This window comes from Bacteroides xylanisolvens XB1A, assembly GCF_000210075.1.
Taxonomy (GTDB): domain Bacteria; phylum Bacteroidota; class Bacteroidia; order Bacteroidales; family Bacteroidaceae; genus Bacteroides; species Bacteroides xylanisolvens.
Genome location: NC_021017.1, coordinates 3,382,169 through 3,438,390, shown reverse-complemented (window position 1 = coordinate 3,438,390; position 56,222 = coordinate 3,382,169). Strand labels below are relative to the sequence as shown.

Below are 56,222 nucleotides of genomic sequence, written 5' to 3'. Positions count from 1 at the left end.
CTTATTAAAAACAAGGTGAGAACGAATGGAAAACATGAAAGCATATGGTTATCTGAATGAGAAATGCGCAATAAAAAGATGAGAAATAAATCTCTTCTAGTGCGCGCGACCGAATAACGACAAAGCATACGGAATGACATATAGCGCGGATGGCTTCGAAGGAGTTTGGGCAAACCCATTCCCTATCGCCAATCCTCCTAGGAGGCATAAACTAATCATTGATTTTTCCATCTTGTATTATTTTCAATTCATAGGGTTAACAGATTCAACGTACTACTTTCCATTCTTTAGGAGCTTTGAATCCGTCACGACCTTTACCGTAAGGTACTTCCGGTATACAAGGAGTGATCGTGTCATATTTCAGGGCAACCTCATACAAAGCCTTCACAATTTTCTCGTTTCCTGCGCTGGCATTTTTCTTTTCGTAAGGATCTGTTTTATAATCAACCAGGAAGTCCTGTTTCAAATCCAGACCCGGTTTCATACCTTTTCTTATCAGTTTATAGTCTTTATTGACTACTGCTCCGTGTCCCAGATAAAAGTCGCGGTCGATACAGGTCTTTTTACCGTTTAATACAGGGAGAATGCTAATACCGTCATATTCACGTTTCGGACGGCTGTGATCTCCTACCAAATCTTTCAACATGGGAACAAGGTCAACAAAGCCCGTCACTTGTGAGCTCAAGTTCTTATATTGTTTCTCTGCCTTCTTCCAATAAAGAACAGCCGGTGCATGTACCCCTCCATCCCACTCGTCGAATTTATGTCCACGCAAAGGTCCTGATGAGGATCCCGGAACACCGGCAGTGCCGTTATCACTAAAGAAGATAAAGAAAGTGTTGTCCATAATTCCTTTCTTCTTCAAGGCATCTACAATAGCACCGATTCCCCTGTCCATACAAGAAACCATTGCACTGTAAGTCGCTTTTTTCTGTTCTTTCGGTGTCAGGCTGTCGAAATTGTCTGTATAGAGTTTTATATCTTTTTCCTGTGCCTGCAAAGGTGTATGAGGTGCATTATAGGCCACATACAACATAAACGGACCTTCTTTCTCGTATGCATCGATACAGCGGATGGCTTCTTGGGTTATCAATTCGGTAGAATAGCCCTTGTCATGACAAGTTTCCCAATCATTATGCCAATCCAGTTCACCCTCACGCGTCAGGTCGAAATAATCTATCGCACCGTTCAGATGACCATAGAAGTGCGAAAAGCCCCTATTCATCGGATAATGCACTTTCTTCGTATGTCCCAGATGCCATTTACCGATAATGGCTCTGTTCTTATATCCGTTACGTGCCAGCATATCGGCCATCGTTTCTTCATTCTCATCCAGTCCGTCTTCACGCCAGGGCGGAATAACAGCCGAACGGACACCAAACCGGTTCGGGTAACGTCCCGTCATCAGTCCCGCACGGGTGGGCGTACTGATGGGAGAAGTGTAAAAGCGTTCGAGTTCCACTCCTTCGCCCACCAGAGCATCCAGACTGGGAGTCTTGATTTCACTACCATGAAATCCTACATCTCCCCAACCCAAATCATCGGCCAATACAATCACAATATTGGGACGCTCTGTCTGCGCATGAAGAAATGCCGGAAGCAGAGTACATCCACAAAGCAAACCAAAAAATTCTTCTTTCATGATATACGATTTATAAATTACATTCTGTGTTTTATTCGTTTTGATGTGTGACGGCTTATTTTCTCTTTCCCGGCATGTGTTCGAAGGCACGCATTTCGGTAGGTTGTCCTTCGTCTCCACAATCCTTCATCCAGCGTTTCAGCTCTTTATCCAGACGGCTGATGGTAGAAGCTTGTTTCGCGTCTTCCGCCAGATTCTTCATACAATACGGGTCGTTCTTCACATCATACAATTCGATAGCAGGACGATGCTGGTATTTAATCGTCATCGCTTTTGCATGACTATCCGTTTCCGCCAGACTTTTCCACTTTTTAAACAAAGGAGATTTTGTTTCAACATTCTGGAAAGTAGCTTCCGGGGTGAGATTGACAATATATCTGTATCGACCGTCGTATACCGAACGGATGCCATAATAAGGCGATCCGGCATTGATGCCTCTCGTGGTCTGAAGGGAGAAAGAATATTCCTTGTGTGCTTTCTTCTTGCCTGTCAATACCGGTTTGAAGCTTTCGCCATCTACTTTCGCCAGCGGTTTTCCTCCTGCTATATCGACAAAAGTAGGGACAATATCGACATATTCCACCAACGCGTCACTCACGCTTCCCAGCTTAATCACTCCCGGCCAGCGAACGATACAAGCAGAGTGTACCCCCGCATCATAACAAGTCCATTTGGCAAAAGGCAGGCTGTTGCCTTGTTCACTCAAATATACGACAACAGATTTATCCGTCATTTTTTCCTGATCCAGGATAGAAAGGACATTACCAAATTCCTGATCCATATAATTGATCTCTGCCAGATAATGAGTAAACAACTCGCGAGTCTGGGGAATATCTACATACATAGGAGGCAGTGTCAGTTTGTCCGCATTAAATTGAGAGGCATCGCCTTTATTCCAAGGAGTATGCGGTTGATTGGAGGCTACAAACAGACAGAAAGGTTCGCCTTTCGCCTTGCAATCGGAAATAAATTTCTGAATTGCTTCAAAATTCAAGTCCACACCTTTCAAAGGAGGTACATAAAGGTCGAAAGGAAATACTGATTTCGGGGCAATATGCGATTTCCCGATCAACGCGACTTTATAACCCAACGGTTGCAGATGATGTACAACGCTCAATGTGCCTTCATTGGCACAAGTGTGATTAGGGTAAGCTCCGCTGCGTACAGGCCATACACCTGTATATAGATTATGGCGGGTAGGCGATGACATCGGAACAGCCTGATAGGCTTGTGTGAAGCGTACTCCCTGTGTGGCAAAATGGTCGATATTCGGAGTCTTCGAATCAACATTGCCATAACAGCCCAGATCATAATGAGAACAGTCGTCGGCTATGAACAATAGGAAGTTCGGTTTTTCCGTTTGCTGGGCGAAAGACAGGCTGGTAGCTCCCAAGGCTACAGATGCACTTACTTAATTTATTCATTTTGTGTTCCTCCTTTATTTATTTCTTCGGATGTTTGGGTAATACAAAGTTTGCATTCGCCCATTTCTCCCATTCGGCAACTAACTTGGTAAGCACTTCAGGGTGCTGTTCCGCTAGATTGTTACGTTCGGTACGGTCTTTAACCACATCGTACAATTCCCATTCTTTTCCTTTTTCGTCGCGGATTGCTTTCCAGTTTCCCCAGCGGATCGCTCTATTGTTCTGATGTTCCCAATACATATATTCATGCAAAGAGTCTGTTTTCTTCTGAATAGCTGGGAAAAGACTACTGCCTACTAATGGATATATTCTGTTTCCACCGTGATAAGTTTCCGGATAAGTGGCTCCTGTTGCTTCCAGAATAGTCGGCATAATGTCCGGCAGATAACCGGGAACACGACACCATTCACCTTTTTTATTCTTCAGATTGCTTTTCCACGACACGATGAGAGGAGTGGAAATACCTCCTTCATAAGAACGGCATTTGTATTTCCGGAACGGAGTATTGGAAACCTGCGCCCATGCTCTTCCGTAAGAAGGGAATACGCTACAAGCCGGGTCGTTGATTTCAGACACTTTTCCGCCTCCCAATTCAGCGTATGGCTCGGCACAAGCACCGTTGTCGGATAGAAACATGACAAGCGTGTTATCCAGTTTACGATTCTTTTTCAAGTAATCCAGCAACTTTCTCACATTATAATCTACACAATGCACCTGTGCTGCATAAACAGCCATCCGATAGGCTACTTTATCTTTCTCCTGTTCCGTCAATTCATTCCATTTCCGGTTTTCCCATTCGGCAAACTCTGTATTCGGTTCGATGATTCCCAACTTGGTCATCCGTTTGCGCCTTGCTTCACGAATTTCATCCCATCCTTTCTCACGATAGATCTTCGTGAATTTTTGAATATCTTCTTCTTTTGCCTGCAACGGCCAGTGAGGAGCGTTGAAAGCTAAATAAAGGAAGAAAGGTTTATCGTCTTTCTGTTCGTCAACGAAGCGGATTGCGTAATCGGTAAATGCATCTGTTGTATAATAAGGTGCTTCCGGTACCGGAAGTTTCGTGTTATCAAGAGTCAAGCCACGTCCCCCCGATGGACGGAGATAGCTGCAAGCTCCTGCCAAAATCCCGTAGAAGCGTTCAAATCCCCGTTGCAAAGGCCACTTTTCTTCTCCATGCATCCCCAGATGCCATTTACCAGCCATATAAGTATGGTAGCCACTTTCTTTCAATACCTCGGCTATCGTAACACAGTTCCGGTTCAAGAATCCTTTATATCCCGGCACTCCCCAGTCGTTCGGGCTCTTTTGATTGGGTTGATTAAACGGGTCTTCGGACATCTGCCCGATACCCGTCTGGTGCTGATATAATCCTGTCATTAAACTAGCCCGGGTGGGGCATGAACGTGAAGTATTGTAGAATTGTGTGAAACGTACTCCTTTGGATGCCAATGCATCAATATTAGGGGTCAGTATTTCTCCACCATAGCAGCCAATATCGGAATAGCCCATATCATCTACCATAATCAGTACAACGTTCGGTTTTTCCTGTGCCGAACAAAATGACGCCATCAGTAAGGGTGCAGTCATCAAGAAATTTTTCTTTACCATAGTATTATCAATTATCTGAAAAACAAAAATAGAGAAGTTTATGCAAAAGGAAGGAAAAATGCTAATCAATAAAGAATAAAATCTGGTATATATGCTATCCAACAGATATACAATGCGTCCATGAACTTTTATTTCTACTCTGAATAGTTTTTTTCCTTTATTGAACAATTAATTTTCTATTTTTAGGTCAATATATTCTAACTTTGCATTTTAGTTAAAAACCTATTGAAATGAAAAACAAACGAATTCTTTTTCTTCTTTCTTTTTGTTTATCACTAGCAATAGCATGGGGAGAGACTCCTCCTGCCAAAGTTATATTCCAACAATACATGAACCAGGCACAGACATTTGCCAACAACTTTCCACGGGAGAAAGCGTATTTGCATTTTGACAATACGAGTTATTACGTCGGTGACACTATTTGGTTCAAAGCCTATGTTACTCTTGCCGGACAACAGATTTTCAGTCAGATCAGCCGCCCCCTGTATGTGGAATTGGTGGATCAGACAGGACATATAACAGATAAGCAAATCATCAAACTGACACAGGGGGAAGGGAACGGACAATTCGTTCTTCCCCATTCCATGTTATCCGGCTATTATGAGGTACGTGCCTATACTCGCTGGATGCTTGCCTTCAGCGAACCGCAGTATTTCTCACGTACTTTCCCTATTTATCAACTGACGAATAGTGATAAGCTGGAACGTAGCATCACGACTTACGAACTTAGTCCGTCGATGGAGAACCGTCCGTTGGAAACAAAGGAGAAGTTGAGTGTGCGCTTTTTCCCTGAAGGAGGGCAATTAGTGGAAGGAGTGACTTCGCAAGTGGCTTTCAAGGCGGAGAGTAAAGATGAAGGGAATATAGAATTGTCAGGAACGATTTATACCAAAGAAGGAGCAGAAATCTCTTCTTTCGAGACTTTGCACGATGGAATGGGGCATTTTAAATATACGCCTTCTGCACAACCGGCTGTTGCCAAAGTCGATTTTCAAGGAAAGAAGTATGAATTTACCCTTCCACAGGCGTTACCTAACGGATATGTATTGAGTACTGTCAACAATGCCGGTGCCCTTTTGGTGAAAGTATCCTGCAATGCCGCTACTCCTCAAGATACATTGGCTGTATTTATCAGTCATCAAGGGCGGCCGTATGTTCATCAACTGATTAGTTGCCGGGCGGACACTCCACAAGAGTTCATTCTGCCTACCCGCAAACTACCGGCAGGTGTACTGCAAGTCAGCCTCATCAACCGAGCTGGTAATACGTTATGCGAGCGTTTTGTCTTTTCCAATCCACGTGCCCCTCTACAACTATCCGCAGAGGGACTGAAAGAGGTGTATACTCCCTACGCTCCTATTCGTTGTGAGTTACAGGTAAAGAATGCCAAGGGAGAACCGATATCGGGAGATGTATCGGTCAGTATCCGGGATGCCGTCCGGTCAGATTATCTGGAGTATGACAATAACATTTTCACTGATTTGCTATTAACATCTGATTTAAAAGGATATATCCATCAGCCCGGTTATTATTTTGCATCGCCGTCTCCCCGGAAGCAAACGGAACTGGATATATTATTAATCGTGCATGGATGGCGTAAATATGACATGAGCCAAGCCATTTCTACTGCTCCTTTCACTCCATTGCAGTTACCGGAAGCACAATTAGTGCTGAACGGGCAGGTTAAATCAACGATCCTCAAAAATAAGCTGAAAGATATAGCACTTAGTGTAATAGTGAAGAAAGATGACCAATTTATCACTGGAGGAACCGTGACCGATGAAAACGGTCGTTTCACCATTCCTGTCGAAGACTTTGAAGGAACCACGGAAGCGGTGATCCAAACCCGGAAAGTCGGTAAAGAACGCAACAAGGATGCATCCATCCTGATCGACCGTAATTTCTCACCTGCTCCCCGAGCCTATGGTTACAAGGAACTTCATCCTGAATGGAAGGACTTGACCCACTGGCAACAAAAAGCCGAGAATTTTGATTCTCTATACATGGATTCTATCCGGAAAGTAGAAGGGCTTTATGTATTGGATGAAGTGGAAATAAAAAGTAAACGCCGACAAGGAAATAATATGGCTACTAAAATCAATGAGAAAAGCATTGACGCCTATTACGATGTACGCCGTTCTGTTGATTTATTACGTGACAATGGGAAGATTGTCACAACTATTCCGGAATTAATGGAAAAGTTGAGTCCGCAATTCGATTGGGATCGTAGTAATGACAAGCTTACTTATCGGCAGAAACCAATCTGCTATATCATGGATAATCACATTTTATCCGAGACAGAAACTCAAATGATGCTGACCGAAGTGGATGGATTGGCTTCCATAATCATCAGTAAAGGAAACAGGAGGCATCGATGACGAGATTATCCAAAACACCAAAATGTCCGAAGTTACGGATAGCACGGGAGTGGATATCAGCAAACTGGATAAATACAGTGTTTTCTACCTGATTCCCCTACCCAGACGCGATGTATTGAACAAAAGTCAGACTGCCGTACTTGGTACCCGGCAAACAGTCATTCAGGGATATACTCATGCATTGGAATATTATTCACCTGCCTACCCGACCAAAGAATTGTATATGGATAAAGTGGACAAAAGACGGACGCTCTACTGGAACCCGTCTGTACGGACAGATGAAAATGGAAAAGCGGTGATTGAATGTTACAATAACCAATATTCCACTCCAGTGATTATTCAGGCGGAAACGATGAGTAAGGATGGACAAATAGGAAGCATGAAGTATTCTACCATCGGGCAAGCGGAGCAATAGTTCTTGTTGTAGATAACCTCATAGCAGATATTATTAATGAGGATGAAGTTATTCCTGATCCGGAATCCTTCATCCCCATTATTCATTCAATTTTTTATTCATTCCGTTTTAAATGGAATGACAGTTATTTCTTTTTCTGTCCCGGGTAAGGTTCTACCACGCAATGCTTAGCCCATGCTTCGTATGCTTTTGACAGATGTCATTCCACCCACGTTCTTTTTAACTCCTTTCGGCCAATAAGCAATCATTGCCATGGGTAATAAAGCTCCCAACTAAGACAAACATTTTTAAATGTCCATAATTATTACGATTTAATTAACATTTTTGTCGGTTTCGTGTGACCGACTTACAGAACAAAAGTAGAGAAGTTTTTTAAGAGAAAGGGAAAAATACAAATCAATAAAGGAAAAAATAGATGAACAGAAATGGAAGTAACTAATCATGATCTATTATAAGTAAAGAGGGTGTCCGAAAAGGATACCCTCGTACTTAGAGTTAGTTTATCAAACTCTCTTATTTCATTCGTCCATATTACCATTCAATTTACTGGTCCTCATCTGGGATCTGTGTGTTAATATTCCGTTGAAGTGTCATCGTTCCCTTTACTTTATAAGGAATTTTGACACCTTTAGTACTTGTTACATCATTGAATTCGTATTCAATATTAAATGAGATAAATTTTCTTTTTAAATAAGAAACTGTTTAAAAATTACACAATAATTTTGTTAAGCATGATTTTGCAGAAAGCAAGTTGAACCATAGTCTCTGCAGTATCAGCATGGAACTCGTAGTCTATTGTCAGCCTTCTGAAGTTTTCCAGCCATGCGAATGCTCTTTCAACAATCCATCGTTTCGGAATGACCTTGAACTTTGACGGGCATTCATCAGGTCTGAGAACGACTTCAAGTTCCCATTTGAATTTGTCAAATACCCAATCTGCAAGGCTTCCTCTATAGCCACCATCCGCAAGGATTTTGGCAAGACGAGGAAATTTGTAGGATAGCCTCTCAATGACCTTCGGAGCACCCTTGCTGTCATGAACATTGGCTTCATGCACGGCTACAGACATCAGATAACCTTGGCTGTCAACGATTATATGCTGTTTTCTGCCCTTAATCTTCTTGTTGCCGTCAAGTCCTCGAACAGAATCTACATGATGTGAAGTCTTGACATTTCGTGAGTCTATAATGCCCATGCTGGGGCTTTCGTTGCGACCGGACTGGATGCGTACCATAGAGCGAAGTGTATCAAGGAGCTCCTCAATGATGCCCTCGTTTTTCCACTTGCTAAAATAGTAGTATACGCTCTCCCACGGAGCAAAATTCTTGGGAATCATGCGCCACTGACAGCCTGTTTTGAGAAGATATAGAATCGCATTCATGATGTTTCTGAGAGAATGTTTTCGCCTCCTTTCTTGCGGATTTATAATTTTTTCTATAACTTGCCACTGTTTATCAGTAAGGTTAGTTGAGTATTGTCCCATAACTCTAATTAATTGACACTCATAAAGTTACGAACAAACCTCCGATTAACCTACTGATTTACAATATATTATTCATTGCAATAACGTTTATTTTCAATAAATTTTAAACAGCTTCTTACCATATTCATCTAAATATCCGCACAAAGTGGAAACTACCAGTTGTGGCTCATATTCATACTTAGCCTGCGCTTTGGAAGATTGTTTTCCTATTTTTACTTCGACACTACCTTCAAAGCACAATGAAGGAGTGAGACAATAAAGACTGTTTCCTTTTGAGCTGACAACTATTGCTTCTTTCCCTCCTATTTTCACGGAAATAATAGAAGGATCCGTTCCAAAATTAGCTCCATATATCACCATTCGTGTATTTCCTCCCCCCCCAGATTTAGGAGTAAAATCTGTCACTTCTATTGGTTGGTTTGGGTCATGGGCAACTGCAGACGCATCTTTATCATCTTTACAGCTGCTAATACTAATTGTAGAGTATGAATTCAGTTATTCATGCGAATCAGTTGTTGAATGTAAGTTCTTGTTTTTAAGAAATTCTTTGATGCTAAAATAGCTTAGATACGCTCCGTAGAACAGATAGAAGGTACATTATTGAATATAAGATAAATAATAAGCAGCTTGTCATTGTTTAAATCCAGCTCAATGACAGGCTGCTTAAATTATAATTACTTATAGTATGCTGCAGATATGATTGTAAAGGATCTAATATAAATAGAAAACTTTGAGTTAAAAAAATGGAGATGTTTTGCAAATTCACTTTTAAAGATTAAATTTGCAAACAGTAAAATAAGAGCAGCAATGATAGAAAGAATATTGAAATCCAAGTTAATTGAAATGGCAAATAAATATCCGATTGTCACATTGACAGGACCTAGACAATCTGGAAAATCAACATTATTGAGAAATTCCTTTCAGGACTATGAATATGTGTCTTTGGAAGATCCTGATATGAGACTATTTGCTACAGATGATCCGAGAGGATTTCTTTCCACCTATCCAGATAAAACAATTATCGATGAAGTTCAAAGAGTTCCGTCACTTTTCTCTTATATTCAAACGCATACCGATAAAGAGAATAAAGAAGGTATGTATATGCTGGCTGGTTCTCATAACTTCTTATTAATGGAAAGTGTGAATCAATCATTAGCTGGACGTACGGCAGTACTCAAGCTACTACCGTTTTCGCATTATGAAATGGAAAAAGGAGAAATATTGCCATCCAATGTAAATGAAGAAATTTTTAAGGGAGCTTATCCACGTATTTATGATAAAGCAATAAATCCGGATGATTATTATCCTTTCTATATACAAACATATGTAGAAAGAGATGTAAGATTATTGCGTAACATTGGAGATCTAAGCAAATTTATTAAATTCCTCAAATTATGTGCAGGTCGCATAGGTCAATTATTAAATCTTTCATCATTAGCAAATGAATGTGGAATTTCTGTCACAGCAGCTACTAACTGGTTATCTATATTAGAAGCAAGTTATATCTGTTATTTACTGAAGCCAGATTACAACAATTATGCCAAGCGATTAGTAAAAACTCCTAAGTTATATTTTTATGATACAGGGCTAGCCTGTTCTTTACTTGACATACAAAATACAGAACAAATAACTACTCATTTTTTACGTGGAGGATTGTTCGAAAATCTTATCATCAATGAATTTGTAAAAGAATCCTATAATAGAGGCGTCGAACCGGGATTATCATTTTGGCGTGATAGTACTGGCAATGAGGTTGACTTATTAAGAATGGTTGGCGGAAAACAATATGCCTATGAAATCAAATCAGGAGCAACTTATTCACCGGATTTCTTTAAAGGTATTTCAAAATGGGCTAAACTATCCAATACTCCAACGGAACAATGTTTCGCGATTTATAATGGAGATAGGGATATAAAAACATCTGTCGGTCAAGTGAATGGATGGAATCATTTTAGTCTGTTCTAAATCGCCGCCACTAATATACATATCTTTATTCCATCTTATGTAAGATCCCTGAAACTGCATTTGGGGATATATTATTTCTTTGTCATGTATGAATTGTTGATATTTTGTTCTAAAATTAGAATTCGTTGAAAAAATCTGGAATACCCAAATCCAAGAAATAAATCATTTTTATAGGCCACAAAAACACCTGAAAAACCAACTAATTACAACACAAAAACAAGACATATCAACTATACGCATCTGATAATAAACTAGATAACGTGAGTTCAACGAATTCACGTTAAATATAAAGTCCGGAGTTTGTTCCAACCCAGATATTTTTGTCCACCTCTATCAGGGCTTCCACAAAATTGTTTTCTAATGAGAACTTTTCGTTGAGAACATTCCGATACACTTTATTTCCCCGTCCGTCATAACGGTTCAATCCGTCACTGGTACCCAGCCAGATAAAACCATAACTATCTTGAAGGGCGCACCACACGGTATTATGAGACAATCCATCTTCTACCTAATATTTCTTGAACGAAAAATAAGGAAACGCGGATAATGTTCCGTTCCAGAAGATCAGCAAGCATATTAGTATTTTAGTTAACTTCATTCTACGTGTTTTTTATTCAATTATCGGTTCAGCCAAGGTTCAGGATTCAACTTTTCTTTCTCCCTACGCAGCTGGAAGTGCAATACCGTCCGTCCATTATCCGTACCGTCAGAAAAGATCTGACCGATGGATTGCTTTGTCTTCACCGTATCACCGGCTTTGACGGAGGCAGAAGAAAGATTGCAATAAACAGAAATATAATTGCCATGACGAATGAGGACATTAAATAATCCGTTCAATTGGAACACAGCCGCCACCTTTCCATCAAAAATGGCACGCGCCTGTGCACCCGGTTTTCCCTGAATATCAATACCCTTGTTATCCAGTTTCACGTTACGCAAACCCTCTACAGCATATTGCCCGTAACGGCTGGTGATAATATAAGCGCCGGATATGGGCATTGGCAATTTCCCGCGATTCGCGGCAAAGTTACCTGATAATTCCCGATCCGCCTTACTCATGGTATAAGACTCAAGAGGTTTCGATTTGGCGGCTGTTTCCGTTGTAGCAGATTTTCCCTCCTTGCTTTCCTCTTTCTTACGGGCAGCCGCTTCACGACGAGCTTCTTCCTGTGCACGCTTACGGGCACGCTCTATTTCTTCCGCAATTAATTTATCGATGCGGGCATTCAGCCGATTGGCTTCCCTGCGTTTTTTATTTATCTCATTCTGCAATCCTTTCTGCTTCTTTTGCAGATTAGTCACCAACGTACGTTTCTCTTTTTCCTGCTCTTCCAACTTCACCTTTTCGCTCTCACGTTCTCGCAGCAGGTTCTCTTTGGCGGCTTTCACTTGCTGACGCTCCACTTTCTTCTTGCGTATCTGCTCTTGTTTCTTTAAAATTTCTTCCCCTTGCAGACGTTGATAAGTGGCATATTCACGAACATATCGCATACGCCGATAAGTCTGCCCCAAATTCTTTGCTGAAAAAATAAACATAAGCTTCTCCTCTATCGACTTATTCTTATACAAGTACTGGACAGAAGCTTCATATTTCTTCTTTTTATCTTTCAAATCCTTCTCCAGCCCGTGCAACTGACGCTCCAATGAAGCCAGTTCACGCTGGATAGCCTCCACATCATTGTTGATAGCCATGATATAGCGTTTCCGCTCTTCAATCTGTCCGGTCAATACAGCCAGACTATTCAACTGGCTTCCCACATCTTTCTTTGTATCCTTCAATATAGATTCCGATTCGGCGATCTGTTTTTGCAACGCACCGCGTTTACTTTCCAGCTCACGAATCAACTTGTTCGATTGAGCGGAAAGAGGAACTGCCAACCACAGGCAACTGATTAGAATAACAAAGAAACGTTTCATCATAATAAAGCTACCAGCATTCTTACTAATTCTTCCAAGGGGATTTGACGATATTTGGACGTCAGTTCCGTCGGAGTCATCGAAAACTCTTGTGTGGAAAACTCATAAAGTTGGACTTTAGCCTTTTCTAATGAAGGAATTCCTATATCTTTTCCTGTCAGTTCTGTCTTTCCACTAGGAAGAGAGGCATCCATCAATATCTTTTCCAAACGGGAAAACTCCACATTCTTCGACAATACATTTTTCAATTCAGCTTTAGTGGCACGAACAAAGCGTTTATTCATCCTGTCTACCAATAAAACTTCATCGGGAGTAACTTCTATACGTGCTACTTCCGTACGCAGAATAGGCATCAATAAGGAGATTTGTACCCGCTCATGAGTTTTCATCTTCATGGTTCCCCCTACAGACATACTTCCCTTCTTGCTGGGAATAGTCAACTGAAGCTTGGAAGCCAGGTAACTGGATGTCGGAGCCTTTGTCGAAGTCTTAGTTTCCGAGGTTGCCAAGTGCTTCGAACTCTTACAGCCGGCCAACACCACTACCACCAACAACAGTAGATAAATGATTCTTTTCATTCCGCAATATATTTCTTCTTCTCTATTTTCTGTTTCAACGTTTTCGACTCGCTACCCATTTCCAGTGCCTTCTTCCAATATTTCAACGCACCTTCCACATCGCCGGTCATAAAATAAATATCTCCGCAATGCTCCACAATCACATCACTCTTCTCGCCATCGTTCTTCATTGCATTGTCAATATAAATACGGGCTTCGGCATAGTTTCCCTTTTCAAAAAGAATCCATGCATAAGTATCGAGATAGGTAGAATTATTAGGTTCGGCTTTCACCGTTTTATAACTCATCTCCTCCGCCTTGTCCAAATCATGACGTTCCACAGACAGATAATAAGCATAATTGTTCAATGCGCCAATATTGGAAGGATTGTACACCAAAGACGAATCGTAAGCAGCATAAGCCTCCGCCATCTGTTTCTTGGTATGATAAATGTCTCCCATGATTGAATAGAAATCCGAAATGACTTCTTTTCTAGTATCGGCAGTTACATGTTCCAATGCTCTGCTGCAAACACTCAATACACTATCCGTCTGTTCTGCCTGATGATAAGCAATAGCCAGATAATAATAAAGTTCCAACGCATCGGGAGTGGCTTCAATACCCGGTTCACAGACTTTGATAATTTGCTTGTAGTCTTCCTTCTTCACCGCCGCACTAACCAGCATCAACCGGGCAGCCTTATTGGTAGGGTCCAGATCAACCACCTGCTCCAATACCGGCACAGCCTCTTGTTCCATATTCTTCGACAACAAATATTGAGAATAAAGCATCGGAATCTGCGGATCATCTATATCCTGCTTCATCATCCGGTCGAACAAGGCAATCACTTGAGTGCTATCTTTGGCAGACGACTGTTCGTTTTCCACAATCACCTGTCTCATAACACTGATTTTGGTATCCGAAGTCACCTTCTTATTCAGCAATAAAGTATCCAACTGCTGTTGATACAACTCTTTCTGACCGGTCTGTTCATAATAAGAAGCCATTGAAAAAAGAGCCATCGGATTGTCAGGCTCTACCGCCAGGACCTTCTGATATGCATCGTATGCTTCCTGTTTTTTTCCATTCTGAAGATACACATCTCCCAATATCACCTGATAACGCATATCCATCGGATATTCCTGTACCAGACTTTCTATTTCCTGAAATGCCTTCTTATCATCTTTCATCTGAAGATAAATACGGAATTTCTCCATAGAAAGCTGCTCATTTTTACCTAAGCGTTTCTCTAAACGGTTCAATGTAGAAATGACATCGTTATATTTCTCCTGACGACTGTAAATATCAAGGAGACTGAACAAAGGTTCCTGCTTTGACGGGAAACGGGTTACCATTTTCTCAAGCAACGTTACAGCCTTATCCAACTCGTTCTGTTGCTGATACAGGCTGACCAGCCCCTGACTGTACCAGTAATTATCAGGAGCAAAAGCCACCGCCTGCTCCAAAGCCGCCTGACCTTGCGGCACCTGGCGGAGGAACATATAATACTGCGATATTTCATAAAGTGCCGAAGAAGCGTTCGGATTGATATCCAGACAATGCTGTAACAAACCAAATGCCGCATCATACTCATTCTTTTCTTTCATCCGCATGGCTTCCAAAAAGAAGTAGTCATATTTACGCTGTTGTTCAGCAGGAAGCAATGATTCTTTTACCGAAAAGGATGCATCTGCCTTCACTGCTGTTTTTGCTGTACGCATAGAACGAGTTCCCCCACACGAAGTGAGCACTAACACCGTCACGAACAGCCATCCTATTTTTATCTTCATTCTATTTTTTCGATTAAGCATTCATCATACTCCGGTATGTCCGAAGCCACCGGCTCCGCGTTCCGTTTCATCCAGCACCTCCACTTCCTGCCATACAGGCTGTTCATGCTTTGCTATCACCATCTGCGCGATACGTTCGCCATCTTCAATAACAAAAGCCTCGGACGAGAGATTGACTAAAATGACACAAACTTCTCCACGATAATCCGCATCAATCGTACCCGGAGAATTAAGTACTGTGATACCTTTCTTTATCGCCAGCCCGCTACGTGGACGAACTTGCGCCTCAAATCCCTTCGGCAGAGCGATATACAATCCTGTCGGCACCAGACAACGTTGCAACGGTTCCAGTGTGATAGGTTCAGAAAGATTAGCACGGATATCCATTCCTGCGGACAATTCGGTGGCATAAGCCGGAAGCGGATGCTTCGATTTATTGATAACTTGAATATTCATAAATGCATGTTTACTATTTAACGGGCGAAAATACACATTTTGAACTGAAAAATAGTTAAGTTTGCAGTTAAATAATGTACCTGCAACCAAATTGCGAATGGTAAACAACTAAATCCTAAATAAAAAGATAAGTCAAGCATCTTTAAGTTCAAATGATAAACGGAACTTCCAATCACAATGTTGCCGCCTTTAGCAACAACCGAAAGTTTCTGTTTTGTAGTCCAAAGCGGCAACCATAATTTAGTTATAATCAAAAGAATATTTACATCTTAGAAAAAGAAAGTTTATATACGATCAATCTGCCCTAAAACGTTCAGTCTGCACATCACGAGAGTTTGCTCCTACCATGACATCAAATTCTCCCGGTTCATAAACGTATTGTAATCCTGAATTATAAAATCTCAAATCGTCTTCCGTGATAACAAACTTAACTTCACGACTCTCTCCTTTTTTCAAGAAGATACGTTCAAAGCCTTTCAGCTCTTTCACTGGACGAGATATTTCAGCGTAAATATCATGCAGATACATTTGTACGATCTCATATCCGTCAAAATCTCCGTCATTGGTCACAGTCACAGACACTGTCAACTCCCCATTTTTGGACAGTACATCCGAACTAAGTTGCAAATTCCCATAAGAGAAATTTGTATAACTCAAACCGTACCCAAAAGGATAAAGAGGTTCGTTACTCATATCCAGATAGTTACTGGAGTAACGGTTAAAAGAATGACTGTCAGGATCGGGACGACCTGTATTCAAATGATTATAGTACAGAGGAAGCTGTCCCACTGAACGGGGAAAAGTCGTAGTCAGCTTGCCGCCCGGAGTCACTTTACCGAACAATACATCAGCAATAGCATCGCCTGTTTCACTTCCACCGAACCAGACATTCAAGATAGAATGAACATTGGCATCCTCCCAGTTCAGAACTAACGGACGCCCCGTAAAAAGAAGCAACACTACGGGCTTACCCGTCTTCACCAGCGCCTTCAACAAATCCTGTTGAGCATCAGGAATCCCTAGTTCCGTACGTGAAGCCGATTCACCACTCATTTCAGCACATTCTCCCAAAGCCGCAACAATCACATCTGCACGGGCAGCCGTATGCAAAGCTTCATCCAACAATTGCAGTTCATTGCCGCGTTCTAACGGACGGATACCAGCTCCTCCTTTTTCAAGTTCCGCATCATGATATATATTGCTACCTCTCGCATACAGTATTTCAGCCTTATCACCTGCTGCCGAACGAATTCCCTCCAATAATGTCCCGTGACGGGAAGGAGTACACGTCATACTCCACATCCCACACATATTATTACGGGCATCAGCCATAGGACCAATTAAAGCAATCTTACCTTTCCGTTCGAGCGGAAGCAGATGATCCTCATTCTTCAACAGAACAAATGTTTCAGCTGCGATTTTACGCGCCACCGCGCGATGAGCAGTCGTATAAAGTTCTTTTTCCACACGCAGGGTATCACAGTATTTATACGGGTCAGAAAACAAGCCCAATTTATATTTTGCTTCCAATACACGGCGACAAGCGGCATTAATCTGTTCTTCCGTAACTTTCCCTTCTTTCAGAGATTCTTCCAATGTATTCAGAAAACCGCAAGAAACCATATCCATATCCGTACCCGCCTGTAAAGCACGTACAGAAGCCTCTTTCAAAGGAGCAACCCCATGTGAGGAGATTTCGGCGATAGAATTATAATCCGTCACTAACAACCCACAAAAGCCCCATTCATTCCGGAGCAAATCGGTCAGTAACCATTTATTAGCCGTAGCCGGAATGCCGTCCACCAAATTGAAAGAACTCATCACACTACCCACACCTGCCTCAACAGCTGCCTTGTATGGGGCAAGATATTCATTATACATACGTTGGCGACTCATATCAACCACATTATAGTCCTTCCCTGATTCGGATGCGCCATATAATGCAAAGTGTTTTACACAGGAAAGAATTTCGTTTTTTCCCTGCATATTATTTCCCTGATAACCGCGTACATAGGCTTTTGCTAACAGGGAACCCAAATAAGGGTCTTCACCACTACCTTCTGCAATACGCCCCCAACGACTGTCGCGACAAATGTCAACCATCGGGCTGAATGTCCAGCAAATACCATCCGCACTGGCTTCTACAGCAGAAATGCGTGCCATACGTTCAACAGCTAGTGTGTCCCAGCTACAAGAAAGCGCTAAAGGAATCGGGAAAATGGTTTCATAACCGTGGATAACATCAGCTCCTACCAGCAAAGGAATTCCCAAACGGGTAGAATCAATGGCTATACGCTGCAAATCAACAATCTTTCTTATTCCTTTCACATTAAAAAAGCCTCCAATCTCCTGGTTACGAACCATTTTCGTAAGTTCGGCACTATTTACATTACCAGTAACCAAATCACCCCCGGAAGGAAGATTCAATTGGCCCAACTTCTCGTGCAGTGTCATCTTTCCCATCAGATTGGCAATATATCGATCCATCTCTTTATCTCCTTCTTCAGCCGACAATGAACAGGAAGACAATAACAACCCATATAGAACGCCTAATAACAAGTATTGATATTTCATGTTTATTACTTATTATATAATCACTTCATTATTTAGATACTTACATTAACGAGATAAAATCTTAATATCCGAATCACTTAACCCATAATCAACAAGCGTATATTTTTTGCCTTTATACGGAGTCGGCATAAACCGCCCAGAACCTAATGTATCGTAAATGATCGGATTGAAAGAAGCACTCCTTTTTGCCCTGAACAGCAACACACAGAACTGACCGGAAACAGCATATCCAAATTCAATATCCTCTACTCCCTCTCCCAGCACTTCATAACCTTGCAAGAGAGGTTCAACACCTTTAAACATAAAATTAAGTTTTACAGTCAAATTATCGGCTAAATCTATCTCAAGGGTATTCCGCATTGGAGAAGAAATGACAGCCCCTAATACATTCCAATTCGTATCATAATTAGCTAAAGTTGTCCATATTATCCCGTCAGAACTTACCCCTCTAAGCTTCTGCATCAAAGTCGTTTCGTAAGGATACAAGCGCTGCGAATTAGCAACTACACAATTCAGGAAAGAAAACTTATCCGCAATATCCCATCCCACCAAATCAACAGGACAATCTAGAATCTTAAAATTATCATTTAATACAGTAAAAGTAGAATTGGACAACTTCACTTTCAAATTGGGGTTATTCCCTTCTGCCTGAATAAAGCTGGTTCCAAAATTATTCAAATATGAAAAAGAAATCTGTTGGTCCAGCATCAAATCCGGACTATAACCCTCATTCACGACGATTCCTCTATCAATCGTATCATAATAGATTTGATTGAAAACAAAAAATCCGCCACTAGCTATACGTATTCCGACTGTTGAACGGTAATTCTTACCATCCTCAAGATGGGTCCCTCCGGTAGTATCCCAAGAAAGAATATGTACATTGTTCAATATATGACCGGCAGATTTCGTAACTAAAGCTTCTTTTGTACAATAAATAAAAGTGTCAGATATCTTACAATCACAACAAGATTCATCTATATAGATACCGTATACATTATCATTCGAAGAGATGCCTTGAATTGTTACATTATCTATCTTTGTATCCGAGCTACCCGTTCCACCAGTTCCAATACCTTCAGGAACGTGTATGCGGATATGTGTATTACGTCCTCGCACCAGACTCATCGTACGTATCTGCACCAACTGCTTCCTTCCGTTTACTAGAATTCCATTATCTGCATTATAACAATCCAGAATTCCTCCTTCAATATAAGAGAATCGCCGGTGTGAAACATCGGTAAAATAGGTTTCTGAATAACCTACTTTAATCAATGCTTCCAAATGGACATCACTTTTAACCGTTGCATTCTTATCAAAAATAAGATTTACATTTTTGGTATATTCCAATGGCAGAACGATAGGCTCCGTCAAGTTATAAGTTCCGGCAGGAAAATAAAGCGTTTTCCCATAAGACTGACCGACCAAATTATTAAGTTGAGAACCAATCAGTGTTCCATCATTCTTAATATCATAATCAATGACTGATACAATATCTTCATTATGCCCTTCCTTGACTTCAACAACAGCCTCCGGTAATGAATCATCATCGTTACATCCCCAAATTGGCATAAAAGATAATAAGCCTAAAAATAAAAAGTTAAGTTTCTTCATTTTTCTTGTTTTTTTTAAGTTTAACGTAAAGTTTGAAATGAAGAGGCCGGTAATCCTGCACCGTTAATTAAGTTACATGTAGGATTATCTCCCCATCCATAGCGAACAGCCAAAGGATGTTTTACCATTTCCGATGATACAATGATTTCATTTCCACAGATTTCAGCTTCCGCCCAATGATATTTTCCGTCTATCCCTGCTATGGCAAACCCTGTCAATTTTTTCCCATCAGACGTTTTTAATCCTCCGTCTGCACACTCAAAAGAGAGAATAACCTTGTCTCCTTTCACACGGTAAGTCTGATAAACCGGACCACTACAAACAATCCGCTCACCATAGGTATCGGCACGTGCTAATAAGGCAAGTCTACGCCCTACTTCCTGTTTGTTTTTGGGATGAATATCATTCATATCGCCGATGTCTATGGTAACGGCCATACCCACATTGTCATAATACAAAGCTGTCTGGCGCTGCGCTTCTCGTAATTCAGCCCACTGTGAGTCTCCCGGTTCATCTGCTCTCTCTAAATAATTAGCCAATTGCACAAGGTAGAAAGGAAAATCATTCCCCCATTCCTCACGCCAGCTCTGAATAAGTAATGGAAGCAATATCCTATATTGTGTAGCACGCCCTACATTATTCTCTCCCTGATACCAAATAACCCCACGAAATTTGTAAGGTGCTAATGGATGAATCATCCCATTATAAAGCACTGTTTGCACATTCGGATTCATCTCAAACACCGGATCAATATGAGATTGAGCGGCAACTTTACACTTCCATTCACCAGATATAAGAATCCAGTCTCCGACATCTTTGCTTAACTTCATTTCACCTCCGATGCCACACCCTCCTCCAGTATCCACGATACGAACAGTAATTACAGCTTTGCCCGCTTTTACTAAATTACCCGGTATTTCATAAGTACGGGAATGAGTATATCCTTTCGTGCTCCCTATCTCGATTCCGTTAAAATAAGTAATATCCTCGTCATCCACATACCCCATGTGTAAACTCAACGGTTTTCCCTCCCATTGTTCTGGAATATCCACCGTCTTTCGCCCCCAAACAATACCATCAAAATCAGGAAAAGTCTTTTCGATATTTCCGGGGAAAGAATGAGATATCCATCCTTCGTCATTATAAGAAAGAGTATTCCAAAAAGGCTTTCCATTTCTCATTCCTTTATCTAACGACAAAATCTTTGCCTGCCTTTGTTCTTCCTCCGCCTGTAAATCACAATCCTTGTTTCCCAATCTTCGGATAAGCTTCAATTGCTCAACAAAATCGGGAACTTCGCCCAATGCTTGAGCACTTATCCACGACTCTATATTAGTACCGCCCCAATGGGCACAGATAAGTCCTACCGGTACCTGCTGCGTGCGTGCTATTTCCCTACCGAAAAAATAGGCTGCTGCTGAAAACTCCCGGATAGTACCCGATGAACACACTTGCCATCCTCCTCCGACAGCAGTAAACTCCTGCGACGGACTTAGACTAATAGTATTACTCACAGTCATCAAGCGTATATTCGGGTAATTGGCCTGTGCCACCTCTTGTTGATAGTTTTTTACTTTGCCCCATCCTTCTACTGGCATTTGCATATTCGACTGACCGGAACAAAGCCATACTTCACCAATCATTACATTCTCCAATCTTACTTTTTCTCCATCTATTATTTCTAAATGATAAGGTCCCCCGGCTTTTGGGATTTTGATGTTTACTTTCCAATTACCCGTCCTGTCAGCTATATTCTCATATTTCTCCCCACTCCATGAAGGAATCACTATAACTCGCATTTCTGGAGATGCTTTTCCCCAAACAGGTACTTCAGCCTCTTGCTGAAGTACCATATTATCGGAAAATAAAGGAGATAACTTAACTTTGGCACAAGCGATCAGTGACGCAAATAATCCCGACATTAATATAATCCATTTATACATATCACTCCGACTTACAAATTATCACCATTCGATTGCCTGATCTTCATCCGGAATCTGAATATTAATTTTACGCTCCATATTGACTGTCCCTTCAACCGTATAACTTATAGGAGTGCCCGGGACAGAAGTGACATCATCAAACTCATATTTGAAATTCTCAATAGTAATCGTCTTATGTTTGAGATATGGCAATGATGCGTCCATCTTCTCCGTCACTTTCCATGTCGGATTTTTTATCAGTTTGAAATGAATGTCCGGATCGGGGGCAGAAAGGGTAACTGTCCCGTCGGCATTGAGCGTGAAAATAATCTTGTACTTTCTGCGTTCCAGTTCCTCTTCGTTTATCAAGCCTGCATAGAAGAATATGGAATGCTCGTCTACCACAAATGCAGTACGTTCATTAGTAGTCATTTTATTACCGGCATCCTTAAAGCCTACTTGCATAGTTGTGGTAGAATAGGTACCTGAGTAATCATTGAAAGGAATCACACGCAATAATGCTTTCTTGTAATTCTTCCTTGGATGAGGCTCATAACTGCCGGTCGGACTTTCTGCAATTGTGAGCGGCAATACCCATTTGTCGACCAAATCAATTCCACTCAGTTTAAAATTGATGTCCAAAATTCCCATGCAATCGCCTGCTGGAATCATTACTTTCATATCATTCAACTCATAATAACCGGAGGTAAGCTCTCTGTAATACAAATCCTTTCTATTATGAAAATACTCCCAGTTGATACTTTTCAAGGTGTCTGAATCTATCGCCACCTGTACCTCCGTATCACTTCCGGCCATTGTAGAGCCACTCATAATGAGAGGTAACTGATAGGTTACCATGCCATTCGGCTTGTATTTTACATAAATATCAGTCACTCCTTTTGCATAATTCATCGGCGCCTTAAATGAAACATAGTGTTCATATTGTTCGTCAGTCCATTCTTCATTACAAGCTGCGCAAAACAATACCATCAAAACAGCAAGTAACGGATAATATATTCTTTCTTTCATATTCATTTTATTATAAAGGTTAATCATAGTAAGTCCAACCGGGGTTTTGAGTCAGCCGCTTATTGCGCTGTAACTGTCCGTGACTAAAGGGCCAGAAATAGCTTTTTTCTACAAAGCGGACAGGCAACGACATAATTGCCACCGGCGTATGAAACAAATCGCGGCGAGCTTCATCCATCAGCATATTGCATCCGTAAATCAATGTTTCTTCCTCCTGAGGAGCATCTTTCCAACGTCTTAAATCGTAATAGCGGTGGTTCTCGCCCATAAACTCTATCTGACGTTCGCGCTTGAGTTTCTTCCGGAACATTTCTTTATTCTGATACTCGGAAGAGGTATAATCAGGCACACCTGCACGAATACGAACAGGCTGGATACCTTTTTTCAGTTCATTCACATCACGTCTTAATGTGTACATTGCCGAGCCATCCCAGGATGGGATGTCATAACTTCCATCCAGTTCATTTAATGCTTCGGCATAAATCAATAGGATTTCCGCATAGCGAATAGCAGTCTCTGTTTTTTGCCTGTAATAAAAACTGTTTTGGTATTTAGCATCATAAGGGTTCACATATTTTTTGATACCGATACCTGTAAATATACGATTGCCGCCATTGTATCCTTCGGAAGTCCCACGATAATACCAGACTTGCTGGTTAGGACTGGCAGCTCCATCTTTTCCATTCAATGAAGACATATTCCACACACTGCCATTGAAAGCGACTGATGCATAGAAACGGGGTTCACGATTGGCATATTGTAAAGAAACTCCGGCGCGCAAAGGTTTGTAGCGACCGGCATCTACATCTTCACTGGTCACATAACCGCTTAATCGGGCACTTCCATCTCCCCGCCCTATCTCTTTATCTTTACCCGGACAATCAGTACCGTCGGCCATGTAGTAGGAGTCACATTGTTTCTGTGTCATTCCATGCATACTCCATCCTCCGGCCACCGTCGGCAACTGATGCAATACCATGTTTGCAATGCCATCCGGTGAGTTAGTTCCTTCTCCACTATGATCGACCGTTATGTTATCCACACGTGAAAAAATAAGTTCCGGATTTGCATAAGCAGAGAGTTCGCCATTAAAAACAGAACGATATGACTCAAAAGGATCAATGTCGGCATATCCGTCCGGCCAACTTTTTTTGGAGAAGTTATTATCATCAAACGGCTCGATGGTCTCCGGATAATCGTCCGTACCGCCACCTCTTATACGATTCTTGACATACAATTGATAGCGATGACCATTATTATTTCCCGGTAACTCCATCACATCTCTTGCAGCAGCAGCTGCCCTTGCCCATTTCGATTCATCGTATTCGGCAGAAAGCAAACGATTTCCTTCGTCATCTACCATTTGTTGTGCATAAGAATCGGTATTGCCATTCATCAACGGGCTGGCGGCATATAAAAGGACTTTGGCACGGGTGGCTAAAGCAGCTCCACGGGTAGGACGCGCTATATTGTTGGCTCCTCGCTCCAAAGGAAGATCCTTGGCTGCCAACACCATCTCGGATGTGATATATTCCACGCATTCGTCATACGTATTACGCGGACGGGCTAATGCATCATAATCCTGTGTATAATCTTCTCCGGCATCCGGAATCAAAGGAATGGGACCATACTTACGCAAAAGCAACCAGTAATAGTAAGCTCGCACAAAGCGTGCCTGTGCTGCATAATCAAGCCTTTCTTCCTCTGTCAGCTGCGTATTCATGTGGATATACTTCAAAAAAACACATGCTTTATTGATACCCAAATAGCAATTAGTATAAGTCTCTTGCATCCAATCCTCATTATACTCCACATTTCGGAAATAAGAATAATAACCACCTGCTATATTCTTATTCCCCCAATTATTCCAATCTGCCCAATAAATATCATCGGCAAAATTAGTCGGCACACTCTCTTTTCCACCAATATCCTGATTTTGGTCTCTGAGATATGAATAAGTGTTGGAAAGCCACGAATCCGTATAATCCCTGTTCGTAAACACTTTCTCAATCGTCAGGCGGTCCTTGAAATTATGTTCCACCTCCAAATAATCGCTACACGATGCCAGATAGCAGACCATAAATAGTATAGCACCAGTATTATATAACCATTTCATACTTTTCATTTTTTATAAGTTTACATTTAATCCCACTGTGATAGATTTAGATAACGGATAAGCTGCTCCATTCGAACTGTTCATCTCCGGATCCCACATCTTGAACTTTGACCAAGTAAGCAAATTGGTACCAATTAAATAAATGCGTACATTATTGAAATGCATCTTGTTGACGAGAGGCTTAGGCAAGGTATAGCCTATTTCCAAAGTCTTCAAACGCACATAAGAGCCATCACGCAACCAGAAAGAGGATTCTTGATAGTTGTTGTTACTTCCGCCATAACTTAACCGGGGATATTCTGCCCGCACATTTTCTGTGGATTCAGTGCCCGATTCATCTCTTGAAATCCAACGGCCGGCTACGACGTCTTTTAATATATTGCCTTTGCTACCGTTGACGAAAGGACGGACACCGCTTCCATTGATAAAGAAAGAAGACTTACCTGCTCCTTGAAAATGCAGATTAACATCTAGCCCTTTCCACTGAGCGGAAATACCCATACCATAAATCAAATTGGGGACGGTAGTCGCTCCAATGGCTACCCTATCCATATCAGAAATAATTCCATCACCATTGACATCCTTATACTTGATGTCACCCGGTTGGTAGGCACCGAAAGTTTGCTGCGGACTATTACGAATGTCTGTATAATCCTTGAACAATCCCAACGCTATAAGACCTTTCGCCTGATTCACACGGTATTCCTGTTCCATTAAATAAGGATAAACATTGTTCTGTTCATCTTTATCTTTCACTTCATTTTTCGATAGAGTCATGTTTCCCCGCATGGTGAGTTGGACACTCCCAACCTGCTGCTTATATGCAAAGTTTCCATCCACTCCTTTTGAGAGAACTTTCCCCACATTAGCTTGCGGAAGTGTCATCCCATTTTCTACACCTGCTGTGGCAGGAAGATATCTACGGTACATGAAGATGCCCTTACGGTCTTCATGGAAGTAGTCTATTGTCAAGGTGAATTTATCGTCAAACAAACTCATATCTAATCCGATGTCATGCTTGGTGGCGATTTCCCATGTCACACCGTCATTAGCATAAGACGTATAACGTAATCCCTGAAAAAGAGTGGTTCCATACTTTTCATAACCATAATCCGCCCAGTTATATCCTCCGAAGGCAGAATAATAACCGGCATTGTCTCCCCAAATATTGGGATTGGGAGCACCCCCATAACCGATTGTATATAAATAAGGAAAACGTATCAGTGTAGTACCATTAGCTTCATACATTTTATCGTTACCGACCTTACCCCAAGAATAACGTACTTTAAACATATTTACCCACTTCAGGTTCTTCTTGACAAAGGGTTCTTCTGCTATATTCCATGCCACAGAATAGGCCGGGAAGAAACCAAATTGATGACCCGCAGCAAAATTCTCAGAACCGGTATATCCGAAATTGAAATTCAGAAAATAGCGATAATTCCAATTATAGGCAATTCTTCCAGCCAACCCTTGATGGCGCATAGGGAGCGAATTCTTGATATCATTACCAATCTCCTGGGTTTTCACCTTTGAATCCTGTGTATATTTCAATGTCCCGCTAAGAATATGGGATTTAAAATTCCGGTTATACTGGAGTTCGGCTTCAAAGTACTCTTTTCGTTCACCCGTATTGCCGGAAGTCTGGGTCATTTCTTGTTCTGCCCGCTTTCGCGTAAAATTGATAGTACCATCATCTTTTCTAAAGCGATCCGCACTCCATAAAGCCGGACATTTATAACGCTTGATAAAATTATAGTTATCTGTGTCAAAACCAAAACGCCCTATAAAATTCAATCCTTTCGTAATGAAATCTAATTTTTGATTCAAAGTAATATTAGTCTGAATATTATTCCACCACTGTTCATTATACCCACATTGAGTGGAAGCTACCCATGGGTTAATATCGCCGTCCGAATTGGTAGGAGTATATCCATTGGAGTACATAATGGGCATGCTAGTAGGAGTTTGATTTAAAATGCTATTCCAGATCTCATGTGAAGTCATACCCGATTCATTCATTTTTTTTAGCGAACCACCGATACCCACTTGCAACAAAGTAGTACGTGTTACATCAATATCCGCATTCATACGGTAGTTCCAACGCTTATTGTTACTATTGGTGTTATAGTCCTCATTCAGTGATTTGTCTACTTTATACATACCACCTTCGTCAAGATAACTGCCCGAAACGAAATAACGTGCATTCTGTCCACCGCCACTCAAATTCAATGTTGCCCGATAACTCATAGCTCCATTTTTTAACAAGGTGTCCATCCAGTCCACATTCGGTAATAAATCGGGGTCTAGTCCTTGTGTGAGAATTTTTAGTTCATTTCCACTATAAATAGGTTCGAGATTACGGGTTCTGCGCGCCTCATTAGCCAGATTAGCATAAGTAATACCGTCTACAAAATCAGGAGTAAATGTACGTGTATTGTAAATTGTCTCCACTTTCGCATCAACAGTTATTTTATTGATCTTACCACGACGGGTAGTAATCAAGACTACACCATTAGCACCACGCGATCCATAAATAGCCGTTTCCGAAGCATCTTTCAATACGGTGAAGGATTCGATATCTTCATAATTCAATTCATTCATATCACGTTCAAAACCATCGACCAGCACTAATGCACTTGACCCCGCTCCAAACGTAGAGATACCACGAATCCAAAATTCAGAAACATTTTTTCCCGGCTGCCCGCTAGTCTGACGTGCTATTATACCTGCAACATTCCCTGCCAAAGAGTTGGAAATACTACCTGTAGGAGAGGTTCTTAATTGTTCTACATTGATAGTAGACACGGCTCCGGTCACCGTTAGTTTCTTCTGTGCACCTGTAGCAGTAATCACTACTTCATCCAATGTCGTTTCGGTTTTTTCTTTCATTACTACGTTCACTGTGCGCTCTTCTCTCACAAGGATCTCTTGTGTCTCATAACCAATGTAAGAGAAAATTAAACGATTATATGGTTGCATTTTAATGCTAAATTTACCATTTATGTTCGTGATAGAACCCAACCCCGGTACGTCTTTAACGGACACATTAGCCCCGATGAGCGGTTCTTGATTTTCATCCGTAACCACTCCAGTCACAACAATCTGCCTATGGGTGGACTGCTGAGCCGAAATTCCTGCCGCAAAACAACATAGAGCGGCTATTATAACTAAGAATTGTTGTTTCATGTTTTTCATACTATTTTTTATTCCACAATAATCTGACGGATACGGTGATTATGCTGATCACCAATATAAAATATCTTATTCACTTCATCAAAGGCAATACTGTGCGGTCCGTTGAAACGGGCTTCCTGAAGCAAATCGCCGTCAACGTATCCGAAATGGCTATTATCCATTGCCACGCTTCCACGCCCTGCGTATCGGATGGCCTCGGCATTAGGAGTGACCTTCCATATCAGATCTCCAGGGTGGTTATCATACAATTCTCCATCTGCCACATAAAAGTCATAGATATCGTCTTTATGCTGCTCTATGTATTTCTCATTTTTCACAAAAGTGCCCTGCCACATCACCCCCATACGGACATTCGTTCCTACACCTTCATTGTATCCCTGATTCCAATTTCCAACATAGATACTCGGCAGTTCCAGCCAGTTTGTCGTCTTGTTAAACTGGCATTTGAAGATAGTTCCTTCACGCGGACGCATGAGATAGGCAAAGTCACCGGAAAGATGAAAGTAAACATACATCCATATCCAGTTTCCACCCACAGAAAACATTGTTTCCACTTCTTTTGTTGCCATATTATAGCGTTTGATAGTGGCATCCGATTCCTGAGCAAAATAGATGTCACCCGTCTGTGGATGAATAGTTGCCGAAATAACCCATTTATAACCGGAAAAAAGCGAATGAGCTTTCTTAAATCCTTCGCTACGCAAAAGCATAGTGACAACAATCGGAGAATCACCATTGGAATAATTACTCACAAATAGAGTATCACCAGTCAGACTCCAGCATAAAGAACGCGGATCTTGAATATTCAACTGCCCCACCGTTGCCACTGTAGTCAGTTCTTGTACCTCCATGTCGATCAAACGAATACTACTTTTATCCTCAATCATATAAATATGATTAGGGTTCTTAGGATCAATGCTCAGCCATGTAGGCGAATTCAAACCACAATCACTGAATGGGCCATCCTTCACTTCATATCGCCCAGTCTCATCCACATAGCCACATAACGTAGTAACCTGCGTATTGGCTATATAAGTAAATCTGTCAGGAGCTATAGCAGCTTGATCACCAATAGAAATTTCTATAGTCCCTTTATCGGCATTGCGAGGTACCATACAATATATGCACTCATTGTTACAGTTTACGACTCTAGTCTCCACGCCTCCCAACTTCAAGTTAATCAAGGAAGGATCATTACCGAAGTTTTTTCCATAAATAAGTAACTGTGTTCTTGGAGTGACTTCCCTGGGCTCGAAGCCCACAATTTCAATAGGCAAACTGTTATCAAAAGCTTGCTCCTTTCTCTTTTCATCGTCTTTACAACCGATGAAACAACCAAGCAAAGCAAGTAAACAAAATGCCTTAACAACATTCATTCTTTTTCCTGTCCTGTTCATCATAATAATAAATTTAGTTAATAATAAGATTTAATAGTCAATGGGCCCAAAGGTTTATTAATTACAAATATAGAAAGGAGGGCATTAATTATAGGCTAATTCCTAACTAACAAACAATAAAAACTAATCAAACAGCTCTAGAATTAAATAATTTGTGCTTTCTTTGCAAGTATTTTAGCAAAGAAAGCACTATGAAATTTCAAAATTGCTTATTTTTAATATTGCTTATCGTTTGTCTATCATGCCAAAGCAAAAAGACTGATAAACAAACAGGCATTGACTCTACACTTTTCTACACAAATCCTGTCATAGGTGGAGGATCCGAACCATGGGCCATCTTTCATGAAGGAAAATATTACTATACTCAAAGTTTAGCAGACTGTATCATATTATGGGAAACTGACGATATAACACAACTGGCAGAAGCAGCCAAAAAAAACGTATATTCGCCCCAAAATGCCCCTGGTATATCTCATCTTTGGGGACCAGAGATACACTATATGGACAATAAATGGTATATCTATTGCGCTGCTGATGATGGTAATATAGACAATCGTCAGATATATGTGCTAGAAAATGAATCTCCCGATCCTATGAAAGGAGAGTTTGTCATGAAAGGAAGAATATCGACCGATAAAAATAATAACTTGGCTATTCATGCTAATCCTTTCGAGCATAATGGCAAACGTTATCTAATCTGGTGCGGATGGGAAACCAGAAGAATTTATCAAGAAACCCAATGTATCTATATCGCTGAAATGAAAAATCCATGGACACTAGCCTCAGACCGTATATTAATATCCAAACCTGAATACGAATGGGAATGTCAATGGATCAGTGTAGATGGCAATAAAACCGGTTATCCTATCCATGTGAATGAAGCTCCACAATTTTTCCGTTCCAAAAACAAAGACAAATTATTAATATATTACTCTGCAAGCGGTAACTGGACACCTTATTATTGTGTAGGGTTATTAACAGCTGATGCTAACAGCGATCTTCTCAACCCGAATTCATGGAAGAAATCTCTGGAACCTGTATTCAAACAAGCACCAGAGAATCATGTGTATGGCCCCGGTAGCCTGTGTTTCATACCTTCACCCGACAAGAAAGAATGGTATATACTTTACCACGCTCGAAACGCCCTTCGTGACATGTTCGTTTTGGACGGTCGGACAACACGCATACAAAAGATAGAATGGGATGAAAATGGAATTCCCATTTTAGGAATCCCCCAAAAGGAAAGCACCCTGCTTCAAAAGCCGTCTGGCACCCCCACGAGTGATAGGAACTAGCTGTTATCCTTTATAATCTTTCGGTAATACCCCAAACTTTTCTTTAAAACACTTTGCAAAATACGAAGAAGTAGTAAACCCTAACTGTTCGGCAACTTCAGCTATTCGTATACCACTCATGATTAGTTCAGTCGACTTATTCAACCGAAAGTTCTTTATATAATCATGAGGCGGCATACCAGACAGAGCCTTTATCTTCCGGGAAAAATTAGAACGACTCATATTCATCTGCTCTGCTAACAAATCTATCGAGCAACTCTCATCAGCAAGCAGTTCCGACAAAATCGTATTTACCCTCTCTATAAATTCTACATCTTTTTGTGAAAGAGCAAAATCCGCCAATGAAGAAGCCGGACTTCCAGAAAGATTAATCATCAACTTATGGAAGGCCAGTCGCAGTTTTAATAAGTTTTCGATTTGTTTATGGAGCTGCTTAATAGAGAATGGTTTCTCAATATATGCATCAGCACCATTTTCAAAACCTTCCGCTTTTGAGTCTAACGTTGTCTTCGCTGTCAACAAGATAACGGGAATATGAGAGTAAACTAGATCTGATTTTATATAGTTGCATAGTTCAAGACCATTCATTTCGGGCATCATAATATCACTTACAATGACATCAATACTCTCACGTGAAAGTATTTCCAGTGCTTCTTTTCCATTGCAGGCAGAAAAAACTTTAAACCAATCACTTAGAGATTCTCTGGTCAAATTTAATAACTCGACATTATCTTCCACCAACAAAACAATGAATCTCTTATTTCCAAACTCCGAATCCGGCATTTTTTTTCCTTCCACATCTATCATCTGCATTTCAGCAAATTCATTCGGAATACTTTCCGTTACTACTGTTTCCAACGGCAAAGACAATATAAATGAGGAACCACCTTCCATCCTATTTTCTAATGATAAAGTTCCATGATGAGCTTCTGCCAAAGATTTGGCAAATGCCAAACCAATCCCTGTACCTGTAGACGTTGCCACCGGATCATCCGGCAATTGATAGAAAGCCTGAAATATCTTATTTTGCTGACCTTCAGGGACTCCGGGGCCATCATCACTCACTATTATATTTACCCTATCGCCCAATAATATTAGCCGCATCTCGACTTGAGATTTTGCATATTTAATAGCATTTCCTACCAAGTTTACCAAAATTTTACTAACTTTCTCCGAATCAATCATCACACTAATTTCTTCAGGAGGTAAACTAAGACAGATTGTTAACCCTTGCAAATCTACAGAACCATTGAACTGATTGAATATATCACTCATCAACGCATTAATACTACACTCCTTCATGCTAAGTTGCAATGCTCCACTCTCCATCTTCTGAAAATCAAGTAACTGATTCGTTATTCCCAACAGATAATTTACATTCTTATCCATCACCGAAAGGTATTTTTCTTTTCTTTCTTCTTTTTCCTCTTCCCTCAACTTTTCCAGAGGGAGCCGAATCAGACTAAGAGGAGTACGTATTTCATGTACCAGATTGATAAAAAAATTGATTTTCGATTTATACATCTCTTTTTCCTTGGCAACCTGATAATCCTCCATACGACGTTTATATTTACGCTTGACATAGAGATTCCAACGCCAACCAATATAGCAAGCTGTACACAGAAATAATAGTATATACATAAAATAAGCGACACTAGTCCGCCACCAGGGCGGAGTTATCACAATCCATAAGGAAGCCGCTTTCTCATTCCAGTGATGGTCATTGTTAGAGCCACAAACTAAAAACTCATATTCCCCAGCTGGAAGATTGGTGTATGAGGCCGTATTATTAGATGAATGTATCCACTCCTTATCAATACCTTTCAACATATAAGTATAACGATTTCTGTGTGGATCTTCATAACTAAGTGCAACAAAACGTACTGTAAAACTATTATTTGTATAGGGTAATTGGATCTTATCTGCTTTATAGAAGGGCTTATCTAAACGAAGCAGCCGTTTCACTTCTTGTTCATCTGTCAAATAAGGGAAACTAATATCAGTAACATAAACAGGGGGAAGATAGGTATTATCCGTAAACTGCCCCGGTTCAAATACATTGAAACCATTGATTCCTCCAAAATAGAACTTCCCTGTGGACGATCTCAATGAAGACTGTGCAGTAAACTGATTACCTTGCAAACCATCATTTACGGTAAATAAGTGAAAGTTCTTTTGAGACACGGGATTAATGCGGCATAATCCGGCATTACAGGAAATCCAAAAATCACCGGTCCGATCCTGTTCTATAGAGAAAATTACCTTATTAGGCAACAATGTATTTTCCGGGTCGAAGTCAATGAAAGTCTCCGTATCTTTGGAGAATGAGCATAATCCTCCTCCATTGGTTCCAAACCACATTGTTCCTTTCATATCTTCAAACAATGTAATCACAGAATTACTGGTAATAGTTGTTGTATCTTCACGTATATGTTCAAAATGTTCCCAACGATCGTTCACTGTATTATAACGAAAGACACCACTATTTGAGGTCGCAACCCAAAGACTATTGTACATATCCTCATAAATATCAGTTACAGAAGCCATAGAGCCGACATGAATGATTGTCACAAAATTATCCAATTGCGAATTGTAACGACATAACCCCCAACTTGTTCCAACAAAAACATCTCCTTTTCGGTCTTTAAAGAGACTCAAGACATCATTACTACAAATTGTATAGGGAATATCGCGAGAATGGACATAACTCTTTACTGCTCCAGTTTTCAGGTTTAGCACATGCAACCCTTCCGCATAGGTTCCTATCCAAAGGCGGTCGCCATCTAGCAGCAAGCTACGAATGTCATATCTCGCATCCACATTCTTTAAAGTATACTCCGAAAGTGAATGAATTTGTGTATTGAAAAAACATAACCCGTTCCGGGTTCCCACCCAGATATTTCCATTCTGGTCTTCACAAAGAGGGCCGATCTCCCTGCCAAGCTCTAATGTACCTGATAATGAGATAAGGGAATAGTAATCAAAACGCTTCAATTGCTTAGTCATGTAACTCACTCCGCCGGAGTTAGTCATCACCCAAAGTGTACCTTCGGCATCCCACATCATTGCATTAACAGTTGGATCGCCCAATGCCCGCAAGCCAAAGGGAGAATCGCCTCTACGAAATGTTTTAAGGTCGCGATTGAACAGATACAGTCCATTATCCGTACCAACTAACAATTCTTTTTCGTTATAATCCATCAAACAGAGAATAGCACCGAAATTCTGTGCAGACGCATCATAAATTTTCAAATCCGGGCTTCCTTCCTGATAACAACCTAATAAATTAGTACCCACACCAAACCATATTTCATTCTTAATACTATAGAGACAATTGATTCTCTGACTGCCTATGTTTGAATCTGACAGAACCGGATAATTTTGCAGAAAGGTTCCCTTCTCATCAAAACAAAATAGTCCTTCCTGCATTGAAGAAACATAAATACGGGAATCTGCACTCTGACAGATATCCCAAACAAAAGAAGTATGAATACTATTCTGTGTCAGCACACCTGTCACTGGTTCATAAATAAACACACCTTGCCCCAACGTAGCAATCCAAATCAAACCGCTTTGAGTTTTTATGATTTTCTTCACCTCACTACTGACAAATACGCCATACCGTGTTGTTTCATTAAAATAAGAAAAGCGGTCAGTAGAACGGTCATAGATATAAAGTCCCGAATTTGTTCCTACCCAGATATTTTCCCCTTCTTCCAAAAGGGAACTGACGAAATTATTACCCAAAGAATATTTATTATTCAAAGCATTCCGATACACCCTGTTGCCACAACCATCATAACAATTCAGTCCATCACTTGTGCCAATCCACAAAAAGCCATAGCTATCTTGAATCGAACACCAAGTCGTATTGTGCGAAAGTCCGTCTTCCACCTGATACCTTTTAAAAGAGAAATCAGTAGAAGCGAATATGGCTTCAAAATTGAAAACGATTATACAGATAAAGGCTGTAACCTGTTTTTTCATATAAATAAGAAGTAAAAAGATTAATCCAGATCAAGTCTACCGCCGATCCAGTCAAAACCCCGAACTTATTTTATCTTTAACGACAAATATCTCGGACAGCAGATTTAACAAGCGAAAATACACATTTTGAACTGAAAAATAGTTAAGTTTGCAGTTAAATAATAAATAATGTGCTAATAAGGCAAGGTACTAATGTACCAACTGTCAATTGACACATTCATCAATCATCAAATCGCAAATCGTTAAATCGTAAATAAAATGATGAATTGGAAACAACTAATATCAGCGAAACGTTTCGGGATGGAAGAATTCCATGAAGAACGACAGGAAAACCGATCCGAATTCCAACGGGACTATGACCGTCTTATTTTTTCGGCTCCTTTCCGCAGATTACAGAACAAGACGCAAGTATTCCCTCTTCCGGGCAGCGTTTTTGTTCACAACCGACTTACGCACAGTCTCGAAGTAGCCAGCGTTGGCCGTTCACTCGGGGACGATGTTGCCAAAGCACTTCTGGAACGTCATCCGGAACTTCAAGATTCTTTCCTGCCGGAGATCGGTTCTATCGTCTCGGCCGCTTGCCTGGCACACGATTTGGGGAATCCACCTTTCGGTCATTCAGGTGAAAAGGCTATTTCTACTTTTTTCTCTGAAGGAAAAGGAGTTCGCCTGAAAGAAAAGCAGCCGAACGGCGAGCAACTTTCTCCGATGGAATGGGAAGATTTGACACATTTTGAAGGAAATGCAAATGCGTTCCGAATACTGACACATCAGTTTGAAGGACGTCGCAAAGGCGGATTCGTCCTGACATATACCACTCTGGCTTCTATCGTGAAATATCCCTTTTCATCGAGCCTTGCAGGAACCAAATCGAAATTTGGATTCTTCGTCAGCGAAGAAGAAAGTTTCCAAAAAATAGCAACTGAATTAGGACTGACCTTGCTCAACGAGCATCCTTTGAAGTATGCACGCCACCCACTAGTCTATTTAGTGGAAGCGGCAGACGATATTTGCTATCAGATGATGGATATTGAGGATGCATATAAGCTGAAGATTCTCACCACTGAAGAAACCAAAGAACTATTAATGACCTATTTCAGCGAAGAGCGACAGGAACATCTCCGGAAAACATTCCTGATTGTCAATGATGTCAACGAGCAAATCGCCTACCTGCGTTCTTCCGTCATCGGTTTATTGATCCGGGAGTGTACCCGTGTCTTTTTAGATCATGAACAAGAAATACTGTCCGGCACGTTCGAAGGATCACTAATCAAGCGCATAGCCGAACGTCCGGCAGCAGCCTACAAACACAGCGTCGAAGTATCTATCAATAAAATCTACCGTTCACGGGACGTACTGGATATCGAGCTAGCGGGATTCCGCATCATCAGTACCTTACTCGAATTGATGATAGACGCCGTAACCTCACCCGAAAAGGCTTATTCCAAACTCCTGATCGACCGGGTTTCCAGCCAATACAATATAAATTCGCCTGTACTCTATGAAAGAATACAGGCGGTACTTGACTATATATCGGGAATGACCGACGTCTTTGCTCTTGATCTTTATCGTAAAATTAACGGGAACAGTCTGCCTGCGGTGTAACCACTTTAGGAGTAAAAACCTCTTCCCCTTCACAAGAAGACAATCTCAACGCATCCGGATGGCTTTCAATAAACGTCTGGATGTGTCGAATTCGTTTATCTTCAAGAATTTCGTCTACAGCAATCAGGATACCGGTTTCTTCCACATCACCGAACTCGTAATTGACAGCTGTTCCGAACATACGCATCGTAGGGCTTAAGCTCATATACGCATTTACCAACGGAGGAATATTATAGCCCAATTTACGGATTTCACAATTCAATATCTTATAGTCCTCTTTAAAAGTACTCTTGCAGAACAATGCGTTCAACTCTTCTTCGGAAGTCTCAAGTTGCAGAGGCTCAATCGGAGTAACAAGTTTCTCTTTATCATAAAAATGTTTCTTGAGGAAATGAAGAATCATATCACGGCCACGACGATGGTAGCTAGGATACATGGTCACCTTGCCAAAGAAATACTTCACATTCGGCATAACCACGGTCAACGCTCCCAACCCGTCCCACAGGTTATCCAAAGCGAACAATCCTTTGCTTCCGGCACGGGTAGACTGATATTCAAGCGTAACAAACGAACGCCCCAGCTCAATTGTCTGCGGCAGGTATTCTTTAATAAAAGCATCAGAAAAATGAAACATGTGGGAAGTAGCCAGAATTGGCGCGCCTTTTTCATCAAAACGCACGTCCGTACCAAGCAGATACCGGTAACCACCCAGAATTTCTTCCGCTTCCGGATTCCATACGATCAACTGCTTATAGGGGTGTTCCATCGTGTCGTATTCATCAATATCCATTGACAGGCCTGTACCTCCACCAGCAGCACGGAAAGCTATTTCACGCAAACGACCAATCTCTCTCATTACATTAGGAGCATTCTGATGAGTAATAATATAAATCTGATTATTACTCTTATTCGTCATTCGTAAGCGTTTGTCTTCCGTCAATTCTGCCTTCAGCAGTTCTTTGCTTACCGGTTTAATAATCTCTTCCATATTCCTTGTTATAGTTGTTCTATCAGTTACAGTTTATAAACAATATCCTTTACGTATTCAGCCCACTGCGCAGGGGTTTTCGATTTATCAAAAGTCTGCCAGGGTATAGGTTTGCCAAAAGTGACAGTAAAAGTTTTGTGGCGATTCTTAAACATTTCATCCGCAAGATACAACATAGCGATGTTAAACTTGATACCCAATGCCTTGCAAATATTTGCCAGGTTGTAGAAGAAATCAGAATTCCTACCGCCGAAATGCACGGGTATTACATCACGTTTTGCTTGTATGCTCTTTACTACAAATGTCTTTTTCCATTCCAGGTCACGAATGACTCCATTCTGACGACGCGAACACAGTCCGGCAGGGAACATTATCAGCTGGTCATCCGACTGAAATCCGGCTTCCACCATTTTCGGGAAGTCTTTTGCCTGTTTGCCGGTTTTATTAATAGGTATGCAAAGGGGAGCCAATCCGCGTAGATTCATCAACAAATCATTCACCAGGTATTTCACTTTCCCGTCATAGTGCTTTCCCAACACATAACCAAGCGCAACACCGTCCTGTCCGCCTAACGGATGATTGGACACAAAAGTATACAATCCATCCTTAGGCAAATTCTCAATGCCTTTTACGTCCACTTTCGCATCCAAAAAGCCCATACATGCCTCCAGAAAGTCCACACCCAATCTATCCTTCGACTCATTCAGGAATACATTAATTTCATCCTGATGAACAATTTTCTTCAGATAAGAAACCACGAATTTAGGGATGTACTTATAATGCTTCGGAGCCTTTGTCCGAAGTATCTTATCGACATCAATCAAAAATAAAGAGTCATCAGTCATTCTTTTCAAATAAAAATGATGGCACAAAATTAACGGTTCTTTTTTATTAATCGCAATAATTTGGTAGAAAATGCAGGATTTAAGTTCAGAAGATAAAAAAATACCACCCAAAAACTATCAAAAACAACCTAAAAACTATCCGCGGATAGTTTTCGGGCATAAAAACGTCGGATTTCCCCCTATCGGGTTTCAGAAATTCACGTAAACTTGCAACATCGAAAATAACAAACGAATATTCACCTTTAAAAAGCAACACATATGAAAAGTTTAAGCTTCAGAAAAGATTTAGTAGGAGTACAAGATGAATTACTACGCTTCGCTTATAAACTGACAACTGACCGTGAAGAAGCAAACGATTTGTTGCAGGAGACATCATTAAAAGCATTAGATAATGAAGATAAATATACCCCTGATACAAATTTCAAAGGATGGATGTATACCATCATGCGCAACATCTTTATAAACAACTATCGCAAGGTAGTCCGCGACCAGACATTCGTCGATCAGACGGATAATCTTTATCATCTGAATTTACCACAGGACGGAAGTTCAGAAAGTACAGAAAGAGCATACGACCTGAAAGAGATGCACCGTGTAGTCAACAAACTCCCCAAAGAATACAGAGTTCCGTTCGCCATGCACGTTTCAGGATTCAAATACCGTGAGATTGCGGAAAAACTGAACCTCCCGCTAGGCACAGTAAAGAGCCGTATTTTCTTCACGCGCCAGAAATTACAGGAAGAATTGAAAGACTTCCGCTAGACCTTAACTATATAAATTGGTGATCTCGGATCACATACTTCTTTAATACAGATTTTAGTTTTGATAATGATTAAAAGGCAGAAATACTCCGGTATATTCTGCCTTTTCTTTTATTACTAAGATTAGTTGCACGACACCCGGGTCTCAACACCTACAACACCCGGGTCTCAATGGGTCTGACACCCGGGTGTCAGGTATAATGAGACCCGGGTGTCGTACAAGTTCCTATTGCATCAAAAGAAGTCTCCGCTACCACATTATTTAAATTTTACCTATACAGACATTTTTTTCGTTTCACCGTCACAAGCTCCCCACCAGTAAAGCATTCTCAAAGCCGCATCATTTTCAAGCAAATAGACATTTAACATTCTGTTGAAAACTTCTCTGAAAGTTTTTTATGGAAAGTTGTGGGGAATTGTGGGGAATTTCATACTTTTACGGTCGCTTATTATAATAAGGTAATGATACGTTTTTTAGGAAATATTGAAGCCAGGGCGGACGCCAAAGGAAGGGTGTTCATACCCGCTACCTTCAGGAAGCAACTACAAGCAGCTTCCGAGGAGAGGCTTATTATGCGTAAAGACGTATTTCAGGACTGTTTGACCCTGTACCCCGAGAGCGTGTGGAACGAGGAGTTGAACGAGCTTCGCAGCAGGCTGAACAAATGGAACAGCAAACACCAACTCATTTTCAGACAGTTTGTGAGCGACGTTGAAGTGGTGACACCTGACAGCAACGGACGTATATTAATCCCCAAACGATATTTGCAGATTTGCAGTATTCATGGAGATATACGTTTTATCGGCATCGACAATAAGATAGAGATCTGGGCGAAAGAGCGGGCAGAACAGCCTTTCATGCCGCCTGAAGAGTTCGGTGCAGCATTAGAAGAAATTATGAACGATGATAATAGACAAGATGGAGAAAGATGAATTGACATACCATGTACCTGTATTGCTGAAAGAAAGCGTTGACGGGATGAATATCCAACCGGACGGAACGTATGTAGACGTTACATTCGGAGGAGCAGGACATTCGCGCGAAATACTTTCACGACTCGGAGAAGGCGGACGTTTATTGGGATTCGACCAGGACGAGGACGCTGAACGGAACATTGTCAACGATCCTCACTTCATCTTCGTGCGCAGCAACTTCCGTTACCTGCAAAATTTCCTGCGCTATCACGACATCGAGCAGGTAGATGCAATCCTGGCCGACCTCGGCGTATCGTCCCATCATTTCGATGATAGCGAACGCGGCTTTTCTTTCCGTTTCGACGGAGCGCTGGATATGCGTATGAACAAGCGTGCCGGAATTACGGCAGCAGACATCGTGAATACTTACGAGGAAGAACGTCTTGCAAACCTCTTCTATCTGTACGGAGAGCTGAAGAATAGCCGCAAACTGGCTTCTGTCATCGTTAAAACCAGAAGCGGACAGAATATCCGGACCATCGGTGAGTTTCTGGAAATCATCAAACCGCTTTTCGGTCGTGAACGCGAAAAGAAAGAGCTGGCAAAAGTGTTCCAGGCACTGCGGATCGAAGTAAATCAAGAGATGGAAGCGCTGAAAGAGATGTTGCTGGCAGCTACGGAAGCATTAAAGCCGGGCGGCAGACTGGTGGTAATCACTTATCATTCATTGGAAGACCGCATGGTGAAAAACATCATGAAGACGGGCAACGTAGAAGGAAAAGCAGAATCCGACTTCTTCGGAAATCTGCAAACGCCTTTCCGCCTTGTCAATAATAAGGTAATCGTTCCCGACGAGGCAGAAATAGAACGGAACCCACGGTCGAGAAGTGCCAAATTACGAATTGCAGAAAAGAAATAGAAAGATATGGAAGAAGAAGTAGTAAATAAGAAAACAGAAGAGGGCAAGAAGAAAAACCGCACCTCGCTGAAGAGTATTCTGGGTGGAGACATTCTGGCTACCGATTTTTTCCGCCGTCAAACGAAGTTGCTGGTACTTATCATGGTATTCATCATCTTCTACATTCACAATCGTTATGCCAGTCAACAGCAACAGATCGAGATAGACCGGCTGAAAAAGGAATTGATAGACATTAAATACGACGCACTGACGCGCAGCTCGGAACTGATGGAGAAGAGCCGCCAGTCACGCATTGAAGATTATATATCAAATAAGGAAAGCGATTTGCAAACATCAACCCATCCTCCTTACCTTATTAAATAAGTGGAGAGTTGAGAATTGAGAGTTTTTAAAAGACAAAGACTGTGGCAGTTAATAAAAAGAACATAATGACCCGTTACTTCTTCGTCATCCTGTTGATGGCGTTGATAGGAATAGCTATTGTTGTAAAAGCAGGCATCACCATGTTTGCCGAACGACAATACTGGCAGGATGTGGCTGATCGTTTCGTAAAAGAGAATGTGACGGTGAAACCTAATCGTGGAAACATTATTTCTTCTGACGGTAAACTGATGGCCAGTTCGCTACCCGAGTACAGAATCTATATGGACTTTATGTCCGGTGAGAAGGACGAAAAACGCAGACGGAAAGATCAGGCACGCCGGGACTCCATCCTCAATGCCAATATGGATTCCATCTGTATCGGACTTCACAAGATATTCCCGGACAGGAGTGCAGCCCAATTCAAAGCACACCTCAAGAAAGGACGCCAGGCAAAAAGCCGTAATTATCTGATTTATCCGAAACGTATTTCCTATATACAATATAAAGAGGTAAAGAGACTGCCCGTCTTCTGTTTGAACCGGTATAAAGGCGGATTTAAAGAATTAGCATACAATCAGCGCAAGAAACCTTTCGGTTCACTGGCTGCCCGTACGCTGGGAGATGTGTATGCAGATACAGCCAAAGGAGCCAGAAATGGTATCGAACTTGCTTTCGACACTATCCTGAAAGGACGGGACGGACTGACGCACCGCCAAAAAGTGATGAACAAATACCTGAACATTGTCGATGTGCCGCCGGTTGACGGTTGCGATTTGATTAGTACCATCGACGTAGGCATGCAGGATATCTGCGAGAAAGCATTGGTAGACAAGCTGAAAGAGCTGAATGCCAGCGTAGGCGTGGTGGTATTGATGGAAGTAGCTACCGGAGAAGTGAAAGCAATCGTCAACATGATGCAAGGCAAGGACGGCGAGTATTACGAAATGCGTAACAATGCCATCAGTGATATGCTTGAGCCGGGGTCCACTTTCAAGACGGCTTCTATTATGGTAGCTCTCGAAGACGGCAAGATTACTCCGGACTATGTGGTAGACACCGGCAACGGACAGATGCCGATGTACGGACGTGTCATGAAAGACCACAACTGGCACCGTGGAGGATATGGGAAGCTGACTGTTACAGAAATTCTGGGAGTTTCGTCCAACGTCGGTACCTCTTATATTATAGATCATTTCTATGGTAGCAATCCACAGAAATTCGTAGACGGGTTAAAACGGATGAGTATCGACCAACCGCTCCACCTACAGATTTCAGGAGAAGGGAAGCCGAATATCCGTGGTCCGAAAGAACGTTATTTTGCAAAGACCACTTTGCCGTGGATGAGTATCGGATATGAGACACAGGTTCCACCAATCAATATTCTGACGTTCTACAACGGAATAGCCAATAATGGAGTCAGTGTACGTCCGAAATTTGTCAAAGCTGCCGTGAAAGACGGGGAAGTCGTGAAAGAATATCCGACAGAGGTTATCAATCCTAAGATTTGTTCGGATAAGACTTTGACACAAATTCGTGAAATACTGCGGAAAGTGGTTGGTGAAGGACTTGCCAAGCCTGCAGGGAGTAAGCAGTTCCACGTTTCAGGCAAAACGGGAACGGCGCAGATTTCACAGGGGGCAGCCGGATACAAAACGGGAAGAACGAATTACCTGGTTAGTTTCTGCGGATATTTTCCGTCAGAGGCACCTAAATATAGTATGATTGTCTCTATCCAGAAACCGGGCTTGCCGGCTTCGGGAGGTTTGATGGCAGGTAGTGTATTCAGCAAGATTGCGGAAAGAGTGTATGCCAAAGACCTGCGGTTGCCGCTTACCAATGCGATTGACACCAATTCCGTAGTCATTCCGAATGTAAAAGCCGGAGAGATGCGCGAAGCTCAACGGGTATTGGAGGAGCTGGAGATTAATATACAAGGTAAAGTTGCCGATTCAGGAAAAGAAGTGTGGGGGAATACGCACGTTGCTCCGCAAGCTGTGGTTCTTGAAAGCCGGAGCAATATGCAGAACTTTGTGCCGAGCGTGATAGGTATGGGAGCGAAAGACGCCGTATACTTGTTGGAAAGCAAAGGATTGAAGGTCAATCTGGTCGGGGTAGGCAAAGTGAAAAGCCAGTCGATAGCCAATGGAACCATCGTAAAGAAGGGACAGACGGTGACGCTGACGCTAAAGTAAAAATTAAAGATTAAAAATTAAATAGAGTGATGTTATTAAAGGAGTTACTGAAAGCGATCCAACCGGTAGAGGTAGCCGGAGATTCAGACATAGAAATCACCGGAGTCAATATTGACTCCCGTCTAGTGGAAGCCGGCCAACTGTTCATGGCAATGCGCGGCACACAAGCCGACGGCCACGCCTACATACCTGCTGCCATAGCGAAAGGAGCGACTGCTATCCTCTGCGAGGATATGCCGGAAGAACCTGTTGCGGGGATCACTTATATACAAGTCAAAGACAGTGAAGATGCGGTAGGAAAGATTGCTACTACTTTCTACGGCGACCCCACTTCCAAGATGGAACTGGTTGGTGTTACCGGAACGAACGGAAAAACAACAATCGCCACCTTATTATATAATACATTCCGTTATTTCGGATATAAGGTAGGGTTGATTTCTACCGTTTGCAATTATATCGACGATGAACCGCTCCCGACAGAGCATACCACGCCCGATCCCATCACGTTGAACCGTCTATTGGGACGAATGGCGGATGAAGGATGCAAATATGTTTTCATGGAAGTCAGTTCACACTCCATTGCACAGAAACGTATCAGTGGATTAAAGTATGCAGGAGGGATCTTTACCAATCTGACCCGCGACCATCTCGACTATCATAAAACAGTAGAGAATTATCTGAAAGCAAAGAAGAAGTTCTTTGACGATCTGCCGAAAAGCGCATTCAGCCTGACTAATCTGGACGATAAGAACGGACTGGTGATGACACAGAATACACGTTCTAAGGTCTATACTTATTCATTAAGAAGCCTTTGTGACTTTAAAGGGCGGGTATTGGAGTCTCATTTTGAAGGAATGTTGCTCGACTTCAACAACCACGAGTTGGCAGTTCAGTTTATCGGCAAGTTCAATGCTTCCAATTTGCTGGCAGTATTCGGGGCAGCCGTTCTGTTGGGTAAGAAAGAAGAAGAGGTGCTTGTGGCTCTTAGCACGCTTCATCCGGTAGCCGGACGTTTCGATGCGGTCCGTTCTCCACAGGGAGTTACAGCGATTGTAGATTATGCGCATACTCCGGATGCACTTATTAATGTATTGAATGCCATACATGGAGTACTTGAAGGAAAAGGGAAAGTGATTACAGTGGTGGGTGCCGGTGGCAACCGTGATAAGGGCAAACGTCCCATCATGGCAAAGGAAGCTGCCAAAGCCAGCGACCGCGTCATCATCACTTCAGACAATCCGCGCTTCGAAGAGCCGCAAGACATCATCAACGATATGCTCGCCGGACTGGATGCGGAGGATATGAAGAAAACACTAAGCATTGCCGACCGTAAAGAAGCGATTCGCACGGCTTGCATGCTGGCAGAAAAAGGAGATGTGATTCTCGTTGCCGGAAAAGGACACGAGAATTACCAGGAGATAAAAGGAGTAAAACATCATTTTGACGATAAAGAAGTACTCAAAGAAATTTTTAAATAATGAATAGATTGTGCTAATATGCCGACTGGTTCCGGTATTCATCCGGCAGAAGCGACATAGCAACACATCAATAAATTGGCAAATTATTTATGTTATATTATCTATTTGAATGGCTGCAAAAGCTCAATTTTCCAGGAGCGGGAATGTTCGGATATACTTCATTCCGTGCTTTGATGGCAGTGATCCTCGCGTTACTTATTTCAAGTATCTGGGGAGATAAGTTCATCAACCTACTCAAAAGGAAACAAATCACAGAAACGCAGCGTGATGCTAAAACGGACCCGTTCGGCGTCAACAAAGTAGGCGTGCCGAGCATGGGAGGTGTTATCATCATTGTAGCCATCCTGATTCCTTGTCTGTTGTTAGGCAAACTGCATAATATATATATGATACTGATGCTGATAACCACCGTATGGTTGGGATCGCTCGGCTTCGCAGACGACTATATCAAGATCTTTAAAAAAGACAAAGAAGGTTTGCATGGCAAGTTCAAGATTATCGGTCAGGTCGGTTTAGGTTTAATTGTCGGAATGACTTTGTATCTAAGCCCGGACGTAGTGATCCGTGAGAATATCGAAGTTCATAATCCGGGACAGGAGATGGAAGTGATACACGGAACCAATGATTTGAAATCGACCCAGACAACGATTCCTTTTTTCAAGAGCAATAACCTTGATTATGCCGATCTGGTTGCTTTCATGGGCGAGCATGCGCAAACAGCCGGATGGATTTTGTTCGTCATCGTCACAATCATCGTGGTTACCGCCGTATCAAACGGTGCCAACCTGAATGATGGTATGGACGGAATGGCGGCCGGAAACTCGGCCATTATCGGTGCAACGCTGGGGATATTGGCGTATGTATCGTCGCATATCGAATTCGCAGGCTATCTGAACATCATGTATATTCCGGGTTCGGAAGAACTGGTAATCTATATCTGTGCCTTCATCGGTGCGCTTATCGGTTTCTTATGGTACAATGCTTATCCGGCACAAGTATTTATGGGAGACACAGGCAGCCTCACCATTGGTGGTATTATCGCAGTGTTCGCCATCATCATCCACAAAGAGTTGTTGATACCGATTCTTTGCGGTGTATTCCTGGTAGAAAATCTGTCGGTAATCCTGCAACGGGCTTATTATAAGGCAGGAAAGCGGAAAGGTGTAAAGCAGCGTTTGTTCAAGCGCACACCGATTCACGATCATTTCCGTACTTCAATGAGTCTGATCGAGCCGGGATGTACGGTGAAATTCACCAAGCCCGACCAGCTGTTCCACGAATCAAAGATTACCGTCCGTTTCTGGATTGTAACGATTGTATTGGCGGCAATAACAATTATAACATTAAAAATAAGATAGAATGAAGGCACGGATTACACGGATTAACGCAGTGTTAACTGCATAATCCCTTAAAACCGTGAAATCCGCGTCATCCGTCCTTCATTAAAAATATAGAGAGCATTAACCCGATTATTAACTTTTAAAAGATGTGCGCAGCTAATAGATAAATCAATCGATTAGAAAACAAGGGCACATTATTGTAGATGAAAAGAATTGTAATTTTAGGAGCTGGCGAAAGCGGCGCAGGTGCAGCCGTACTCGCAAAAGTAAAAGGATTTGAGACGTTTGTTTCGGACATGTCCGCCATCAAGGACAAATATAAGGAACTTCTCGACAGCCATCAGATTGCCTGGGAAGAAGGACACCATACCGAAGAGCTCATTCTGAATGCCGACGAGGTTATCAAAAGCCCCGGTATCCCGAATGATGCCCCAATCATCCTGAAACTGAAAGCTCAAGGCACACCGGTGATCTCCGAGATTGAGTTTGCCGGACGCTATACTGATGCCAAAATGATCTGTATTACAGGTTCTAACGGAAAGACTACAACAACTTCCCTGATCTACCACATTTTCAAAAGCGCAGGTCTGAACGTAGGTTTGGCAGGCAACATCGGCAAAAGCCTTGCTTTGCAGGTAGCCGAAGATTACCATGATTATTATATTATCGAACTTAGCTCTTTCCAGCTGGATAATATGTATAACTTCCGTGCGAACATCGCCGTATTGATGAACATCACTCCGGACCATCTTGATCGCTACGACCACTGTATGCAGAATTACATCGACGCTAAATTCCGCATTACCCAAAACCAAACCCCGGACGATGCTTTCATCTTCTGGAATGACGACCCGATCATCAGACAAGAACTGGCGAAACATGGTCTGAAAGCTCACCTGTATCCTTTTGCCGCTGTAAAAGAAGACGGAGCGATCGCATACGTAGAAGACCACGAAGTGAAAATCACCGAACCGATTGCCTTCAACATGGAGCAGGAAGAACTGGCTCTGACAGGGCAACATAACTTATATAATTCTTTAGCCGCCGGTATCTCGGCAAACCTTGCCGGCATCGCCAAAGAAAACATCCGTAAAGCCCTCTCCGACTTTAAGGGAGTAGAGCATCGGTTGGAAAAGGTGGCACGTGTCCGCGGAATTGATTTCATCAACGACTCTAAAGCAACGAATGTCAACTCCTGCTGGTATGCCCTGCAAAGCATGACTACCAAAACGGTATTGATCCTCGGTGGTAAAGATAAAGGCAACGACTATACTGAAATTGAAGACCTGGTACGTGAAAAGTGTTCGGCACTGGTATACCTGGGACTTCACAACGAAAAACTTCACGAATTCTTCGATCGTTTCGGCCTGCCCGTAGCAGACGTACAAACCGGAATGAAGGATGCCGTAGAAGCTGCCTACAAACTGGCAAAGAAAGGTGAAACAGTATTATTAAGCCCTTGCTGCGCCTCTTTCGACCTCTTCAAAAGCTATGAAGACCGTGGCGACCAGTTTAAGGAATGTGTCCGCGCCCTTTAATTTCTAATTATTAATTTTTAATTGCTACAAGATTGGATTTATTAAAGAACATATTCAAAGGTGACAAGGTAATCTGGATTATCTTCCTCTGTCTCTGCCTCATCTCTATTATCGAGGTGTTCTCGGCAGCGTCGACACTGACTTACAAAAGTGGCGACCATTGGGGACCGATTACACAACACTCCATCATCCTGATGGTAGGTGCTGTGGTAGTAGTGTTTCTGCATAATGTTCCCTACAAATGGTTCCAGGTATTTCCGGTCTTTCTGTATCCGATTTCCCTGGTTCTATTGGCATTTGTCACGCTGATGGGTATCATCACAGGGGACCGTGTCAACGGGGCAGCCCGTTGGATGACCTTTATGGGATTACAGTTCCAGCCTTCGGAATTGGCAAAGATGGCGGTTATCATTGCCGTCTCATTCATCCTATCCAAAAGGCAGGACGAATACGGAGCCAACCCGAACGCCTTCAAATATATCATGATCCTCACCGGACTGGTATTCCTGCTTATCGCACCGGAAAACCTTTCGACAGCAATGCTGCTTTTCGGAGTAGTATGCATGATGATGTTTATCGGCCGGGTGTCAGCAAAAAAGCTATTCGGAATGTTAGGGATATTGGCACTTGTGGGCGGTGTTGCCGTAGGTATACTGATGGCTATTCCCGCCAAAACGCTGCATAACACTCCGGGACTTCACCGTTTCGAAACGTGGCAGAATCGTGTTTCCGGCTTCTTTGAGAAGGAGGAAGTGCCGGCTGCCAAATTTGATATTGACAAAGATGCACAGGTGGCGCATGCACGCATCGCCATTGCTACCAGCCACGTAGTCGGCAAAGGTCCGGGAAACTCGATACAACGTGACTTCCTTAGTCAGGCATTCTCCGATTTTATCTTTGCGATTGTGATTGAAGAAATGGGATTGATCGGAGGAATATTTGTGGTGTTCCTCTATCTATGGCTGCTAATGCGAGCCGGACGAATCGCACAGAAATGCGAGCGAACCTTCCCCGCCTTTCTCGTTATGGGCATTGCGTTGCTACTGGTGTCGCAAGCAATACTGAATATGATGGTTGCCGTCGGATTATTCCCCGTCACCGGCCAGCCTCTGCCTTTGGTCAGCAAAGGAGGTACAAGTACGTTAATCAACTGCGCTTATATCGGTATGATATTAAGTGTAAGCCGATATACCGCCTATCTAGAAGAACAAAAAGCGCACGATGCACAGATCCAACTGCAATTAGAGGCAGAGGCAGCTGCAAATTCCGAGGCACAGACTGCCGCCGAACCGACAGCACAGATTCTGAACAGCGATGCCAAGTTTGAAGATGAGCATGATATTGATAAACGGTAAGTGATGAACGATAAATGATGAACGGTGAGTAGTGAACGGTGAGTGGTGAACAGTAAACGTTGAGAAAGGACAGAAGAAAAACATTATGATGGAAAAAGAACTTAGAATTATTATCAGTGGTGGAGGAACAGGAGGGCATATCTTTCCTGCCGTCTCTATCGCAAACGCTATAATAGAGCTACGCCCCGACGCAGAAATTCTCTTTGTAGGTGCTGAAGGACGTATGGAAATGCAACGGGTTCCCGATGCAGGCTACCGTATTATCGGGCTTCCGATTGCCGGATTCGACCGCAAACGTTTATGGAAAAATATATCTGTATTGATTAAACTGATGCGCAGCCAGTGGAAAGCACGCAAAGTTATCAAGGACTTCCGCCCACAAGTGGCGGTAGGTGTAGGCGGATATGCAAGCGGCCCGACACTAAAGACTGCCGGAATGATGGGAGTACCGACATTAATCCAGGAACAAAACTCTTATGCCGGAGTGACCAATAAGCTCCTGGCACAGAAAGCAAAAGTGATTTGTGTAGCTTATGACGGAATGGAAAAGTTTTTCCCTGCCGACAAAATTATTATGACGGGGAATCCTGTCCGCCAAAACCTGACAAAGGATATGCCGTCTAAAGAAGAAGCATTGCGCTCCTTCAACTTACAGCCTGGCAAAAAAACGATTCTGATTGTAGGCGGCAGTCTGGGTGCACGTACCATCAACAATACGCTGACAGCCGGACTGGCAACCATCAAAGAAAATACGGACGTGCAATTCATCTGGCAAACGGGCAAATACTACTACCCGCAAGTGAAAGAAGCCGTGAAAGCTGCAGGTACACTTCCGAACTTATATGTAACGGATTTCATCAAAGACATGGCAGCCGCATACGCAGCAGCCGATCTTGTGATTTCCCGTGCGGGGGCAGGTTCCATTTCAGAGTTCTGCCTGTTACATAAACCTGTTATCTTAGTGCCTTCTCCCAATGTAGCGGAAGACCATCAGACTAAGAATGCCTTAGCATTGGTGAATAAGCAGGCAGCTATCTACGTCAAAGACAGTGAAGCGGAAACAACCTTGATGGATGTAGCATTATCCACCGTCAATGACGAACAGAAACTGAAAGAACTGAAAGAGAATATCGCCAAGCTGGCTTTGCCCGATTCTGCGAGAATCATCGCACAGGAGGTTATCAAACTGGCGGAAGTAAAGAGCTGATAAACAGAAGCAAAAAACAGATAAATAGATTATCGGATTGCACACAGGTTGAAGTAGCGGTATAGCTCCGGGATCAAACGACGTAATCCGTACTAAAATAAAAAACAGAAGAAATGAATATAGAAACGATAAAATCAGTCTATTTCGTAGGTGCCGGCGGCATCGGTATGAGTGCACTTGTACGCTACTTCCTCTTCAAAGGCAAGGTAGTGGCCGGTTACGACCGTACCCCTACTCCATTGACTGAAACCCTGATTGCCGAAGGCGCACAAATACATTATGAAGAAAACGTCGACCTGATTCCCGAAGCCTGCAAAGACAAGGAAAGCACGTTAGTCATATACACGCCCGCCGTTCCGCAGGAACATGAAGAAATCGTTTATTTCCGCAACAACGGATTCGAAATACAGAAACGCGCCCAAGTATTGGGAACGATTACCCATTCGAGCAAAGGTCTGTGCGTGGCAGGTACTCACGGAAAAACAACCACATCGACGATGACAGCCCATTTGCTCCATCAATCGCACGTGGAATGTACCGCTTTTCTCGGAGGAATCTCGAAGAACTACGGCACCAACCTGCTACTCTCTCAAACAAGCCCTTACACGGTGATTGAAGCAGATGAGTTCGACCGTTCTTTCCACTGGCTGTCGCCCTATATGACCGTAATTACATCTACCGACCCCGATCATCTGGACATCTACGGCACAGAACAAGCCTACCTGGAAAGTTTCGAGCATTATACCACGCTTATCCAACCGGGTGGCGCACTGATTATCCGCAAAGGCATCTCCCTGCAACCCAAAGTGCAGCCGGGCGTTCGTGTCTATACTTACTCACGCGACGAGGGTGACTTCCACGCAGAAAACATCCGCATCGGAAACGGAGAAATATTCATCGACTTTGTTGCCCCGGACACCCGTATCAACGATATTCAACTGGGAATTCCGGTTAGCATCAACATAGAAAACGGCGTAGCCGCCATGGCATTGGCACACCTTAACGGAGTGACCGATGAAGAAATAAAAAGAGGCATGGCAAGTTTCCGCGGAGTAGACCGCCGGTTCGACTTCAAGATCAAGAACGACCGTATCGTCTTTTTGAGTGACTATGCCCACCACCCCTCTGAAATCAAACAGAGCGTGTTGTCTATGCGCGAACTTTACAAAGACAAGAAGATTACAGCCATCTTCCAACCGCATCTCTATACCCGCACCCGCGACTTCTATCAAGATTTTGCCGATAGCCTGTCGCTACTCGACGAAGTGATTCTGGTAGACATCTATCCGGCACGTGAAGCACCGATTCCGGGCGTTACCAGCAAACTGATTTATGACAATCTCCGTCCGGGCATTGAAAAAAGTATGTGCAAAAAGGAAGATATACTGAACATTCTGAAAGATAAAAACATTGAAGTATTAATCACTTTGGGGGCTGGAGACATTGACAACTATGTCCCTGAAATAAAGGAACTATTAGAAACAAAAAAATTAAGAATTAAGAATGAAGAATGAAGAATCTCTATCCAGCGTATTGATGCGCAGCAATTCTTCATTCTTCATTCTTAATTCTTCATTAATAAAAAAACTATGGTAAAGAGAATCCTTCTATCCATCGTCATGCTGGTGCTTATAGCCTACCTCGCCGTAGCTATCACCGCATTCAACCGCAAGCCTGCCGACCAGACCTGCCGTGACATGGAATTGGTTATCAAGGATACCGCATACGCCGGCTTCATCACCAAAGAAGAGCTGAAAGGTATCCTTCAGCACAAAGGGATCTACCCCATCGGGAAGAAGATGGAGCGCATCTCTACCAAGTCACTGGAACGGGAACTAAGCAAACATCCGTTGATTGACGAAGCCGAGTGTTACAAAACACCCAGCGGCAAAGTATGCGTGGAAGTGACACAACGTATCCCTATTCTTCGGGTGATGAGCTCCAACGGTCAGAATTACTACCTTGACAACAAAGGAACCGTCATGCCACCGGATGCAAAATGCGTCGCTCACCGGGTAATTGTCACCGGAAACGTAGAAAAGTCGTTTGCAATGAAGGATTTATATAAGTTTGGTGTATTTTTGCATAATAATAAATTCTGGGACGCCCAGATAGAACAGATTCATGTGTTGCCCGACCAGAACATCGAATTGGTGCCGCGTGTGGGAGACCATCTCGTCTATCTCGGAAAACTGGAAAACTTTGAAGATAAACTGGCACGTTTGAAGGAGTTCTACAAGAAAGGGCTCAACCGGGTAGGCTGGAACAAATATTCGCGTATCAATCTCGAATTCAACAACCAGATTATCTGCACCAAACGAGAATAGATAATAAATGATAGTTGATAATTGATAGTTGACAGATGAGGAGTGAACAATCTTTTTTCAATCGTAAATTGTAAATCGTAAAATCGTAAATAAATATATATGGCAACAACAGAATTTATCGCCGCTATTGAACTTGGTTCATCGAAGATAACCGGTGTGGCCGGAAGAAAGAACAGTGACGGAAGTATGCAGGTATTAGCGTATGCCCAGGAAGACTCTTCTACGTTTATTCGTAAAGGAGTTATTTTCAATCTGGACAAAACAGCGCAAAGCCTGACCTCGATCATCAACAGACTGGAAGGTGAGTTGAAAAACTCAATTGCCAAGGTATATGTAGGCATCGGCGGACAATCACTCCGCACAGTCCGCAATGTAGTAAGCCGCGACCTGGAAGAAGAAGCCATCATATCCGAAGAACTTGTAAGCGCTATCGGTGATGAGAACATTGCCATCCCGGTGGTTGATATGGATATACTGGACGTAGCTCCGCAAGAATACAAGGTGGGCAATAATCTGCAAGCCAACCCGGTAGGTCTGGTAGGAAGCCACATCGAAGGACGTTTCCTCAACATCGTTGCCCGTGCTTCCGTACGCAAGAATCTGGAGCATTGCTTCCAGCAGGCAAAAATCGACATTGCCGACCAACTGATCGCCCCGCTAGTAACAGCCAATGCCGTACTGACAGAAAGCGAACGCCGTTCGGGTTGTGCACTGATCGACTTCGGAGCAGATACGACTACCATCTCTGTATATAAGAATAACATTCTCCGCTTCCTCACCGTATTACCTTTGGGAGGCAACAGCATCACGCGTGACATCACCACCCTGCAAATGGAGGAGGAAGAAGCCGAACGCCTGAAAAAAGCCTACGGTGACGCCCTCTACGAAGAAGACCCCGAACAAGAGGAAGAAGCTACCTGCAAACTGGAGGATGACAACCGTATCATCAAAGTGGCAGACCTTAATAATATCATCGAAGCCCGTGCCGAAGAAATCGTTGCCAACGTATGGAACCAGATTCAGCTATCCGGCTACGAAGACAAACTGCTGGCAGGACTTATCCTGACAGGAGGAGCCGCCAACCTGAAGAACTTGGACGAAACCTTGCGCAAACGCAGCAAGATAGAAAAGATACGGATGGCGAAACTTCCACGCAATACAGTCCATGCCCCCAACAATATACTAAAAAAAGACGGTTCACAGAACACATTGTTCGGTCTCCTGTTTGAAGGGAACCAAAACTGTTGCCTGACTGAAACCGCCCCGCAAGCTGCTGCTCCTGTACCGCCAGTCTCCAAACCGGAGCCGGAAGTGCATAGGACCGCAGATATGTTTGAAGACGATCAGGAGCTGAAGGAACAGGCCCGCCTCGCCCGCCTCAAGAAAGAGGAAGAAGAGCGTGAAGCCAAGTTAGCTGCCAAGGAAGCGGAAAAACTTCGCAAGCAAAAGGAAAAGGAAGAGAAAGAAAGACGGAAAAGAGAAGCCGGTCCGAGCTGGATTCAGCGCAAGATCGACTCGTTGACGAAAGAAATCTTCTCCGACGACGATATGAAGTGAGTTATGATTTATGAATTATGATTTATGAGTTGGCTGCGCGCTATATCATAAATCATAACTTATAAATCAAGATTCAAAAATCAGAGTTCAGAAACCAGAAATCATAAATCAGAAATCATATTATTATGGACGAGATAGTACAATTCGATTTCCCGACAGATTCACCGAAAATCATCAAAGTGATTGGTGTAGGTGGTGGTGGTGGTAACGCTGTAAACCACATGTACCGGGAAGGCATCCATGATGTAACGTTCGTTCTTTGCAACACGGACAACCAGGCATTGGCCGAATCACCTGTCCCGGTGAAACTGCAACTGGGCCGTAGCATCACGCAAGGGCTTGGAGCCGGCAACCGTCCCGAACGGGCACGCGACGCCGCTGAAGAAAGTATAGAAGATATCAAAGCACAACTGAACGACGGTACCAAGATGGTATTCATCACCGCCGGAATGGGAGGAGGAACCGGAACAGGAGCTGCCCCGGTCATCGCCCGCATTGCGAAGGAAATGGATATTCTGACTGTCGGTATCGTCACCATCCCTTTTATCTTCGAAGGAGAAAAGAAAATCATCCAGGCACTGGACGGCGTCGAACGTATCGCCCAGCACGTTGATGCCCTATTGGTTATCAACAACGAACGCCTGCGCGAAATATACGCCGATCTTACCTTTATGAATGCCTTCGGCAAGGCCGATGACACTCTTTCCATCGCTGCCAAGAGCATTGCCGAGATTATCACCATGCGTGGTACGGTCAACCTCGACTTTGCCGATGTGAAAACCATCCTGAAAGATGGCGGAGTAGCGATCATGAGTACCGGATTCGGCGAAGGAGAAAATCGTGTGACGAAAGCAATCGATGATGCCCTGCATTCTCCGTTGCTCAACAACAACGATATTTTCAATGCCAAGAAGGTTATGTTGAACGTTTCTTTCTGCCCGTCATCCGAACTAATGATGGAGGAAATGAACGAGATACACGAGTTCATGAGCAAATTCCGCGAAGGAGTGGAAGTGATCTGGGGCGTTGCCATCGACAACTCACTGGATACAAAAGTAAAGATCACCGTATTGGCAACCGGATTCGGTGTAGAAGACGTCCCCGGAATGGACAGCCTGCATGCTGCACGCAGCCAGGAAGAGGAAGAACGCCAACTGCAACTGGAAGAGGAAAAAGAGAAGAACAAAGAACGTATCCGCAAGGCATACGGCGAAAGTGCCAGCAATATCGGAAGCAAGAGCCTCCGCAAACGCCGTCACATCTATCTTTTCAACACGGAAGATTTGGACAACGACGATATCATCGCCATGGTAGAAGATTCTCCCACGTACATGCGTGATAAGACGACTCTTACTAAAATCCGGACAAAAGCTGCATTGGAAGAAGAAGTGGCAACAGAAGAAGCTACGGATGATAACGGCGTAATTACATTCTAAACAAAGAGTTTAAGAACGAAAATTATAGTCCCACAGCATCAGGCTTCAGATCTAATTTTTAATCTTCAATTTATAATTATAATAGTATGGATTTATTCGATCAAGTCAGCGAAGACATTAAAAACGCAATGAAGGCGAAAGATAAAGTAGCCCTCGAAACCTTGAGAAATATAAAGAAGTTCTTCCTCGAAGCTAAGACAGCTCCGGGAGCTAACGATATATTGACAGATGACGCAGCTCTGAAGATTATCCAGAAACTTGTAAAACAAGGAAAAGATTCTGCTGAAATCTATATCGGACAGGGTCGTCAGGACTTGGCTGACGTAGAATTGGGTCAGGTAGCCGTTATGGAAAAATACCTGCCGAAACAAATGACTGCCGAAGAACTGGAAGCTGCTTTGAAGGAAATTATCGCAGAGACAGGTGCTACGAGCGGTAAAGATATGGGTAAAGTGATGGGAGTTGCCTCCAAAAAGTTGGCAGGTCTTGCAGAAGGACGTGCCATTTCCGCAAAAGTAAAAGAGCTTTTGGGATAACTTCCGGAATTTCCACAGAACCTTTTAGTGTTCGATTTTATCTTGCATCTTACACTAACTAGAGTTTATCTATTTGATTAATAGCAGTAT

At 42.5% G+C, this 56,222-nt stretch carries 37 protein-coding genes and 2 pseudogenes; 19 read left to right on the top strand and 20 right to left on the bottom strand.

The window, feature by feature from the left end:
• Positions 1-265: 265 nt before the first annotated feature.
• From BXY_RS13455 to BXY_RS13445, 3 genes are read right to left on the bottom strand one after another with little or no spacing between them, the layout of a single operon-like run.
• On the bottom strand, positions 266-1,642 hold the full coding sequence (locus BXY_RS13455) for an arylsulfatase B (protein ID WP_015532178.1): 1,377 nt from the start codon (positions 1,640-1,642) through the stop codon (positions 266-268).
• A gap of 55 nt (positions 1,643-1,697) precedes the next feature.
• Positions 1,698-3,035 (bottom strand): sulfatase family protein, encoded by a 1,338-nt coding sequence (locus BXY_RS13450; RefSeq protein ID WP_134993574.1) that lies wholly within the window; start codon positions 3,033-3,035, stop codon positions 1,698-1,700.
• A 49-nt stretch (positions 3,036-3,084) separates the two neighbouring features.
• Positions 3,085-4,677 (bottom strand): arylsulfatase, encoded by a 1,593-nt coding sequence (locus BXY_RS13445; protein WP_032811581.1) that lies wholly within the window; start codon positions 4,675-4,677, stop codon positions 3,085-3,087.
• 230 nt (positions 4,678-4,907) lie between these two features.
• On the opposite strand from BXY_RS13445, the pseudogene BXY_RS13440 reads away from it, so the two are divergent.
• Positions 4,908-7,470: pseudogene (locus tag BXY_RS13440) on the top strand (hypothetical protein).
• A 709-nt stretch (positions 7,471-8,179) separates the two neighbouring features.
• On the opposite strand, the gene BXY_RS13435 reads toward BXY_RS13440, so the two are convergent.
• Together BXY_RS13435 and BXY_RS13430 are read right to left on the bottom strand one after the other, a co-directional pair.
• A complete protein-coding gene (locus BXY_RS13435) occupies positions 8,180-8,953 on the bottom strand; it encodes an IS5 family transposase (protein ID WP_004316930.1) in 774 nt (257 codons plus the stop codon).
• Positions 8,954-9,046: 93 nt separating this feature from the next.
• Positions 9,047-9,358, bottom strand: coding sequence for an IPT/TIG domain-containing protein (locus BXY_RS13430; protein ID WP_232286451.1), 312 nt, complete (start codon positions 9,356-9,358; stop codon positions 9,047-9,049).
• Positions 9,359-9,760: 402 nt separating this feature from the next.
• Between BXY_RS13430 and BXY_RS13425 the strand changes: the two genes are divergently transcribed.
• Complete coding sequence (locus tag BXY_RS13425; protein WP_004316928.1) at positions 9,761-10,918, top strand: ATP-binding protein; 1,158 nt, start codon at positions 9,761-9,763, stop codon at positions 10,916-10,918.
• Positions 10,919-11,201: 283 nt separating this feature from the next.
• Here BXY_RS13425 and BXY_RS23600 read toward each other — a convergent pair.
• The 12 genes and pseudogenes from BXY_RS23600 to BXY_RS13365 form a co-directional block, all read right to left on the bottom strand.
• Positions 11,202-11,516: pseudogene (locus BXY_RS23600) on the bottom strand (ligand-binding sensor domain-containing protein); the annotation flags it as partial.
• A gap of 20 nt (positions 11,517-11,536) precedes the next feature.
• The gene (locus tag BXY_RS13415) at positions 11,537-12,838 is read right to left on the bottom strand and encodes a murein hydrolase activator EnvC family protein (protein ID WP_004316850.1); all 1,302 of its coding nucleotides are present in this window, start codon (positions 12,836-12,838) and stop codon (positions 11,537-11,539) included.
• Positions 12,835-13,413, bottom strand: a complete 579-nt coding sequence (locus BXY_RS13410; RefSeq protein WP_004316851.1) for a DUF4292 domain-containing protein — start codon at positions 13,411-13,413, stop codon at positions 12,835-12,837. The genes BXY_RS13415 and BXY_RS13410 overlap by 4 nt, the downstream gene beginning before the upstream one ends.
• A complete protein-coding gene (locus tag BXY_RS13405; RefSeq protein WP_015532175.1) occupies positions 13,410-15,182 on the bottom strand; it encodes a tetratricopeptide repeat protein in 1,773 nt (590 codons plus the stop codon). The genes BXY_RS13410 and BXY_RS13405 overlap by 4 nt, the downstream gene beginning before the upstream one ends.
• Before the next feature lie 24 nt (positions 15,183-15,206).
• Positions 15,207-15,638 (bottom strand): dUTP diphosphatase, encoded by a 432-nt coding sequence (gene dut / locus BXY_RS13400; protein WP_004309527.1) that lies wholly within the window; start codon positions 15,636-15,638, stop codon positions 15,207-15,209.
• 294 nt (positions 15,639-15,932) lie between these two features.
• Positions 15,933-18,212 (bottom strand): beta-glucosidase BglX, encoded by a 2,280-nt coding sequence (bglX, locus tag BXY_RS13395; RefSeq protein WP_004316853.1) that lies wholly within the window; start codon positions 18,210-18,212, stop codon positions 15,933-15,935.
• Between the two features lie 45 nt (positions 18,213-18,257).
• Positions 18,258-19,826 (bottom strand): hypothetical protein, encoded by a 1,569-nt coding sequence (locus BXY_RS13390; RefSeq protein WP_004316854.1) that lies wholly within the window; start codon positions 19,824-19,826, stop codon positions 18,258-18,260.
• 20 nt (positions 19,827-19,846) lie between these two features.
• A complete protein-coding gene (locus tag BXY_RS13385; RefSeq protein ID WP_015532173.1) occupies positions 19,847-21,748 on the bottom strand; it encodes a sialate O-acetylesterase in 1,902 nt (633 codons plus the stop codon).
• A gap of 42 nt (positions 21,749-21,790) precedes the next feature.
• The gene (locus BXY_RS13380) at positions 21,791-22,777 is read right to left on the bottom strand and encodes a DUF4973 domain-containing protein (RefSeq protein ID WP_004316856.1); all 987 of its coding nucleotides are present in this window, start codon (positions 22,775-22,777) and stop codon (positions 21,791-21,793) included.
• Between the two features lie 19 nt (positions 22,778-22,796).
• Entirely contained in the window at positions 22,797-24,893 is a 2,097-nt protein-coding gene (locus BXY_RS13375) for a RagB/SusD family nutrient uptake outer membrane protein (RefSeq protein ID WP_004316857.1), read from the bottom strand.
• Between the two features lie 12 nt (positions 24,894-24,905).
• Entirely contained in the window at positions 24,906-28,091 is a 3,186-nt protein-coding gene (locus BXY_RS13370) for a SusC/RagA family TonB-linked outer membrane protein (RefSeq protein ID WP_004316858.1), read from the bottom strand.
• Positions 28,092-28,099: 8 nt separating this feature from the next.
• Positions 28,100-29,491: an IPT/TIG domain-containing protein gene (locus BXY_RS13365; RefSeq protein WP_015532171.1), complete on the bottom strand. Its 1,392-nt coding sequence runs from the start codon at positions 29,489-29,491 to the stop codon at positions 28,100-28,102.
• A gap of 188 nt (positions 29,492-29,679) precedes the next feature.
• On the opposite strand from BXY_RS13365, the gene BXY_RS13360 reads away from it, so the two are divergent.
• The gene (locus BXY_RS13360) at positions 29,680-30,783 is read left to right on the top strand and encodes a glycoside hydrolase family 43 protein (RefSeq protein WP_008018854.1); all 1,104 of its coding nucleotides are present in this window, start codon (positions 29,680-29,682) and stop codon (positions 30,781-30,783) included.
• A 3-nt stretch (positions 30,784-30,786) separates the two neighbouring features.
• Here the strand turns inward: BXY_RS13360 and BXY_RS13355 are convergent, their stop codons facing one another.
• On the bottom strand, positions 30,787-34,770 hold the full coding sequence (locus BXY_RS13355; protein WP_004315370.1) for a hybrid sensor histidine kinase/response regulator transcription factor: 3,984 nt from the start codon (positions 34,768-34,770) through the stop codon (positions 30,787-30,789).
• Between the two features lie 258 nt (positions 34,771-35,028).
• Here BXY_RS13355 and BXY_RS13350 point away from each other — a divergent pair, with 258 nt between their 5' ends.
• Positions 35,029-36,375: a deoxyguanosinetriphosphate triphosphohydrolase gene (locus BXY_RS13350; protein WP_008642786.1), complete on the top strand. Its 1,347-nt coding sequence runs from the start codon at positions 35,029-35,031 to the stop codon at positions 36,373-36,375.
• Here BXY_RS13350 and BXY_RS13345 read toward each other — a convergent pair.
• Both BXY_RS13345 and BXY_RS13340 read right to left on the bottom strand, forming a co-directional pair.
• Entirely contained in the window at positions 36,347-37,363 is a 1,017-nt protein-coding gene (locus BXY_RS13345) for a GNAT family N-acetyltransferase (RefSeq protein WP_004315373.1), read from the bottom strand. The two genes, BXY_RS13350 and BXY_RS13345, sit on opposite strands and share 29 nt — an antisense overlap.
• 26 nt (positions 37,364-37,389) lie before the next feature.
• Positions 37,390-38,208, bottom strand: coding sequence for a 1-acyl-sn-glycerol-3-phosphate acyltransferase (locus BXY_RS13340; protein ID WP_008642784.1), 819 nt, complete (start codon positions 38,206-38,208; stop codon positions 37,390-37,392).
• A 258-nt stretch (positions 38,209-38,466) separates the two neighbouring features.
• Between BXY_RS13340 and BXY_RS13335 the strand changes: the two genes are divergently transcribed.
• The 15 genes from BXY_RS13335 to BXY_RS13265 all read left to right on the top strand — a co-directional run bounded on the left by BXY_RS13335 (position 38,467) and on the right by BXY_RS13265 (position 56,132).
• Positions 38,467-38,970 (top strand): RNA polymerase sigma factor, encoded by a 504-nt coding sequence (locus BXY_RS13335; protein WP_004315377.1) that lies wholly within the window; start codon positions 38,467-38,469, stop codon positions 38,968-38,970.
• A 461-nt stretch (positions 38,971-39,431) separates the two neighbouring features.
• On the top strand, positions 39,432-39,902 hold the full coding sequence (mraZ, locus tag BXY_RS13330) for a division/cell wall cluster transcriptional repressor MraZ (protein ID WP_015532169.1): 471 nt from the start codon (positions 39,432-39,434) through the stop codon (positions 39,900-39,902).
• Positions 39,889-40,803, top strand: coding sequence for a 16S rRNA (cytosine(1402)-N(4))-methyltransferase RsmH (gene rsmH, locus BXY_RS13325; RefSeq protein WP_015532168.1), 915 nt, complete (start codon positions 39,889-39,891; stop codon positions 40,801-40,803). The genes mraZ and rsmH overlap by 14 nt, the downstream gene beginning before the upstream one ends.
• 6 nt (positions 40,804-40,809) lie before the next feature.
• A complete protein-coding gene (locus BXY_RS13320) occupies positions 40,810-41,166 on the top strand; it encodes an FtsL-like putative cell division protein (RefSeq protein WP_004315383.1) in 357 nt (118 codons plus the stop codon).
• A 65-nt stretch (positions 41,167-41,231) separates the two neighbouring features.
• Complete coding sequence (locus tag BXY_RS13315) at positions 41,232-43,358, top strand: penicillin-binding protein (protein WP_015532167.1); 2,127 nt, start codon at positions 41,232-41,234, stop codon at positions 43,356-43,358.
• A gap of 29 nt (positions 43,359-43,387) precedes the next feature.
• A complete protein-coding gene (locus tag BXY_RS13310) occupies positions 43,388-44,836 on the top strand; it encodes a UDP-N-acetylmuramoyl-L-alanyl-D-glutamate--2,6-diaminopimelate ligase (protein WP_015532166.1) in 1,449 nt (482 codons plus the stop codon).
• A gap of 89 nt (positions 44,837-44,925) precedes the next feature.
• Positions 44,926-46,194 carry a phospho-N-acetylmuramoyl-pentapeptide-transferase gene (locus tag BXY_RS13305; RefSeq protein WP_015532165.1) on the top strand — a complete coding sequence of 423 codons (1,269 nt, stop codon included), beginning with the start codon at positions 44,926-44,928 and terminating at the stop codon, positions 46,192-46,194.
• Positions 46,195-46,379: 185 nt separating this feature from the next.
• Complete coding sequence (gene murD / locus BXY_RS13300; protein WP_004298208.1) at positions 46,380-47,714, top strand: UDP-N-acetylmuramoyl-L-alanine--D-glutamate ligase; 1,335 nt, start codon at positions 46,380-46,382, stop codon at positions 47,712-47,714.
• Positions 47,715-47,746: 32 nt separating this feature from the next.
• Positions 47,747-49,069: an FtsW/RodA/SpoVE family cell cycle protein gene (locus tag BXY_RS13295; protein WP_055235124.1), complete on the top strand. Its 1,323-nt coding sequence runs from the start codon at positions 47,747-47,749 to the stop codon at positions 49,067-49,069.
• Between the two features lie 88 nt (positions 49,070-49,157).
• Entirely contained in the window at positions 49,158-50,276 is a 1,119-nt protein-coding gene (murG, locus tag BXY_RS13290) for an undecaprenyldiphospho-muramoylpentapeptide beta-N-acetylglucosaminyltransferase (protein ID WP_055235264.1), read from the top strand.
• A 113-nt stretch (positions 50,277-50,389) separates the two neighbouring features.
• Complete coding sequence (murC, locus tag BXY_RS13285) at positions 50,390-51,790, top strand: UDP-N-acetylmuramate--L-alanine ligase (protein WP_015532163.1); 1,401 nt, start codon at positions 50,390-50,392, stop codon at positions 51,788-51,790.
• Positions 51,791-51,865: 75 nt separating this feature from the next.
• Entirely contained in the window at positions 51,866-52,603 is a 738-nt protein-coding gene (locus tag BXY_RS13280) for a cell division protein FtsQ/DivIB (RefSeq protein WP_004315396.1), read from the top strand.
• Positions 52,604-52,702: 99 nt separating this feature from the next.
• A complete protein-coding gene (ftsA, locus tag BXY_RS13275; RefSeq protein WP_015532161.1) occupies positions 52,703-54,160 on the top strand; it encodes a cell division protein FtsA in 1,458 nt (485 codons plus the stop codon).
• Between the two features lie 125 nt (positions 54,161-54,285).
• Positions 54,286-55,596, top strand: a complete 1,311-nt coding sequence (gene ftsZ, locus BXY_RS13270) for a cell division protein FtsZ (RefSeq protein WP_004309506.1) — start codon at positions 54,286-54,288, stop codon at positions 55,594-55,596.
• An 86-nt stretch (positions 55,597-55,682) separates the two neighbouring features.
• The gene (locus tag BXY_RS13265; protein WP_004309505.1) at positions 55,683-56,132 is read left to right on the top strand and encodes a GatB/YqeY domain-containing protein; all 450 of its coding nucleotides are present in this window, start codon (positions 55,683-55,685) and stop codon (positions 56,130-56,132) included.
• Positions 56,133-56,222: the final 90 nt, after the last annotated feature.

Bases quoted from the DNA above. Each gene is read 5' to 3' on its own strand.
- murD (WP_004298208.1), top strand. From the start codon at position 46,380: ATGAAAAGAATTGTAATTTTAGGAGCTGGCGAAAGCGGCGCAGGTGCA.
- BXY_RS13435 (WP_004316930.1), bottom strand. From the start codon at position 8,953: ATGGGACAATACTCAACTAACCTTACTGATAAACAGTGGCAAGTTATA.
- bglX (WP_004316853.1), bottom strand. From the start codon at position 18,212: ATGAAATATCAATACTTGTTATTAGGCGTTCTATATGGGTTGTTATTG.
- rsmH (WP_015532168.1), top strand. From the start codon at position 39,889: ATGGAGAAAGATGAATTGACATACCATGTACCTGTATTGCTGAAAGAA.
- ftsZ (WP_004309506.1), top strand. From the start codon at position 54,286: ATGGACGAGATAGTACAATTCGATTTCCCGACAGATTCACCGAAAATC.
- BXY_RS13455 (WP_015532178.1), bottom strand. From the start codon at position 1,642: ATGAAAGAAGAATTTTTTGGTTTGCTTTGTGGATGTACTCTGCTTCCG.
- BXY_RS13390 (WP_004316854.1), bottom strand. From the start codon at position 19,826: ATGAAGAAACTTAACTTTTTATTTTTAGGCTTATTATCTTTTATGCCA.
- BXY_RS13310 (WP_015532166.1), top strand. From the start codon at position 43,388: ATGTTATTAAAGGAGTTACTGAAAGCGATCCAACCGGTAGAGGTAGCC.
- BXY_RS13315 (WP_015532167.1), top strand. From the start codon at position 41,232: ATGACCCGTTACTTCTTCGTCATCCTGTTGATGGCGTTGATAGGAATA.
- BXY_RS13280 (WP_004315396.1), top strand. From the start codon at position 51,866: ATGGTAAAGAGAATCCTTCTATCCATCGTCATGCTGGTGCTTATAGCC.
- BXY_RS13355 (WP_004315370.1), bottom strand. From the start codon at position 34,770: ATGAAAAAACAGGTTACAGCCTTTATCTGTATAATCGTTTTCAATTTT.
- BXY_RS13350 (WP_008642786.1), top strand. From the start codon at position 35,029: ATGATGAATTGGAAACAACTAATATCAGCGAAACGTTTCGGGATGGAA.
- BXY_RS13335 (WP_004315377.1), top strand. From the start codon at position 38,467: ATGAAAAGTTTAAGCTTCAGAAAAGATTTAGTAGGAGTACAAGATGAA.
- BXY_RS13345 (WP_004315373.1), bottom strand. From the start codon at position 37,363: ATGGAAGAGATTATTAAACCGGTAAGCAAAGAACTGCTGAAGGCAGAA.
- murG (WP_055235264.1), top strand. From the start codon at position 49,158: ATGGAAAAAGAACTTAGAATTATTATCAGTGGTGGAGGAACAGGAGGG.
- BXY_RS13370 (WP_004316858.1), bottom strand. From the start codon at position 28,091: ATGAAAAACATGAAACAACAATTCTTAGTTATAATAGCCGCTCTATGT.
- BXY_RS13265 (WP_004309505.1), top strand. From the start codon at position 55,683: ATGGATTTATTCGATCAAGTCAGCGAAGACATTAAAAACGCAATGAAG.
- mraZ (WP_015532169.1), top strand. From the start codon at position 39,432: ATGATACGTTTTTTAGGAAATATTGAAGCCAGGGCGGACGCCAAAGGA.
- ftsA (WP_015532161.1), top strand. From the start codon at position 52,703: ATGGCAACAACAGAATTTATCGCCGCTATTGAACTTGGTTCATCGAAG.
- BXY_RS13415 (WP_004316850.1), bottom strand. From the start codon at position 12,838: ATGATGAAACGTTTCTTTGTTATTCTAATCAGTTGCCTGTGGTTGGCA.
- BXY_RS13410 (WP_004316851.1), bottom strand. From the start codon at position 13,413: ATGAAAAGAATCATTTATCTACTGTTGTTGGTGGTAGTGGTGTTGGCC.
- BXY_RS13305 (WP_015532165.1), top strand. From the start codon at position 44,926: ATGTTATATTATCTATTTGAATGGCTGCAAAAGCTCAATTTTCCAGGA.
- BXY_RS13360 (WP_008018854.1), top strand. From the start codon at position 29,680: ATGAAATTTCAAAATTGCTTATTTTTAATATTGCTTATCGTTTGTCTA.
- dut (WP_004309527.1), bottom strand. From the start codon at position 15,638: ATGAATATTCAAGTTATCAATAAATCGAAGCATCCGCTTCCGGCTTAT.
- BXY_RS13445 (WP_032811581.1), bottom strand. From the start codon at position 4,677: ATGGTAAAGAAAAATTTCTTGATGACTGCACCCTTACTGATGGCGTCA.
- BXY_RS13425 (WP_004316928.1), top strand. From the start codon at position 9,761: ATGATAGAAAGAATATTGAAATCCAAGTTAATTGAAATGGCAAATAAA.
- BXY_RS13365 (WP_015532171.1), bottom strand. From the start codon at position 29,491: ATGATGAACAGGACAGGAAAAAGAATGAATGTTGTTAAGGCATTTTGT.
- BXY_RS13375 (WP_004316857.1), bottom strand. From the start codon at position 24,893: ATGAAATGGTTATATAATACTGGTGCTATACTATTTATGGTCTGCTAT.
- murC (WP_015532163.1), top strand. From the start codon at position 50,390: ATGAATATAGAAACGATAAAATCAGTCTATTTCGTAGGTGCCGGCGGC.
- BXY_RS13405 (WP_015532175.1), bottom strand. From the start codon at position 15,182: ATGAAGATAAAAATAGGATGGCTGTTCGTGACGGTGTTAGTGCTCACT.
- BXY_RS13320 (WP_004315383.1), top strand. From the start codon at position 40,810: ATGGAAGAAGAAGTAGTAAATAAGAAAACAGAAGAGGGCAAGAAGAAA.
- BXY_RS13380 (WP_004316856.1), bottom strand. From the start codon at position 22,777: ATGAAAGAAAGAATATATTATCCGTTACTTGCTGTTTTGATGGTATTG.
- BXY_RS13340 (WP_008642784.1), bottom strand. From the start codon at position 38,208: ATGACTGATGACTCTTTATTTTTGATTGATGTCGATAAGATACTTCGG.
- BXY_RS13385 (WP_015532173.1), bottom strand. From the start codon at position 21,748: ATGTCGGGATTATTTGCGTCACTGATCGCTTGTGCCAAAGTTAAGTTA.